This is a genomic window from Streptomyces sp. NTD91 (assembly GCF_059510455.1).
In genome coordinates, this window is record NZ_JCAJZW010000030.1 from 1 (window position 1) to 56,803 (window position 56,803).

The 56,803-nt window shown below is 70.1% G+C and carries 51 protein-coding genes and 1 pseudogene (1 of these 52 cut by a window edge); 20 read left to right on the forward strand and 32 right to left on the reverse strand.

Going from position 1 to position 56,803, the window contains the following annotated elements:
• Positions 1–639 precede the first annotated feature (639 nt).
• The 7 genes from AC5WRT_RS26525 to AC5WRT_RS26555 form a co-directional block, all read right to left on the reverse strand.
• Positions 640–1,716 carry a sensor histidine kinase gene (locus AC5WRT_RS26525; protein ID WP_496093784.1) on the reverse strand — a complete coding sequence of 359 codons (1,077 nt, stop codon included), beginning with the start codon at positions 1,714–1,716 and terminating at the stop codon, positions 640–642.
• Positions 1,713–2,351: a response regulator gene (locus AC5WRT_RS26530; protein WP_496093783.1), complete on the reverse strand. Its 639-nt coding sequence runs from the start codon at positions 2,349–2,351 to the stop codon at positions 1,713–1,715. Before AC5WRT_RS26530 ends, AC5WRT_RS26525 begins: the two co-directional genes overlap by 4 nt.
• Before the next feature lie 602 nt (positions 2,352–2,953).
• Complete coding sequence (locus AC5WRT_RS26535; protein WP_496093782.1) at positions 2,954–3,295, reverse strand: sec-independent translocase; 342 nt, start codon at positions 3,293–3,295, stop codon at positions 2,954–2,956.
• Between the two features lie 190 nt (positions 3,296–3,485).
• Complete coding sequence (gene tatC, locus AC5WRT_RS26540; RefSeq protein ID WP_496093781.1) at positions 3,486–4,379, reverse strand: twin-arginine translocase subunit TatC; 894 nt, start codon at positions 4,377–4,379, stop codon at positions 3,486–3,488.
• A 118-nt stretch (positions 4,380–4,497) separates the two neighbouring features.
• Positions 4,498–4,749, reverse strand: a complete 252-nt coding sequence (gene tatA, locus AC5WRT_RS26545; RefSeq protein ID WP_496093780.1) for a Sec-independent protein translocase subunit TatA — start codon at positions 4,747–4,749, stop codon at positions 4,498–4,500.
• A gap of 97 nt (positions 4,750–4,846) precedes the next feature.
• Complete coding sequence (locus tag AC5WRT_RS26550) at positions 4,847–6,031, reverse strand: alpha/beta fold hydrolase (RefSeq protein ID WP_496093779.1); 1,185 nt, start codon at positions 6,029–6,031, stop codon at positions 4,847–4,849.
• 544 nt (positions 6,032–6,575) lie between these two features.
• Complete coding sequence (locus tag AC5WRT_RS26555; protein ID WP_496093778.1) at positions 6,576–7,427, reverse strand: SDR family NAD(P)-dependent oxidoreductase; 852 nt, start codon at positions 7,425–7,427, stop codon at positions 6,576–6,578.
• A gap of 35 nt (positions 7,428–7,462) precedes the next feature.
• Between AC5WRT_RS26555 and AC5WRT_RS26560 the strand changes: the two genes are divergently transcribed.
• Together AC5WRT_RS26560 and AC5WRT_RS26565 are read left to right on the forward strand one after the other, a co-directional pair.
• Positions 7,463–7,666: a hypothetical protein gene (locus tag AC5WRT_RS26560; protein WP_496093792.1), complete on the forward strand. Its 204-nt coding sequence runs from the start codon at positions 7,463–7,465 to the stop codon at positions 7,664–7,666.
• Between the two features lie 489 nt (positions 7,667–8,155).
• Positions 8,156–9,511, forward strand: coding sequence for an MFS transporter (locus tag AC5WRT_RS26565; protein ID WP_496093791.1), 1,356 nt, complete (start codon positions 8,156–8,158; stop codon positions 9,509–9,511).
• A gap of 379 nt (positions 9,512–9,890) precedes the next feature.
• On the opposite strand, the gene AC5WRT_RS26570 is transcribed toward AC5WRT_RS26565, so the two are convergent.
• Together AC5WRT_RS26570 and AC5WRT_RS26575 are read right to left on the reverse strand one after the other, a co-directional pair.
• Positions 9,891–10,166 (reverse strand): SH3 domain-containing protein, encoded by a 276-nt coding sequence (locus tag AC5WRT_RS26570; protein ID WP_496093777.1) that lies wholly within the window; start codon positions 10,164–10,166, stop codon positions 9,891–9,893.
• A gap of 980 nt (positions 10,167–11,146) precedes the next feature.
• Positions 11,147–11,725, reverse strand: a complete 579-nt coding sequence (locus AC5WRT_RS26575; protein ID WP_496093776.1) for a TetR/AcrR family transcriptional regulator — start codon at positions 11,723–11,725, stop codon at positions 11,147–11,149.
• Between the two features lie 88 nt (positions 11,726–11,813).
• Between AC5WRT_RS26575 and AC5WRT_RS26580 the strand changes: the two genes are divergently transcribed.
• The 4 genes from AC5WRT_RS26580 (at position 11,814) to AC5WRT_RS26595 (ending at position 16,218) form a co-directional block, all read left to right on the forward strand.
• Positions 11,814–12,695, forward strand: coding sequence for an SDR family oxidoreductase (locus AC5WRT_RS26580; protein WP_496093775.1), 882 nt, complete (start codon positions 11,814–11,816; stop codon positions 12,693–12,695).
• Between the two features lie 187 nt (positions 12,696–12,882).
• On the forward strand, positions 12,883–13,734 hold the full coding sequence (locus tag AC5WRT_RS26585; RefSeq protein ID WP_496100662.1) for a sensor histidine kinase: 852 nt from the start codon (positions 12,883–12,885) through the stop codon (positions 13,732–13,734).
• 156 nt (positions 13,735–13,890) lie between these two features.
• The gene (locus AC5WRT_RS26590) at positions 13,891–14,328 is read left to right on the forward strand and encodes an STAS domain-containing protein (protein ID WP_496093772.1); all 438 of its coding nucleotides are present in this window, start codon (positions 13,891–13,893) and stop codon (positions 14,326–14,328) included.
• A 45-nt stretch (positions 14,329–14,373) separates the two neighbouring features.
• Complete coding sequence (locus AC5WRT_RS26595; protein WP_496093771.1) at positions 14,374–16,218, forward strand: glycoside hydrolase family 15 protein; 1,845 nt, start codon at positions 14,374–14,376, stop codon at positions 16,216–16,218.
• Here AC5WRT_RS26595 and AC5WRT_RS26600 read toward each other — a convergent pair.
• Both AC5WRT_RS26600 and AC5WRT_RS26605 read right to left on the reverse strand, forming a co-directional pair.
• A complete protein-coding gene (locus AC5WRT_RS26600) occupies positions 16,212–17,276 on the reverse strand; it encodes an alpha/beta hydrolase (protein ID WP_496100663.1) in 1,065 nt (354 codons plus the stop codon). The genes AC5WRT_RS26595 and AC5WRT_RS26600 overlap by 7 nt on opposite strands.
• A 31-nt stretch (positions 17,277–17,307) precedes the next feature.
• Entirely contained in the window at positions 17,308–17,721 is a 414-nt protein-coding gene (locus tag AC5WRT_RS26605) for an MFS transporter (protein WP_496093769.1), read from the reverse strand.
• A gap of 142 nt (positions 17,722–17,863) precedes the next feature.
• Here AC5WRT_RS26605 and AC5WRT_RS26610 point away from each other — a divergent pair, with 142 nt between their 5' ends.
• A complete protein-coding gene (locus AC5WRT_RS26610; protein ID WP_496093768.1) occupies positions 17,864–18,187 on the forward strand; it encodes a hypothetical protein in 324 nt (107 codons plus the stop codon).
• A gap of 327 nt (positions 18,188–18,514) precedes the next feature.
• Here the strand turns inward: AC5WRT_RS26610 and narI are convergent, their stop codons facing one another.
• From narI to AC5WRT_RS26635, 5 genes are all read right to left on the reverse strand, one after another.
• Entirely contained in the window at positions 18,515–19,258 is a 744-nt protein-coding gene (gene narI / locus AC5WRT_RS26615; protein ID WP_496100664.1) for a respiratory nitrate reductase subunit gamma, read from the reverse strand.
• Positions 19,255–19,974: a nitrate reductase molybdenum cofactor assembly chaperone gene (gene narJ, locus AC5WRT_RS26620; protein ID WP_496093766.1), complete on the reverse strand. Its 720-nt coding sequence runs from the start codon at positions 19,972–19,974 to the stop codon at positions 19,255–19,257. The genes narI and narJ overlap by 4 nt, the downstream gene beginning before the upstream one ends.
• On the reverse strand, positions 19,971–21,605 hold the full coding sequence (gene narH, locus AC5WRT_RS26625) for a nitrate reductase subunit beta (RefSeq protein ID WP_496093765.1): 1,635 nt from the start codon (positions 21,603–21,605) through the stop codon (positions 19,971–19,973). The genes narJ and narH overlap by 4 nt, the downstream gene beginning before the upstream one ends.
• Positions 21,605–25,261, reverse strand: coding sequence for a nitrate reductase subunit alpha (locus tag AC5WRT_RS26630; protein WP_496100670.1), 3,657 nt, complete (start codon positions 25,259–25,261; stop codon positions 21,605–21,607). The genes narH and AC5WRT_RS26630 overlap by 1 nt, the downstream gene beginning before the upstream one ends.
• Positions 25,262–25,871: 610 nt before the next feature.
• Complete coding sequence (locus AC5WRT_RS26635) at positions 25,872–26,939, reverse strand: tellurite resistance/C4-dicarboxylate transporter family protein (RefSeq protein ID WP_496100665.1); 1,068 nt, start codon at positions 26,937–26,939, stop codon at positions 25,872–25,874.
• A 461-nt stretch (positions 26,940–27,400) separates the two neighbouring features.
• On the opposite strand from AC5WRT_RS26635, the gene AC5WRT_RS26640 reads away from it, so the two are divergent.
• Positions 27,401–27,661, forward strand: a complete 261-nt coding sequence (locus tag AC5WRT_RS26640) for a universal stress protein (protein WP_496100666.1) — start codon at positions 27,401–27,403, stop codon at positions 27,659–27,661.
• Positions 27,662–27,834: 173 nt separating this feature from the next.
• Here AC5WRT_RS26640 and AC5WRT_RS26645 read toward each other — a convergent pair whose 3' ends face one another.
• Positions 27,835–28,044: a hypothetical protein gene (locus AC5WRT_RS26645; protein WP_496093762.1), complete on the reverse strand. Its 210-nt coding sequence runs from the start codon at positions 28,042–28,044 to the stop codon at positions 27,835–27,837.
• A 223-nt stretch (positions 28,045–28,267) separates the two neighbouring features.
• Between AC5WRT_RS26645 and AC5WRT_RS26650 the strand changes: the two genes are divergently transcribed.
• The gene (locus tag AC5WRT_RS26650; protein ID WP_496100667.1) at positions 28,268–29,626 is read left to right on the forward strand and encodes a PP2C family protein-serine/threonine phosphatase; all 1,359 of its coding nucleotides are present in this window, start codon (positions 28,268–28,270) and stop codon (positions 29,624–29,626) included.
• Between the two features lie 71 nt (positions 29,627–29,697).
• Here AC5WRT_RS26650 and AC5WRT_RS26655 read toward each other — a convergent pair whose 3' ends face one another.
• From AC5WRT_RS26655 to AC5WRT_RS26665, 3 genes are all read right to left on the reverse strand, one after another.
• Positions 29,698–30,117, reverse strand: a complete 420-nt coding sequence (locus AC5WRT_RS26655) for an STAS domain-containing protein (RefSeq protein WP_496093760.1) — start codon at positions 30,115–30,117, stop codon at positions 29,698–29,700.
• 434 nt (positions 30,118–30,551) lie between these two features.
• A complete protein-coding gene (locus AC5WRT_RS26660; protein ID WP_496093759.1) occupies positions 30,552–30,755 on the reverse strand; it encodes a hypothetical protein in 204 nt (67 codons plus the stop codon).
• Entirely contained in the window at positions 30,749–31,225 is a 477-nt protein-coding gene (locus AC5WRT_RS26665) for a rhodanese-like domain-containing protein (protein WP_496093758.1), read from the reverse strand. Before AC5WRT_RS26665 ends, AC5WRT_RS26660 begins: the two co-directional genes overlap by 7 nt.
• 623 nt (positions 31,226–31,848) lie before the next feature.
• Here AC5WRT_RS26665 and AC5WRT_RS26670 point away from each other — a divergent pair.
• Positions 31,849–32,340, forward strand: coding sequence for an Lrp/AsnC family transcriptional regulator (locus tag AC5WRT_RS26670; RefSeq protein WP_496093757.1), 492 nt, complete (start codon positions 31,849–31,851; stop codon positions 32,338–32,340).
• 400 nt (positions 32,341–32,740) lie between these two features.
• On the opposite strand, the gene AC5WRT_RS26675 is transcribed toward AC5WRT_RS26670, so the two are convergent.
• From AC5WRT_RS26675 to AC5WRT_RS26690, 4 genes are all read right to left on the reverse strand, one after another.
• Positions 32,741–34,600, reverse strand: a complete 1,860-nt coding sequence (locus AC5WRT_RS26675) for a GMC family oxidoreductase (protein WP_496093756.1) — start codon at positions 34,598–34,600, stop codon at positions 32,741–32,743.
• Positions 34,597–35,958, reverse strand: coding sequence for a tocopherol cyclase family protein (locus AC5WRT_RS26680; protein ID WP_496093755.1), 1,362 nt, complete (start codon positions 35,956–35,958; stop codon positions 34,597–34,599). Before AC5WRT_RS26680 ends, AC5WRT_RS26675 begins: the two co-directional genes overlap by 4 nt.
• Positions 35,959–35,987: 29 nt before the next feature.
• On the reverse strand, positions 35,988–36,704 hold the full coding sequence (locus AC5WRT_RS26685) for a FadR/GntR family transcriptional regulator (RefSeq protein ID WP_496093754.1): 717 nt from the start codon (positions 36,702–36,704) through the stop codon (positions 35,988–35,990).
• 245 nt (positions 36,705–36,949) lie between these two features.
• Positions 36,950–38,173 carry a saccharopine dehydrogenase family protein gene (locus AC5WRT_RS26690; protein WP_496093753.1) on the reverse strand — a complete coding sequence of 408 codons (1,224 nt, stop codon included), beginning with the start codon at positions 38,171–38,173 and terminating at the stop codon, positions 36,950–36,952.
• 132 nt (positions 38,174–38,305) lie between these two features.
• Here AC5WRT_RS26690 and AC5WRT_RS26695 point away from each other — a divergent pair, with 132 nt between their 5' ends.
• Complete coding sequence (locus tag AC5WRT_RS26695) at positions 38,306–39,088, forward strand: TetR/AcrR family transcriptional regulator (RefSeq protein ID WP_496093752.1); 783 nt, start codon at positions 38,306–38,308, stop codon at positions 39,086–39,088.
• Positions 39,089–39,289: 201 nt separating this feature from the next.
• Here AC5WRT_RS26695 and AC5WRT_RS26700 read toward each other — a convergent pair whose 3' ends face one another.
• A complete protein-coding gene (locus tag AC5WRT_RS26700; protein WP_496093751.1) occupies positions 39,290–39,895 on the reverse strand; it encodes a TetR/AcrR family transcriptional regulator in 606 nt (201 codons plus the stop codon).
• A gap of 132 nt (positions 39,896–40,027) precedes the next feature.
• Between AC5WRT_RS26700 and AC5WRT_RS26705 the strand changes: the two genes are divergently transcribed.
• The 6 genes from AC5WRT_RS26705 to AC5WRT_RS26730 all read left to right on the forward strand — a co-directional run bounded on the left by AC5WRT_RS26705 (position 40,028) and on the right by AC5WRT_RS26730 (position 46,153).
• Positions 40,028–40,486, forward strand: coding sequence for a cupin domain-containing protein (locus AC5WRT_RS26705; RefSeq protein ID WP_496093750.1), 459 nt, complete (start codon positions 40,028–40,030; stop codon positions 40,484–40,486).
• Between the two features lie 46 nt (positions 40,487–40,532).
• A complete protein-coding gene (locus AC5WRT_RS26710; protein ID WP_496093749.1) occupies positions 40,533–41,342 on the forward strand; it encodes an alpha/beta fold hydrolase in 810 nt (269 codons plus the stop codon).
• 473 nt (positions 41,343–41,815) lie between these two features.
• Positions 41,816–42,304 (forward strand): hypothetical protein, encoded by a 489-nt coding sequence (locus AC5WRT_RS26715; protein WP_496093747.1) that lies wholly within the window; start codon positions 41,816–41,818, stop codon positions 42,302–42,304.
• 318 nt (positions 42,305–42,622) lie between these two features.
• A complete protein-coding gene (locus tag AC5WRT_RS26720; protein WP_496093746.1) occupies positions 42,623–44,074 on the forward strand; it encodes a hypothetical protein in 1,452 nt (483 codons plus the stop codon).
• A gap of 62 nt (positions 44,075–44,136) precedes the next feature.
• Entirely contained in the window at positions 44,137–45,204 is a 1,068-nt protein-coding gene (locus tag AC5WRT_RS26725; protein WP_496093745.1) for a YVTN family beta-propeller repeat protein, read from the forward strand.
• 304 nt (positions 45,205–45,508) lie between these two features.
• On the forward strand, positions 45,509–46,153 hold the full coding sequence (locus tag AC5WRT_RS26730) for a CBS domain-containing protein (protein WP_496093744.1): 645 nt from the start codon (positions 45,509–45,511) through the stop codon (positions 46,151–46,153).
• A 93-nt stretch (positions 46,154–46,246) separates the two neighbouring features.
• Here the strand turns inward: AC5WRT_RS26730 and AC5WRT_RS26735 are convergent.
• A pseudogene (locus AC5WRT_RS26735) lies at positions 46,247–46,620 on the reverse strand (DNA topoisomerase IB); the annotation flags it as partial.
• 200 nt (positions 46,621–46,820) lie between these two features.
• Entirely contained in the window at positions 46,821–48,899 is a 2,079-nt protein-coding gene (locus tag AC5WRT_RS26740; protein WP_496093743.1) for a SpoIIE family protein phosphatase, read from the reverse strand.
• Positions 48,900–49,153: 254 nt separating this feature from the next.
• Between AC5WRT_RS26740 and AC5WRT_RS26745 the strand changes: the two genes are divergently transcribed.
• Positions 49,154–49,489: a KUP/HAK/KT family potassium transporter gene (locus AC5WRT_RS26745; RefSeq protein WP_496093789.1), complete on the forward strand. Its 336-nt coding sequence runs from the start codon at positions 49,154–49,156 to the stop codon at positions 49,487–49,489.
• Between the two features lie 195 nt (positions 49,490–49,684).
• Here AC5WRT_RS26745 and ku read toward each other — a convergent pair whose 3' ends face one another.
• On the reverse strand, positions 49,685–50,608 hold the full coding sequence (gene ku / locus AC5WRT_RS26750) for a non-homologous end joining protein Ku (protein ID WP_496093742.1): 924 nt from the start codon (positions 50,606–50,608) through the stop codon (positions 49,685–49,687).
• 104 nt (positions 50,609–50,712) lie between these two features.
• On the opposite strand from ku, the gene AC5WRT_RS26755 reads away from it, so the two are divergent.
• Positions 50,713–50,925 carry a hypothetical protein gene (locus AC5WRT_RS26755; protein WP_496093788.1) on the forward strand — a complete coding sequence of 71 codons (213 nt, stop codon included), beginning with the start codon at positions 50,713–50,715 and terminating at the stop codon, positions 50,923–50,925.
• 574 nt (positions 50,926–51,499) lie between these two features.
• Here AC5WRT_RS26755 and AC5WRT_RS26760 read toward each other — a convergent pair.
• The 4 genes from AC5WRT_RS26760 to AC5WRT_RS26775 form a co-directional block, all read right to left on the reverse strand.
• Positions 51,500–52,132, reverse strand: a complete 633-nt coding sequence (locus tag AC5WRT_RS26760; protein ID WP_496093741.1) for a carbonic anhydrase — start codon at positions 52,130–52,132, stop codon at positions 51,500–51,502.
• 603 nt (positions 52,133–52,735) lie between these two features.
• On the reverse strand, positions 52,736–54,544 hold the full coding sequence (locus AC5WRT_RS26765; RefSeq protein ID WP_496093740.1) for an ABC transporter ATP-binding protein: 1,809 nt from the start codon (positions 54,542–54,544) through the stop codon (positions 52,736–52,738).
• A gap of 120 nt (positions 54,545–54,664) precedes the next feature.
• Positions 54,665–54,787, reverse strand: a complete 123-nt coding sequence (locus tag AC5WRT_RS26770) for a hypothetical protein (RefSeq protein WP_496093739.1) — start codon at positions 54,785–54,787, stop codon at positions 54,665–54,667.
• 535 nt (positions 54,788–55,322) lie between these two features.
• Positions 55,323–56,183, reverse strand: coding sequence for a polysaccharide deacetylase family protein (locus AC5WRT_RS26775; protein WP_496093738.1), 861 nt, complete (start codon positions 56,181–56,183; stop codon positions 55,323–55,325).
• Positions 56,184–56,602: 419 nt separating this feature from the next.
• Between AC5WRT_RS26775 and AC5WRT_RS26780 the strand changes: the two genes are divergently transcribed.
• Positions 56,603–56,803, forward strand: partial view of a beta-galactosidase gene (locus tag AC5WRT_RS26780; protein WP_496093737.1) — the start only. It continues 3,972 nt past the right edge of the window; 201 of the gene's 4,173 nt are visible here — the first part of the coding sequence; it begins with the start codon at positions 56,603–56,605; its stop codon lies off the right edge, out of view.

Below are 56,803 nucleotides of genomic sequence, written 5' to 3' on the forward strand. Positions count from 1 at the left end.
CGCCGAGTGGTGTAGCCGATCAAGCTGACGGAATCCCCAGGTCGCGGCCCGAATCGCCCCCGCCGGAGGCCCTGTTGAGGCTCGCCGGGCCTGACCAGTGGTGATCGCACGACGGCTTGCAAAGGCACGTACCGGCCGACTCCGAAGCGGAGGCGGCGGACCGTGATCGGCTACACCACGACGGGGACACGGCCCCGGGGGCCGGATGCACGCATTGAAGCCGGGAGCGCCGATACCGGCCCGGCCCGAGGAGGTGCACGTCTGCGCCTGCCACGGGCGCCTGTGGCGATCGCCCACAGCCATCGTTCGCGGAGCCGGGCCGCGGTGTCTGCGTCCGGGGCCTCCACGATCGACGTCAGCAGCGGCTCGGTGTCGGAGCACTACCGGCTGCTGCCCGTGCCGCCCCCGCTCCTGCCCGAGCGCCGCATGCTCACCCGCGACCGCGAGCACCCGGTCGGAAGCAACGGCGGACGGAAGAGCGGCTCCTCGCCCGCGCGCGGGCCTGCCACCCCGCAGGTGCTCCACCTGTCCGCGACGCCGGACCGCGACATGTTCCGACCTCTTACGCCACTGTCCGACCGCAACGACAGCCTGCCACCTCGGGCCCCAGTACCTGCGCGCCTTCCCGGGCCGCCACGGCTACTCCGACCACACCGCGCCGGAGATCCTGGCCGGGCCTGGCCGGACCCCGTTCCCACGGCGGGGGATTCTGAGGGTGACGCAGGTGCCCTCGCCGGGGACCGAGCGGACGCGAAGCTGCCCCTCCACCAGCTGGGCGCGCTCGCGCATGGCCGGCAGCCCGGTGCCCGTGGAGACCATCGTGCGGAGCTCGGGGTGGTCGACCGACGTGGAAGGCAGCCGCGCAAACCCTCGGCCGTCGTCGCTGACCCTCACACTGATCGCATCGTCGTCACCGTCGAGTTCCACGAGGATCAGGGAGGCCTGCGCATGCTTGACCGCGTTGCTCACGGCTTCTTGCACGATGCGGTAGATGTGCGCCTGCGCCTCCGACGACAGTTTGTCGTCGCACCCGTCCCATCCGGCTGCGACGCGCAGTTCGGCGTCCAGCCCGAAGGTCGCCTTGGTGCGCTGGCACAGCGTCTCAAGAGCGGGCGCGAGTCCGAGCTGGTCGAGGGCGAAGGGGCGCAGCTCCACGATCAGGTGCCGCAGTGACGTGATCTGGTTCGTGATGAGGCTCCGCGCCTGATTGATGGCCTCCTGCATTGCGGCAGGTTCGCCGGTGCCGGCCGCGGTGGACAGGATGACCTGAACAGCGCCCAGTTCTTGCAGGGTCTCATCGTGCAGCTCACGGGCCCAGCGGCGACGTTCTCGTTCTTCGCCGTCACTGCGGGCCTGGGCTCTGCCCAGCTCGAGCCCGCGGCGCCGCTGGAACGCACTGCGGCCCAGTATGGCGGCGCAGGCGATCAGCAGGACGGGCACGATGTCCAGGCCGTTGAACAGTGGCTCTTTCGTCATACGGACCAGTTGCGACACGGCGAGTATGAGCGAGAGCCCGCTCAGGCCCGCCAGCCACGCCCGTCGGACGGCGGTGCTCAGGGCGGCCGCGACGAGGAAGACGACCGCAGAGCCGAGGGAGAGCCTCATCTCCCAGCGGGGCTGCTGCTGGACGACCTCGATCGCGAAGGCGACGACCAGCAGCGCGGCACCGGTGGCCTCCATGACGGGGCCGGCCTGGAGTCGTCGTGCGCCTTTCATCCGAGCAGCCCGCGCTCTCGCGCCGCGGCGATCAGTTCCGCCCGGGTCTCGGTCCCGAGCTTGTCCCGGATCCTGGCGCGATGGGTCTCCACCGTGCGTACGGACACGTGGAGACGTCGCGCGATCTCCAGGTTGGTGTGTCCTGCGGCGAGCAGCGAGAGAATCTCGAGCTCGCGCGCCGTCAACACGGCATCCGCACCAGTACCGGGGCTGCCGAGGTCTGCGGTGGCCAGCCGGGCACCCATGGCTGGCTGGAGATACGTGCCTCCCTTCACGACCTGGTGGGCCGCGCCGACCAGTTCCTCCGCCGCCGCTTCCTTGAGCAGATACCCGGCCGCCCCGATCCGCAGTGCCGCGCGGGCGAACGCAGGATCCTCCTGCATCGTGAGGATCAGGATCCGGGTGCCGGGTGACGCCGTGATCAGGTCGGGAATCGACGGCAGGCTGGACTGGCCGGCCATGGTCAGGTCCAGGACGAGCACCGCCGGCTGGTGCTTCTGCACGGCCTGGAGGGTATCCGGGACCGTCGAGGTCTCGGCGACGATCTCGAAGGATGCGTCCTGGGACAACAGCACGCGCATGCCGGTACGGACCACGGGGTGGTCGTCCGCGATCACCACGCTCAGGCGTGACACGAGGTCCCCCCTTCGGCGGGGTCGGCGTTCATGGAAGCAACGGTACGACGTGAAGCCCGCCAGTCCGGCACTCGGGGAGCCCGAGGGGATCTCGACCCCGGGCTCCCACAGATCCGCACCGGCGCGGACGGGCGGCCGGTCTTTGCGTAGTCGAGCGGGTGGTCGGGTTCCACGTCGACGCCGGCGACCTGACATCCTCATCGCTCTCCGACCCGAAGGGGCGTGACATCTAGGGTGTGTTTCGAAAGTGGCGTCGTCCGCCCGGAGGGCGGGGTCCGCGGCGTCTGGTGCGGTGTATCGCAAGGCGGAGGGTCGTCCTCGTACCGGGCGTACGTGGACGATCCCCGACAACGCGGCGAGGTGCCGTGCCAGGCGTCGCGGACCAGACGGGACTTTCGATACACGCCCTAGTGCCGCGGCAGGCAACGTTTTCCCGTCAAGGAGCGGCGTCCGGTGCGTGCTCTCGGCGTGCCGGGTGCATGCCCTCGTACTGGATCTTGGGTTTGTGCCCGGTGCGGCGAGTGGGGGCACCTCCCACGCCCTTGAGGCAGTGGGGGAGCGTGCCGGGCGTCGCGAAGGGGCGAACGTTGCCTGTTGCGGCACTAGCGATGATCCTTTGCCCGGGCCCAGCGACTCGGCGTCGGCGCCTCCAGTGTGACGTCGTCCCGAAGCTGCTTGACTTCTGTCACGCCGAGTTCATCGCTGTGCCTGTCCAGTTGTGCGCGGACGAAGGCCTTGGGGTTCAGGTCCTGAAACTCGATGTCCTGGAACTCGGGGCCCAGCTCCTTGCGGATTTCATGCTTGGCACTGTCGGTCATCTCCCGCAACTTGCGGATGAATGCCCCGGCCTCGCTCATCATCTTCGGCAGCTTGTCTGGACCGAAAATCATCAATCCGAGAACTATGAGTGAAACAATCTCGAGCGGACCGATGTCGAATATCACTCTACTACTCCTCGAGAAATCGCCCGTCCAGGATATGTGGAAGCTCGCGCAGAGCAGGCAGCCGTGCCTTGAAAGATGGGGATCCCGTGTCTCTGAGACGTGTCGGCAGCCGAGCGAACCGGTGTGGCCGGCGCAGTGCTGCCACAGGAGGTTTCGCTTTCATCCCACTGGTCGCGGGCGGCCTGGCGGGTCATGCGATGTCGTCCGGGTGGGCAGCGGTGGGTTGCGCGGATACGAGACGGGAGACGTCAACCGGTTCGGGAAGGTCCAGGACGGAGGGGGTGAGGTCGGGTGCGGATGCCTGGTGGTCGTCGAGTTGGCCGTCGGGGCTCTCGGCGAGGCGCCGTTTCTCCGCGTGGTCGTGGAGAGTGGCGACGGTGAGGGCGAGGAAGTAGAGCAGGCACATGGGGGCAGCCAGGACGGTCATGGTGAGCGGGTCGCCGGTGGGTGTGGCGACCGCAGCGAAGACGAAGATCAGGAAGACTGTCTGACGCCACCAGCTGCGCAGTCTGTCGGCACTGACGATGCCGAGGTAGTTCAGCAGCACCAGCAGCAGGGGCATTTCGAAGGAGAGACCGAAGACCAGCACCATGCGGAGGAAGAAGCCGAGGAACTCGTCTCCCGGCAGCGACAGGGAGAAGGATGAGGGGTTGAAGCTCGTCAGGACCTGCAGTGCCTTGGGGAAGATCTCGTAGGCGAGGTAGCTGCCGCCGAAGAAGAGGGGTACGGCGGCGAACGCGAAGCCGAGGGCGTACTTCTTCTCCCTCTTGTAGAGCCCCGGGGCGATGAAGGCCCAGAGTTGGTAGCTCCACCCGGGGCTGGCCAGGATGACGCCGGCGGTGAGCGCGACCTTGAAGCTGAGTGACAGCGGGGAGAGGATTCCCGTGTTGACCAGCAGGCCGTTGGGGCACTGGCTGGTCGGCTGACCCACTCCGTGGAGATGGGTGATGGCGCAGGCCGGCCCGGTGAGCTGGTGGAGCAGCCAGCCGTGGAGCAGCCAGCCGACGACGGTGGCGATCGCCAAGGCGAGCATCGAGGCCACGAGACGGTGGCGCAGTTCACGAAGGTGCTCGGTGAGCGGCATGACCCCCTTGCTGACCTTCTTGTGCCGCGCTGACGGGCGTGGTCCAGCCTGCTGAGTTTCGTTCACCATGGTGCTTCAGCCTCTGTGCGGTCGGCTCTGGGGTGGGCGAGTGGTGCGCTCAGGATCGGATGATCGACGTCGGCTCGGCGACGCGGTGGTCGGCGTCGGCCTCGGTGGGGCCGGCCGCGACGCTCGGCGGGACGCCGACGGCCGACACGGCCCCGTCCGTCTTCATCGCGCTGACTTCGGACTTGAAGATCCGCAGGGACTTGCCCAGCCCTCGCGCGGCGTCGGGGAGCCGCTTGGCTCCGAAGAGCAGCAGCACCACGGCCGCGATGATGATGATTTCCAGAGTGCGGTTCTCAAGCATTGATTCTCTCCGGTCCGGTTTGTTCGGGTGCGGTTCGGGCGCCGCCCGGCGGAGCGTCTGACCCGGTCCGCCGGGCGTATGCGCGAGCTGATGCCGATCAGAAGTGGTCGACGTCGATGACAGCCTGGGCGAAGTGGCGGGGTGCTTCCTGCGGCACGTTGTGGCCGACCTGGAAGGTTCGGTGGGCGTATTTGCCGGTGAACTTGCTGCGGTAGGCCGCGCCGTCGCCGGGAGGCGTGAAGGGGTCGTACTTGCCGTCGATGGTGATGGTGGGCACGGTGATGGCGGGCCTTGCGGCCAGCTGCTTTTCGATGCCGTCGTACTGGGGCTCGCCAGGGGCCAGACTCAGCCGCCAGCGGTAGTCGTGGAGCACGATGTCGACGTAGTCGGGATTCTCGAACGCGGTCGCGGTGCGCTCGAACGTGGCGTCGTCGAAGTCCCACGTCGGGGAGACGTTCGTCCAGATGAGCCTTGCGAAGTCGTTCCGGTTCTCCTCGAGCCCGAGCCGGCCCCTGTCGGTGGCGAAGTAGTACTGGTACCACCATGCCCACTCGGCCTTCGGCGGCAACGGCAGCTTGTTGGCCGGCAGGTTGGTGATCAGATAGCCGGAGACGGAGACCAGGGCCTTGCAGCGCTCCGGCCAGAGCGCCGCGATGACGTCGGCCGTCCGCGATCCCCAGTCGAAGCCGCCGACAACCGCCTTCTCGATCTTGAGGGCATCCATCAGGGCGATGATGTCGAGGGCGACCGCGGCCTGCTGGGCGTTGCGGAAGGTGGTGCTGGACAGGAAGCGCGTCGTGCCGTGGCCCCGCAGGTAGGGGACGATGACTCGATAGCCTTCGGCCGCCAGCAGGGGCGCCACCTCGACAAAGCTGTGGATGTCGTAGGGCCAGCCGTGCAGGAGGATCACGGCAGGTCCGTCGGCGGGGCCGGCCTCGGCGTAGCCGATGTTGAGCACGCCGGCGTCGATCTGCTTCAGCGGGCCGAAGGACGTGATCCTCTTCCCGGTCTTCCGCTGCGAATTCGGCAGACCCGCTGCCGCGGTCCTTGCGCTGTGGTCGTTCGTGACCGCCGCGGCGGATACCGTCGAGATCGTCGGCAGTGAAGCCGCTACCGCGCCTGTGGTGAGGAGCTTGGAAAACGTTCGCCTGTTGATGGCAATCACCTTTCCGTGGAAATTCAGTGCACGCGATGCGCGCTTGACAACCGGGGAGCGAAAGCTCCGGCGCATCGGCGGCGGGCCGTGTTCGGCCGACGCGATTACCGGGGCTCCGCCATCCATTCTGGGCCCCGGGCGATTACGGAGGAATCGGTGTTGTTCCGCAGGCCGCCTGCGGGTTCCCCGCAGTCCTCGCGACGGATGTCCGGGCCCGGCGGCAGTGAACCCTCTACGGCGGCCGGCCGCCCTGCCTTTTGGGTAGGCGAGTGCTCCAATTCCCACATGGTCGATTACCGCGGCGAACCGGACGACGGTAAACCGATGGCGCGGCGCACCCAACTCACCGAATTGCTGCCCAACCCTGGCGGATTTCGCTACCGCGTCGCAGAGTCCGCACCCCGCAAGGACGCGGCCTCGCAGACACGATCATCACCATCCGCAGCCTCGTCCGCCGCGCCTTGAGCATCCACCGCTGGGACACACGCCCACAACGCCAACCATGACCTGGCGCCTACCTGTGCGGCTCCTCAGTCAAGGTCAAAGACCGGCGGGGGCTCGCCGTCCGTTACGACAAGGCCCCGGACGGCCGCCTTGCCGGACTCCCCCTGCGTGGCGCTCGTCCGCCTCCGCCTCCGATACGCCGAATGATCCGGACCTGGAAGAGCCTCTATTCGCTGGGCCATCGTGCGCCGTCGCTGTCGACCTGGTCGTGGTCGGTGGAGATGCTCAGGTGCTGCCACCTCACGTCCTCGTCCAGGCGTCGGGCCCAGGCGGCGCGTCCGTAGGTGTAGGCGTCGGCGCCCAGCAGCAGGCGCAGCGGGGGCTCGTCGAGGCCGGCGACGGTGAGTACGACCTGGGCGACCTTGGCGGGGTCGCCGTTCGCCTCCTGGGAGAAGTTGCGCATCGCTTCTGCTGCCGCTCCCACGGTGGCCTGGTAGGGCTCGCTGACCGGTGGGATGTGCATGGAGGGTCCTGCCCAGTCGGTACGCATCCCGCCGGGTTCCAGGACGGTGACCTTGATGCCCAGGGGTGCGACTTCGGTGGCCAGGACCTCCGAGAAGCCGCCGACAGCCCACTTCGCGGACTGGTAGGCGGTCATGCCGGGGCTGCCGATGCGGCCGCCGAGGGAGGAGACCTGGATGATGTGGCCTCCACCTTGGCGGCGCAGGAGGGGCAGGGCGGCCCGGCTGAGGTACACGGTGCCGTAGAAGTTGGTGTCGATCTGGCGGCGGAAGGCCTCCAGAGTGGAGTCCTCCAAAGAGGCACGGTCGCCCTGGCCCGCGTTGTTCACCACGACGTCCAGACGCCCGAAGGCGTCAGAGGTCTCCGCGACAACGCGCTCGGCGGCGTCCGGGTCGGTCACGTCCAGGCGGTCGGTACGGATCTGGTCGCCGTGTTCGGCGACCAGATCATCCAGCGTGCGGGGGTCGCGGGCGGTGGCCATCACCCGGTGTCCGGCGGCCAGAGCCGCGGTGACGATCTCGCGGCCGAGGCCGCGGGAGGAACCGGTGGGCCGCATACGACGTCAAGTACCACAACACCGGCCGGAAGCGCATCAACCGTCCCATCGCCGGAGAGCTCGAACTCGACTACGAGATGATCGAGCTGTCGTTCGACCGAGGGTTGACAATCTTGACCTACTTCGCCGGGCCGGAGTCGCCGACCGCCGAGCGTCTGACACTGCTGGCAAGCTTGGCCGCGACATCCGGCCGGGAGAGCATCGAGCGAGCGAATCTGGCCACGCACGAGGACCGATGAGCAACGCGTCCGGTCTGCTCCTTCAGCCGGGCTGCTCGGCGAGCGACGACAAGTCGCTCGGCTACCACTCCCAGGGTGAAACGATCACGCTGTGCCTGGTGCGATCACGGTGTCGGGGCCGTCCTGGATCGCGCCCTTCACCGGGCTGACCTCGCGCTGATTCAGCACGTTGGACGCCTGGGTGCGATGCGAGCAAGCCGCAGATCGACAGCCCGGCCAGCCCCGAGTCTGCCGCCCCTCAATCGCCACGTTCTCTCTGCTGGCGTTTACGTGAATGTCAACGCGGCCCAGTAAGGAGAAGTTCCTGTACGCGATGTGATTCTTTCCCCGCCGTCCGTGCCTTCTCGACATGGTGATCGCGACTCCATACTCCCAGGTCGGCAGCAGGAATGAGCTGCGATGGCCTGTTACCGAGCCGGCCGGAGACTGTCCTTCACCAGGGCTTGCTCTTCCCCTGCTCGGTCCAGCTGAGGATGGCGGTCCGTGGATATGGAAAAAGCGAGGGGAAGCGGCGCCGGTCGCGCATCAGGCGGGCTGTCCGATGGGCGCCCTCCCCGGCGGGAGGCTTGGCTCGTCTCCCGCGGGATACTCCTGGAACCCGGCCCCAGGCGCACGCTGGCGAACGCGACCTTCATCAACCAGCTCGGCAGCGGCATGTTCATGCTCAGCTCCGCGCTCTTCTTCACTCGCGTCATCGAACTGCCAGTGGCGCAGGTCGGACTCGGCATGGGCACCGGCGCCCTGGTCGGTCTGCTCTCCGGCATTCCGGTCGGACGTCTGGCCGACCGGCACGGCCCTCGCGAGATCTATCTGCTGACTCTTTCCGTACAAGCCTTCGCGATGGCCGCGTTGGCGTTGGTCCACTCGTTCTGGCTGTTCGTGGTCGTGGTCTGCCTCACCGAATTAGCCAGTTCGGCCAGCACGGCAGCTCGCGCCCCGCTGATGCGCGGCCTCGCCGGCGAGAAGCCCACGAGGTTCCGAGCCTACATGCGTGCGGCCGTCAACCTTGCCGGGAGCATCGGGGCCCTGCTGGCCGGCCTCGTCATCCAACTGGACACACGCACGGCCTACATCTGCCTGGTGTTGGGCAACGCGTTGAGCTTCCTGGCCAGCGCGGTCGTCGTCAGACGTCTCCCCCACCTGCCGCCGATTCCAGTGCCCCCGGGAACCAGCCGACGCGCCGCGCTCAAGGACCTGCCCTATCTGGCATTCGCCGTGCTTGAGGCCACCATGTCACTGCAGGGCGACGTGCTGGTCTTCGCATTGCCGCTGTGGATCGTCGGGCATACCCATGCACCACGCTGGTTCGTCGGTACGGCCGCGCTGCTCAACACGTGCATGGTGGTGGCCTTGCAGGTCAGGGCGAGCCGTGGGATCGACACAAATGCAGCCGCCGCCCGTGCCTGGCGCCGCTCGGGGTGGGCGTTCCTGACCGGAATGACCCTCATCGGGCTGACGGCCGGCATGCCGGGGTGGACGGCCACGCTGGTCATCCTGCTCGGCACCGGCGTGCACACGATCGGCGAACTCTGGCAAACCGCCGCCTCGTTCGAGCTGCGCTACAGCCTCGCACCCGCGCACGTGCAGGGACAATACGCAGGAGTCACCAAGCTCGCCGATGGCCTGGCCGGCGCCGCGGCACCTTCCGTCCTGGGTCTTCTCTGCATCGAATGGGGTGAGCCTGGCTGGTGTCTGATGGGCGGGATCTTCGTCGTGGCCGGACTGGTGATCCCGCCCGTCGTCCGCTGGTCCGAGATCAGACAGGAGCGGGATCGAAACAAGAACGGTGACCAGGTCGAAGCCGATGGCGCCGGACCAGGTGGCTCGGATGCGCGGTGGCGGTGATCTGCTGAACACGGCGGAGCGGGACTGCATCGCGCTCTCGCCCTGGCACCCCATCACCCTGACCGACGGCCTGAGTCCCTGATCCATTGAGCCGGTGATCCATCGAGCCGAGGGAGTCTCATGCGGATCGCACTGGCGCATGGTGCGACGTCGCAGCGGATCGCGCTCGCACGGCATGTGCGCCGTTCACCGGCCTTTCTGCCCGTACCGGAAGCCACGCCGCTGACCCACCTGAACGGGAAGGCCACCGAGCCCGCTGACGCTCGCCAACCTGCGGGTGGTCGCCGAGGGCGCGTCCCGGTGGCCACCCGTGCCCCGCCGTCTCACCAGCCGCACGAGCGGTCGGCGCCATGCGGGAGACTGCCGACGTGCGGTACGTCTACAGTCGCTGGGCGAAACCGCACCCCGTGGCCACGTACGCGAGTTTTCCCTTGGTGTCGGCCACGCGCGTCCACTCGTTGTCGTGCAGTCCGCCGCTTCCGTCTGCGTAGTTGCACATGTAGGAGCCGCCCGTGACCGGCGAGCCGCAGTTGCTCCTCTGGTACCAGCACCAGGCGCCCTTGCTGCAATTCGAGAGATGGCCGACGATCTTTCCGCTGGTGCTCGCGGAACTGCGGATGTTGAGCGCGCAGTCGTTGCCGTGGTTCGGAGTCATGTACCAGTGCATGGTGGCCGGTCGCGCAGGTCCTGCGTCGTTCGCCGCAGCCGTGCTGACCAGCCCGAGGGTCGAGAGCGCGGCAGCGGAAGCCACGCAGGCGATCCACTGAACAAGGCTTCTGCGAACCATTGTTCCCCCATGTGTCTGGAATGTGGTTCTCGGGTGCGAAAGCTAGGCTTTCCGCTCACTGACGCGCCGTCAATGCGTTGATTCGGACGAGCGAAGGCCGTCCGGTTTTCGCCCGCCCACAAGAGGTACGCGTACTGGCCCGGTGGTTTTGTTGGCCTCTCGCCGGTTACTGACTCGAGGTCTGGCTTTGTTCACGGCTTCCGGCAGCGGGTGTGCACGGTCGTCCGTTGACAGCCAATCAGTCCGACGCGATGCGCCGACCTTCGCGGATCAACTTCGCTGTCAGCACGGTCGGACGGCGCACGGAGAGCGCAGTGTGAAACGAGGGAAGCGGCGCACACCCGACAGCGGAGGTGACGCAGCGGCATGAACGACGAGGCCTCACCGCCCCGTCGAGCGCTTGCCGGACAGCGGGTGATCCGTCACTGGTCGCGCATGTCCCCGCGGATCCGCCACGTAACCCGCGACCAGGCTCCAGTCGCGCGTCGTCATGCCCCCGCTCGGCACCACCTTGCCGCAGCCACCCGACGCCCTCCTCGACGTCATCACAGGACGCGCCCATCGCATACACGGCCTGGAGGTGCCCGGCGTCACATTCACCGGCCTCAGCGGCACTCCGGAACCGCCGTTGAGCCTCCTCGGGATCGCAGTGTTCGAAGAACGGCCCAGACCCGACATCGCCCCAGTCACCGGACTCGGCGGCCTGTTCCAGAACAGGATCCGGCCTCTGCCTCTCCCAAGAACCGCGATCGAACGCCACGAGCGCGCAGCCGTTCACACACGTGTCGTCGCCGGATGAGCGCACGGCGCCGAGGGGGCCCGGCCGGTGCACAGCTGGGCGGCATCGATCAGCCCAGCGACGCAGTGGCCGCGCGCAGGTCGTCCAGGGCTGCCAGTGCATGTGGCGCCAGCCCTGCTGGGTCCTCGCGATCGCTTTCGCACCACTGGGCGTAGCCCCGCTTGAACGCGAGGACCCCCAGCTCGCCCGCGAGATGCGCAGTCGGTTCGGGGACACCGCGTGCGATGAGCGCGGCTGTCATGGCGGCCGCGAGACCGACGCTCTTGAGGGCGTCGCGCTCCTGAAGTTCGGTGCTGGCCGCCACGGCTGCTTCGAGGCGGGGGCCGATTTCGCGATTCGTCGGCCCCATGGCGCTCGATGCGCGCTCGAGACCGGCCGCCACCGCCTCGAGCGGGCTGGCACCCGCCGGCGCCTCGGCGATGCCCTCGGCGAGCAGCCTGCTGAGCGTCTCCTGCCCGGCGACCAGCACCTCGCGCTTGTCGGAGAAGTACCGGAAGAAGGTGCTCTTGGTGACGCCGGCGCGCTCGGCGATCTGCGCCACCGTGGTGGCGTCGTACCCCTGCTCGGTGAACAGGTCGACCGCCGCAACGACGAGTCGCTGGGGTGCCCCTGGTTCCCATCTGGCCATGGCAACAGGATAAGTGATGGGACACCTGTCCCGTCACCGTGTATGGTCAGTGATGGGACAAGAGTCCCATCACTTTCAGGGAGAGCTCATGCACGTCTTCATCACCGGCGGTACCGGCACCATCGGCTCCGCCGTCGTCACCGAGCTGCTCGGCAACGGCCACACCGTTCTCGCACTGGCTCGCTCGGACGGCTCCGCGCAGGCCCTTGAGAGCGCTGGTGCCAAGGTGCTGCGAGGAGAACTGACGGACCTCGACGTCCTGCGGTCCGGCGCTGCGCACTGCGACGGCGTGATCAGCCTGGCGTTCGGACGCGACTACAGCAGTCCGGATGCGCTCGCGCAGGCCATCGCCGAGGAGAGCGCCGCTCTCACCGCGCTGGGGCAGGAACTCATCGGAAGCGATCGCCCGATCGTCACGGTCTCGGGTACGCCCTGGGTGCCTGGACGCACCTCCACCGAGGCCGATCCGCTGCCGACCGACGGACCGGTGGGCGGTCGGGGCCGTTCGGTCACAGCGCTGCTGGACCTCGCCTCGCGTGGTCTGCGCAGTATGGCTGTCAGGATGCCGCGCACGGTCCACGACGAGGGCCGGGGCGGATTCGCCGGCCTGTTGGTCGATGCAGCGCGCCGTACCGGGGTGTCCGGTTACCCGGGCGATGGCACCCAACGCTGGCCGGCCGTGCACGCGCTCGACGCGGCGGTCCTGTTCCGCCTGGTCCTCGAGTCGGCACCGGCCGGGACGTCCTGGCACGCCGTCGCCGACGAAGGCGACACGGTGCGCGACATCGCGACGGTCATCGGCCGGCGGCTGGGCCTGCCGGTCAAGGAGGTTCCGCAGGAGGCCTTCGGCCCGTTCGGTCCGATCTTCGCCATGGACCAGCCGGCGTCCAGCGCCCACACCCGCAATGCCCTCGGGTGGCAGCCGACGCACTCCAGCCTCCTTGAGGACCTGGAGAACATTCAGCCCTGACGCACGCCCGTCGCCTTCTGCGTTCACCGGCTCGTGCACGGGTTTCGCGGGTCAGACGCGATCATGCGTTCTGCTTGCCGACGACGGGGGCAGGACGACGAATCGGTGAGACGCGGGCGCCCGAAGATGTCGCGGGCGGCCCGCACGACTGCGCGAGTCCCGCCACGCCGCCGAAGCCCTGCTGGTCGTGTCTTTGGCTGCGGCCGCCACGGCCGTGCTCGTGCTGTCCCGGCCGGTCGGGGGCGCCGCCGTCTCCCTCGGCCTTGCGGTGGCCGGGGCCGGTGTCCCGACGGTGGCCGGGTGGGTGCTGGGGTGCCGGGTGCGGTCACGCCGGGCCCTCATGGCGCGCACGCTCGACGAAGCGGCGGCGGAGCAGGAACAGCAGGTGCGGACACGAGCCGCACTGCTGCAGGAGCGCGCTCGGATCGCCCGCGAACTGCACGACGTCGTGGCCCACGACATCAGCCTGATCGTCGTCCAGGCCGCCGCCGCGGACCGGGTCCGGGAGCGGGACCCCGACAGGATCCACGAACTGCACGCCACCATCGAGGAAACCGGCCGGGCCACCGTCGTCGAGCTGCGCCGACTCCTCGAGGTGCTCCGCACGGAGGAGGAGAGCGAGGCGACGAGGGCCCAGGGACCCGGCGTCGCGGACATCCCGTGCCTTCCGGACGCCGTGCGAGCAGCCGGACTGCACGTCTGGTCGTCATCGGCCGGCATCCCCCGGCCGGTACCGGCCGGAACCGGTCTCACGGCCTACCGGATCGTGCAGGAAGCCCTGACCAACAGCCTGAAGCACGCCGGGCTCACCCACGCGGCGGTCCTCCTGGACCGGCGGGACGACCGGCTGACCGTGACGGTGCGCGACGACGGACCCCCCGACGGTGCGGAGCGGCCCGCACTGCCGCCCGGTGGTGGACACGGCCTGGTCGGGACGCGCGAGCGCGTCGCCACAGTGGGCGGCTCCCTGTACACCGGTCCGCGTCGCGAAGGCGGCTACCTCGTCCGGGCCGTGCTGCCCCTGTGCACTCCGCGGTGACGAGACCCCAGGACCGAGGCGCCGACCTCACATCATTCTCAGGAGCGAGGCGGTCAATCCGCGTCACGGCCGATGCCCGGTGGCCGGGACCGGCGAAAGCTGGGACAGGTGGACGGCCCACACACACAGAACGCTGCAGACAACGAGAGGACACACATGAACGGCACCACGACGCACCCGCTGCCCGACCCGTCCGCGGTGATCCCGCCCTCCTCACACCCGTGCCGCCGGAAGTCGTCGCCGGCCGTGGTCCAAGGCTCGGAACACCTTCGGATCAGCCTGCCCCGCGTCTGCGATGGTGTCCTCGTCCGGCTCGAGGGCGAACCGGACATCGCCGGGGCTCCGGCCCTGACGGCCGTGCTGACCCGGTGTGTCGAGCGGACCGGCGGCATCGCGGTGGACACGGCCCGCCTCCCCTTCATCGACGCGGCTGTGGTCCGCCCGCTGGCGGACGCGCAGGCGGCGTGCCGTCGGCGGGGACGCGACTTCCGCCTGGCCTCGGCCAGTACCGCAGTGTGCCGAGTCGTCACTCTGACCGGACTGGCAGGCCGACTGCTCGGCACCGTGGATGCCCACGCCCCCCGCGCGCACTAGCCTGGAATGACCTCTCGGGGACCGCCGGCGGAAGGATTCGTCGCCATGCGTCGCTATCCCCCCATCGCGGAACATGGGATCATCGGCGACCTGCAGACCGCTGCACTGGTGACGTCCAGCGGCGTCGTGGACTGGTGGTGCTCGCCGCGCTTCGACTCCCCCAGCCTTTTCGCCTCGCTGCTCGACCACGAACGCGGCGGATTCTTCGAACTCACCGCCACAGGGCGCAGCGCCGTTCACTGCCAGCTCTACCTGCCCGACACTGCGGTACTGGTGACCCGCTTTCTCACCCCACGCGGTGCCGGCGAAGTCGTCGACTTCATGCCGGTGGAACGCCCCCAGCTGGCCACCGGTACCCACCGATTGGTGCGGCTCGTGCGCGTCGTACGCGGCGAGGTGCGCTTCACGCTGCGCTGCAGCCCCCGGTTCGACTACGGGCGGGCCTTTCCGCGCACCGCCCTGGACCACGGCACGGCCCACTTCCAGGGGCCGGGAACCGACCTCCACCTCCAGGTCACCGAACCGTTCGAGTTGCGCGGGGACGGTTGCGACGTACGGGCCGAAGCCGTCCTGCGCAGCGGCGAGACGGCTGCCGCGCTGCTCACGGCCTGCGCTGCGCACACCCGCCCGCCGGCCCCGCTCACGCTCGAAGATGCGTGCGCCGAGCTGGCGAAGACCTCGTCCTTCTGGCACACGTGGCTGCGGACCTGCGGCAACCGAGAGCCACGGCAGAGCGTGGTGAACCGCTCGGCAATCACGCTCAAGCTTCTGACCTACGCGCCCACCGGGGGCATGGTGGCCGCCGTAACCACGGGCCTGCCCGAACTGATCGGCGGGGAACGCAACTGGGACTACCGCTACACCTGGCTCCGGGACACCGCACTGTCGGTGGGAGCACTGCTGGACCTGGGGTTCGTCGAGGAGGCCGAAGCCTTCCGCCGCTGGCTGGGCGACCGGGTCACGGAGGCGAAGACTGTCTCCGGCGAACCCTTGCAGGCGATGTACCGGGTGGACGGCGACCCGGACCTGCCCGAGGAGATCCTGGAACACCTGGAGGGCTACCACGGCTCGCGGCCGGTACGGATCGGCAACGGCGCGGCCGACCAGCTCCAACTGGACATCTACGGTGAGGTGCTGGACGCCCTGGCGCGCTCGCACCGCATGGTCGGACTCGGCAGCTACGAAGGGTGGCGCAACCTGGCCGGCCTGCTGGACTGGCTGACGGACGCCTGGGACCGCCCCGACGAGGGCGTGTGGGAGACGCGCGGCGGCCGCCGGGACTTCACCTTCAGCAGGCTCATGTGCTGGGTCGCCTTCGAACGCGGCGTCAAGCTGGCCACACGATACGCCCGCCCCGCCGACCTGGCGCGGTGGACCACGGCCCGTGACACCGTCTTCCACCAGTTGATGCGGCACGGGTGGAACGCCCGGCGCGGGGCGTTCGTGCAGTACTACGGCACCGAGGCACTCGATGCCTCGCTCCTGCTGATGCCCGCGGTGGGCTTCCTCGCGCCCGACGACCCGCAGTGGACCGGCACGCTGGACGCCATCCAGCGGGACCTCGTCTCCGACTGCCTGGTCCACCGCTACGACCCGGAAGCCTCTCCCGACGGACTGCGCGGCAGCGAGGGCACTTTCAACTTCTGCAGCTTCCTGTACGCGGCGGCGCTGGCCCGCAGTGAGAGGCTGGAGCAGGCCCACTACGCGTTCGACAAGATGCTTCTGTACGCCAACCCGGTGGGCCTGTACGCGGAGGAGATCGGACTGACGGGAGCACAACTCGGCAACTTCCCCCAGGCGTTCACACATGTCGCGCTGATCCACGCGGCCAACGTGCTGAGCGAGGAACGGCACGGGGCCGAGCGGTTCGGTCGCGCACAGCCCTACTGACGGCAGTCAGCTGCCGGCGTCGAAGGCCTGCCGCAGCGTCCGGCCGACCTGTCGGCCGCCGCCCGGGTGACGGGGCTGGCGGCGAGCGGGTTCTGCGCGGTGGACGAGAGGATCGCCCCCAGGTAGCGCACCGCCACGACCGGCACCCCTGCGTCGAGGAGCAGAAGCGCGTACGCCTCGCCCGCGTCCCGCAGCACGTCCGCCTCGGCCGTGACCACCAACGCGGGCGGCAGTCCGGCCAGTTCGTCGCTCGTGGCACGCAACGGGGAGGCGGTGGACTCACCTCGGACAGCGGTGTCCGAGGCATAGTGGTCCCGGAACCACACCATCTGGGAGCGGGTGAGGAAGGGGCCCTCGGCGAACTCGCAGTAGGAGGGCGTGTCGAGTCCGGCGTCCAGCGCCGGATACAGGAGCACCTGGTGGACCAGCCGGGGACCGCCGCGCCGATTTGCCAGCAGCGCGGTGACCGCGGCCGGATTGCCTCCCGCGCTGTCGCCCGCGACCGCGAGACGCGCGCCGTCCAGCCCGATGTCCGACCCGTGCTCGGCGATCCAGGCGGTGGCAGCGTAGGCCTCCTCGACGGCCCTCGGACAGCGGGCCTCCGGGGACCGGCTGCACTCCACGAAGACCACGGCCGCGCCGGCCGCGTGGGCCAGGTCGCGGGTGGCGCGGTCGTAGGTGTTCCCCTCGCCCAGAACCCAGCCACCCCCGTGGAAGTACATCACCGCGGGAAGCATGCCGGCAGCCGACTCCGGCCGGACGACCCGCACCAGCACCTCCCCGCCGGGCCCGGACGGAAGCCTCCGCTCGTCGATCTCCACGGGCGGCATCGGCACGTCCCCGGCCAGCTGACCCGCCAGGTCACCGGCCCGGGCCTCCTGTGGGGTCTGGCGCTCCAGGGGCGGCGCGCCCTGGGCCTCCAGGTCGGCCAGGAAACGTTGGGCGAAGGGATCAAGACGAAGGTGTGAGCTGCTCAAGGCGATCTCCTCTGGTTCATGGGGCAGGGGCCCGGACGGAGCGGGGGTGCCGTCGACAGCGACCAGAATGCGTTCGAACATGAGGGGAACTCCTTCGGGTTTCGACGCGCGGTCAGCGCGTGGTCGCGGGCTGGTCGGCGGGAACGGGAACGGACGTCGGCGCGTCCAGGTGCGGTTGCTCGGCGGATCCGCGCTCGCGCTGGACGAGGGCGGCCACGGCGGAGACGGCCAGCAGGACGACGGACAGCCACAGGCTTTTGGCGATGCCGCCGACGGAGTCCGACAGCAGGCCCGAGACCAGCGGGCCGATCGCCTGGCCGACGCTGAAGGCGACGGTCAGCAGGGCGATGCCCGAGGTCCGGGCGTGCTGGGGCAGCATGCGGCGGGCGAGCACGGTGACGGAGGGGGCTGATCGGCCGGCTGCGTGGCGGCGCGGCCCCGGCCCTGGTGTCCGTGGTGGTGCGACTGCTCCGGGGTCCGGACGCGGTTCAGATGCCCGCGCAGCGCCTGGAACTGGATGGGCCACAGGGCGAGCAGGGCGCTCGCGGCGATCTGTGGCTCGGGGTCCTCCGGGCTCATCTCATTGCGCTCAGCCAGGACTTCGGCGGCTACGGCGACCTGCTGATCGGCACCAGCACAGCGGCTTCACCGGCGCCGGAGGATTCTTCATGGCCAAAATCCTCGGCACCGTCCGCACCAAGATGCTTGCCAAGGGCCTGCCCGCCGTGCTGAACGACCTCGACGATGAGGGCACCCTGCGCCCCAAGCGGCACTGGGGAAAGCCGTCAAAGCGAACAGCGCCGGACCGACCGCACTGCCTGAGCATGCGCGACGGCACTACCGCCCTGCCGGCCGTCACCATCGCCGCTCCTCATGCGGGCCCGACGCACGTCGAGTACATGGGCGCGACTCTCGCCCGCGGCGGGAGGGCCGGTCGGATCGTGCAACGTCTGCTCGCCCATTTCACCAATTTCACCCAGTGGGCGTCGTAGAAACGAGGGAAAACCTGTCGCCTGAGTCTCGCCGGTGGGGCACCTGCCGGGGCGCGGTCACCGGGGACCTGCTGCAGCCTGTTCCAAGTGGTCCGGTTGCCGGGGAGGACCTTCCCCGCTCGCGCGGTCACGTGTACTACGTGGCCTTCGAGACCGCCAAGGTCGTCGCCCTGACGGCTCTGGGGATCAGCCTGCTGGCGCAGTAGCCCGGCTGCAGGCCGGGACCCTCATGCCGAACACGGCCTCTCCTGCGGGCCGGGTGGTGAGGTGCACTCGGTCGTGACTTCGGTGACAGTCGGCTGATCGGGGGCTGGTCTGCGAGCGCTGTCAGTAGCGGACGCCGATGCGGCGCCAGCGGCGTCCGCTGGTGCCGGGTTCGGTGGGGTGGGCGGCGGTACGGGAGCGGTAGAGGACGAACGGTCGCCACAGGTACCACAGCGGGATGCTCCAGGCATGGACGAGCCTGGTGAAGGGCCACACGGCAAGGATGGCCCAGGCTGCGGTGGCGTGGATCCGGTAGATGAGCGGGGCGTGGGAGATCGCGTCGACGTCGGGGCTGCCGGCGAACAGGCCGCGGAACCACAGGGCAACACTCCGCCGGTAGTCGTAGCCGGCTCCCAGGAGGTTGACGCCCATCGTGGGGATGATGCCGAGCACGATCACGATCGCCAGAAGGATCAGCGCGAGCCAGTCGACCGGGCTGGTGGTGGCCCGCACCCGGGGCACGGTGGTGCGGCGGAAAGCGAGGATCACCACGCCGGAGATGACGGCGAGGGCGGCGACGGTGCCGCCGATGGAGGAGAACCAGCGGTAGGTGTCCTCCGGGATGCCCAGCCAGTGGGTGAATGATTCGGGGACGAGGATGCCCATCACGTGTCCGGCAATGGCGGCGAAGGTGCCGTAGTGGAACAGCGGCCCGCCCCATTTCAGCAGTCGGCGCTCCTGGAGCTGGGTGGAGCGGCTGGTCCAGCCGAACCGGTCGTAGCGCCAGCGCCAGACGTGGCCGACGACGAAGGTGACGAGGGCGAGGTAGGGCAGGATGACCCACCACCACAGGTCCCAGGAGCTCATCGGCTCTCCTTGGCGCTCAGGAATGCTCTCGTGGTCGGGGAGGGGGCCGACGCCGGTTGCCCGCGCACGGATTGAGGATCCAGTCCGGTCTGTTCCGGTGGCCCGAAGGATTCCAGGCCGACCTGTTCACCGGGCGGTCCCTGGTCGGCCAGCCGGCGCCAGGCATCGCGTTCACGGCGGGTTGGTTCGGGCAGACGGCCGCAGAGCGTGTCGAGGACGCCGGCGTAGGTGCTGGAGTGTTCGTGGAGGGCCTGGCGGAGGAGTTCGAGGCCGGCCTGACACTGCAGGAGAACGCGGTGGCCGGGTTCGGGGGCGAGCACGGCGAATTCCAGGATCAGCGGGAGGAAGTCGGGCAGCTCCGCCTCGGGCGGTTGGTGGCCGGCCCGGCGGTAGGTGTGTTTGAGGGCGAGCAGGGCCATGCCGCGGGCGCGGGTGTCACCGTGCCGGTAGTAGGTCAGGTACAGGCTGCGCCGCCGGGTGTGGTCGAAGGTGTCGACGTACTGCTGGGCGGCCTCGGGGCGGGGCAGGCGCCGCAGGTGGTCGCAGGCTGCGGCGAGCCGGGAGCGGTCGGCCGGGTGAGCGACGGCGGGGAGAGCGGCGGCGACGTCGTCGAGGTCGGCGAGCATGGCCTCGTCGGGGTAGCGCAGCAGGATCGAGGCGATGCGGTGCACCAGTGGCGTGTCGGCTGCGTCGCGTCGGGTGCGGCGGGGGATCATCGGCCGCCCCCGTCGCCGCCGAAGAGGCCGGGGGCCGGGCCGGTGCCGTTCCAGCCGAGGAGGTTGAAGCGCACTGTCCCGTCGCTGTCGCGGAACTGGCTGCCGCCGCCCGATGGGGCGAGGCCCGGCAGGGGTGGCGGGGCCGCCGACCGTTGGTCCTCGTCGTGGGCGGCGAGGTCGGCCACGCCCCCGGGGTAGTCCAGGGAGCAGTGCTGGGCCATCAGCGCGCCACTGCCCTCGGCGTGCACCTTGGGGACGACGTAGCGGTCGTCGTACTTGGCGATGGCCAGCAGCCGGTAGAGGTCCTCGATGTCGGCGGCGCCCGCACCGACAGAGTCGAGCAGTTCCTGGTCGGGCGGGTCACCGAGTTGCCGGGCGCGCATGTGGGCACGCATCGCGGTCAGTTTGCGCAGCACCTCCTCCACGACCGTGGTGTCTCCGGCGGTGAAGAGGTTGGCCAGGTACTCCATGGGGATGCGCAGGGCGTCGATGGCGGCGAACACACGGTCGGGGTCGTCGTCGTGGTAACCGGTGGCGTGCACCGCGTCCGCGACGGGGGACAGCGGCGGGACATACCAGACCATGGGCATGGTGCGGTACTCCGGGTGCAGCGGCAGCGCCACCCGGTGCTTCTTGATCAGCGCGTACACCGGGGAACGCCGGGCGGCCTGGATCCAGTCGTGGGCGATGCCGTCACGTTCGGCCGCCGCCTGCACCCCGGGGTCGTCCGGGTCGAGGAAGACCGACAGTTGCGCCTCGTACAGGTCCTTGTCGTCCTTGACGGAGGCGGCCTTCAGGACGGCGTCTGCGTCGTACAGCATCACGCCGAGATGACGCAGCCGGCCCACGCAGGTCTCGGAGCAGATGGTGGGCTGTCCGGCCTCGATGCGCGGGTAGCAGAAGGTGCACTTCTCGGCCTTGCCGGTGCGGTGGTTGAAGTAGACCTTCTTGTAGGGGCAGCCGGAGACGCAGAACCGCCAGCCGCGGCAACGGTCCTGGTCGACCAGGACGATGCCGTCCTCCTCCCGCTTGTACATCGCCCCCGACGGGCAGGAGGCCACGCAGGAGGGGTTGAGACAGTGCTCGCAGATCCGCGGCAGATAGAACATGAACGTGTGCTCGAACTCCATCCGCACCCGCTCCGACAGGCCCTCCAGGTTGGGGTCCGTGGTGGCGTACCCGGCGGCTCCGGCCAGGTCGTCGTCCCAGTTCGGGCCGTGCACGGGCCGCATGTCACGCCCGGTCAGCTGGGACTTGGGCCGGGCGCCGGTGAAGCTGTCGGACAGCGGCGCGGTGGTCAGGCTCTGGTAGTCGTACGTCCAGGGTTCGTAGAAGTCGTCGAGCGAGGGCATGTCGGGGTTGTAGAAGAGGCTGAGCAGTTTGCGCATCCGGCCGCCCGCCTTCAGCGTCAGTTTGCCCCGGCGGTTCAGGGTCCAGCCGCCCTTCCACTTCTCCTGGTCCTCGTAGCGGCGCGGGTACCCGGCGCCCGGCTTGGTCTCGACGTTGTTGAACCAGACGTACTCCGATCCGGGCCGGTTGGTCCAGGTCTGCTTGCAGGTGACCGAGCAGGTGTGGCAGCCGATGCACTTGTCGAGGTTCATCACCATGGCCACTTGCGCCATCACGCGCATCAGAACTGCACCTCCTGGCTGCGGCGGCGGATGACGGTGATCTCGTCGCGTTGGTTGCCGGTGGGGCCGATGTAGTTGAAGCCGTAGGAGAACTGGGCGTAGCCGCCGATCAGGTGGGTGGGTTTGATCAGGAGCCGGGTCAGGGAGTTGTCGCCGCCGCCGTGCAGGCCGGACGTCTCCGTCTTCGGCACGTTCAGGTGCCGGTCCATGGTGTGGTACATGTACACCGTGCCCTCGGGCATGCGGTGGGTGACCACAGCCCGGCAGGCGACCACGCCGTTGCGGTTGTACGCCTCGATCCAGTCGTTGTCGGACACCCCGATCTTCTCCGCGTCCTTCGGGCTCATCCAGATCACCGGGCCGCCGCGGAAGAGGGTGAGCATGTGCAGGTTCTCCTGGTACTCGGAGTGGATCGACCACTTCGAGTGCGGGGTCAGGTAGCGCACCACGAGCTCCGGGCGGCCGTCCGGAGAGCGGGTCGGGTCGCCGAAGTGGGCCACTATGTTCAACGGCGGCCGGTAGACGGGAAGTTGTTCGCCGAACTCCGCCATCCAGTCGTGGTCGAGGAAGAAGTGCTGGCGGCCGGTGAGGGTGTGCCAGGGCTTGAGGCGTTCGACGTTCACGGTGAACGGGGAGTAGCGCCGCCCACCGGACTCGGTGCCCGACCACTCCGCAGAGGTGATCACCGCGCGGGGCTGGGTGCGGGTGTCCTCGAAGGTGATCCGGTCGCCGGAGCGTTCCTCGGCCAGGTCGGCCAGGTCCACGCCGGTGCGTTTCTCCAGCGCGCGCAGCGATCGAACGGCGAGGCGCCCGTTGGTGGTGCCGGACAGGGCCAGGATCGCCTCGCAGAACTGGTCGTCGCGGGCGATCGAGGGACGCCCGTCGGCGACGCCACCGCGGACGGTGCCGTTGCGGGAGCGCAGGTGGGCGATCTCTTCGTCGGGCTTCCAGGTGAGGCCCTTGGTGGTGGTGCCCAGGCTGTCCAGCAGCGGTCCGACGGCGGCCATCTTCTCGGCCACTTTGGTGTAGTCCCGTTCCACCACGATCAGTTTCGGCATGGTGCGGCCCGGTACCGGCTCGCACTCCCCGGCCTTCCAGTCCCGCACCCTGCCGTGCGGCTGGGCCATCTCGTCCGCCGTGTCGTGGGCGAGTGGGGCCGCGACGACGTCCCGCCGCACCCCGAGATGGGTTGTGGCCAGGCGGGAGAACTCGGCCGCGACGGTGTGGAAGATGTCGAAGTCGGTGCGGGTCTGCCACGGGGGTGCGATGGCGGGGTTGAAGGCGTGCACGAACGGGTGCATGTCGGTGGAGGACAGGTCGTGCTTCTCGTACCAGGTCGCCGCGGGCAGCACGACGTCGGAGAACAGGCAGGTGCTGGTCATGCGGAAGTCGACCGCGACCGACAGGTCGAGTTTGCCGACCGGGGCCTGCTCGCGCCAGGTGACGTCCCTGGGCCGCAGCTGCGGCGGGGTCTGCCCGGCGGTGACGGCGTCGTCGGTGCCGAGCAGGTGTCGCAGCATGTACTCGTGGCCCTTCATCGACGACGCGAACAGGTTCGCCCGCCAGATGAGCAGGACCCGGGGGAAGTTCGCCGGGTCGTCGGGGTCCTCGGCGGCGAACCTGAGCCGCCCGGCCTTCAGTTCGTCGACGACGTGGTGGGCGACCTCCTTGCCCGCCCGTTCGGCGTCGTCGCACACGTCCAGCGGGTTGCGGTCGAACGCCGGGTGCGAGGGCATCCAGCCCAGCCGGGCGGCCAGCGCGTTGCAGTCCGGCAGGGTGCGTCCCGCCAGCCGGCCCTGCCCGAGCGGACTGGTCAGCGTGTCGGCGGGGAACGCCTCGTAGCGCCACTGGTCGGTGGCCAGCCAGAACAGCGGCGTGCCCACCATGTGCCGGGTGGGCCGCTGCCAGTCCAGGCCGAACGCGAGGTGGAACCAGCCGGTCAGCGGGCGCACCTTCTCCTGGCCGACGTAGTGCGCCCAGCCGCCGCCGTTGACACCCTGGCTGCCGGTGAGCATCACCAGGGACAGGAACGCGCGGTAGATCTGGTCGGAGTGGAACCAGTGGTTGGTCCCGGCCCCCATCGCGATCATCGAACGGCCGCCTGTGCGCTCGGCGTTGCGGGCGAATTCCCGGGCCACCCGGGCGGCCGCCTTCGCGGACACCGAGGTGATCGTCTCCTGCCAGGCGGGGGTGTACGGGCTGTCCGCGTCGTCGTATCCGGACGGCCACTGGCCGGGCAGGCCCTCACGGGCCACCCCGTACTGGGCGAGCACCAGGTCGAAGACGGTGGTCACCAGATGGCCCCCGACCCGGGCCGCCGGCACGCCGCGCCGCAGCACTCCCCCGCCCTCGCCGGGGCCGGCGTCGAAACGGGGCAGGTCGACCGCCACCGCCTCGCCGCCGGGGCGGCCGTGCAGGGACAGCAGCGGGTCGACGCCGTCCAGCCGCAGGTTCCATCGCGGCTCCTGGGCGTCCTTCGGGGACGTCCAGCGGAAGCCCAGCGACCCGTTGGGCACAGCGGGTTCACCGGTAAGCGCGTCCAGCAGCACGGTCTTGAACTTGTCCGCCTCAGCACCCGTGCCGGGCAGGTCGGCAGCGGTGAGGAATTTGTCCGGAACGTACCCGCCGCCGTCCCGCTCCCGTAGCCGCACCAGGAACGGCAGGTCGGTATAGGTCTTGGCGTACTCGGTGAAGTACGGCACCTGCCGGTCGCGGTAGAACTCGCTCAGGATGACATGGCCCATGGCCATGGCCAGCGCGCCATCGGTGCCCGGGGCGGCTGCGAGCCAGTCGTCGGCGAACTTTGTGTGGTCGCCGTAGTCCGGGGAGACCACCACGACCTTCTGCCCCCGGTAACGGGCCTCTGTCATGAAGTGCGCGTCCGGCGTACGGGTGATCGGCAGGTTGGTGCCCCACACGATCAGATAGCCGGCGTTCCACCAGTCCCCGGACTCCGGCACGTCCGTCTGGTCACCGAACACCTGCGGCGAGGCCATCGGCAGGTCCGCATACCAGTCGTAGAAGGACGAGATCGTCCCGCCGATCATCGACAGGTACCGCGTCCCGGCCGCGTAGGACACCATCGACATCGCCGGGATCGGAGAGAAGCCCACGATGCGGTCGGGGCCGTACCGCTTGACGGTGTGCACCTGCGCCGCTGCCACCAGTTCGGTCACCTCCTGCCAGGTGCAGCGCACGAAGCCGCCCTTGCCGCGCGCCCGCTTGTAGGTGGCGCACCGCTCGGGGTCCGAGGTCAGCCACTCCCACGCTTCCACCGGGTCGGGGTGCTGCTCCTTCGCCCGCCGCCACAGTTCCAGGAGCGGGCCGCGCACGTACGGGTAGCGGATGCGGGTGGGAGAGTAGGTGTACCAGGAGAACGACGCACCGCGCGGGCAGCCCCGCGGCTCGTACTCCGGCGAGTCGGGGCCGACGGACGGATAGTCGGTGGCCTGGGTCTCCCAGGTGATCAGGCCGTCCTTGACGAACACCCGCCACGAGCAGGACCCGGTGCAGTTCACCCCGTGCGTGGAGCGCACCTCACGGTCGTGGCGCCACCGCTCGTGGTAGAACTCCTCCGCCTCCCGGCCGCCCTCGCGGTACAGCATCCGCCGGTCGGGTGACTGGGTACCGGGGAAGAAGTACTGCGCCGTACGCATCAGTCGCTCCGCCGCGGCATCAGCCCGGTCCGTGCTCACACCGTTCGCCTCCTCGGCCGCAGTTGCCTTCGCCCGCATCGGCGCCCGGTAATTTCTCGCACGGTGCCCAGCCATGAGGCGCAAGGATCACCGTGCCCCACTGGAGGCGCGACCGAGCAGGTACGACACACCGTTCGCCTCCACGGCGTCGGTGCCGGCAGGGCTGTTCGGCCGACCGGCAACACCCCGGTCGGCGACCCGGCGCCCCGGAACCGGGCGGCACAATCGTGCGTCGGCGCGCCGAAAGACCTGCAGGCATCCGGAGACTGGGCGGGCGCCGTGGTGTTCCCGGTCGGGCGCGGGATCCAGGAGCGGATCACGGGTGGCCGGAGCGTGGACCGGGCGCCGAGCGCGTGACCTGCCGGCCTCGGACGACGTGACCGGACAGCCGTGGCCGTGGCCAACTGGCCACCCCCTTGCCGTCGTCGCACACTCACCGGTCCGACGCACGCACCACGGGCGGTCCAGCACAGCGTCCACGCGGGCGAACGAAACCGGCCACGGACAGTCTTGGCCTTGCGCACCCGGCTTGCAACCGGCCAATCACACGAACAGTCTTTTGTACACTGCGTCACTTCTCCTGTCCCCGCCGGTGGGAGTGCCAAAGCAGGGTGAGCGGTGCGGCAAGCATCCCGGCGAAGACCGCCGTCCACACCGCGAGCGCCGCCCACGCCTCGCCGACGCCGGTCGCGGTCATCCATGCCCAGCCTGCCGCGTCGCCCAGTTCCCGGCTCGCCACCCCGTACATGCCGACCGGGAAGACCATGCTCCACAGGCTCGTCCGGTACCGCAGCGGAACGCGGTGCAGCACGTGCCGCCACACGCCGAGGGCGAGCAGGAGCGGGATCAGCCAGGTGCAGAACGACCACGCCACGGCGGACACGCCCACCACGAACGCCCAGGGCAGCAGTGCGTCCGCGGGCGGGAGGCGAAGAAGCCTCGCGCCGGCCAGCACACTGATCGCGGCAGCGCCCATGAACACCCAGTAGGGCGGCACCAGTTCCTCCGGAACGAGGGGTTCCAGCAGAAGCCGGGCCAGTGCCAGCGTGGCCACCAGCAGGTACTGCAGCAGTCCGACGGCCCAGCACACCGAGGCCAGCACGCCCAGGGCCCGGCCGCCGGTGTGCTGCGCGAGGGCGGCGGTGGCGACCGCGACGGACTGCGTGCCCACCACCCAGATGAACCAGGTGCCGTTCACCTGACGCAGCGACAGGGGCCGCCCGGACGAGACCAGCAGCAGCGGCACACCGTAACCGAGCACCAGCCATCCGACCGCGCCGAGCACGGTCAGCGCGGCGGCCGCGCCGTCGTGCCGGTCGAGGGCCAGTCGGCCGGCCAGCACCTCGGAGGCGGCGACGACGGTGAGGAAGGCGAAACCGTGCGGCCCTGCCAGGTCGGAGCGGAAACCCGGCCACCGGTACGCCGCACGCCACAGATAGCCCGCCCACAGCACCGCGTATCCCGCGGCCGCGATCCACAGCAGGACGACCGAGGAGGCCGTCGCGCCGCCCTCGGTCAGCGCGGTGGACACGATGCCCGTGGCCATGACGAAGGCGAACGCCCCGGGATTGAGGTCCTCCGCCGCACTCGCCACCGCACCCCTGCGCTTATGGGGCGGTGCACCGCCTACGACAGCCACGACGTCACCTCCACCTCCACCGCTCGCACGCCGGTTCAGCCTGCGCCGGCCCGCAGCGACCGTGGTGGCCGATGCGGCACGCTCGTCCCTGGCCCCCGAGGAAGAGTGCCGCACGCGACCGTCCGTTACACGTACACGAATCGCGTCGTGGTTTCACGGTGGGGAAGGTACGCGGCGCCTTCCCCGGCACGCCCGGTGCCGGAACCGGGGCGATCGGTACGGTGCCTGGTGTGCCCCTGCGGAGTGCGTGAGCGAAGCCCTGACCGGTGAAGGTGAGCAGGTTCACCGTGCGTCCGCTGCTCCGGCGCATCCTGTCGTGGTGGGCTACGACGGATTCGCGGCCGGCCGCGGCGCGCCGGCGTGGGCGGCCGGATCGGACCGCCCTGCCGGGCGGCGGCTGCTCGTCGCGCACATCACTGACGTGCCCATGGCGTACGGCCCCGGGAACGGCAGTCGTCCCCGTGGCGGAGCGGGAGGGCGATGCGCTCGCCCGGCCGCGGCCGAACCCGCCGACACTCCCCGCGACCACGCCGGCCGGTCTGGACGTCCACGTCACGGCCTGCACCGGCGATGCGGCGCGTGAGCCGGCCCGTCCGGCGGATGAGCATCAGGCCGACGCGCTGGTGCTCGGCGCTCCGGAGCACCGGCCGCACCACCTCGTCGGGTCGCTCCCGGCGTGGACGGCCCGCCCTGCACAGTGCCCCGTCGTCATCGTGCCCTGATCGTTCCGAACGCGCCGTCGACACGGCAGGGGATCGTGAAACGACCGGCACGCCCGCCGGACCCGTCTCGGCGCCGTCGCCGCGCGGAACTCTCGCCGCTGCCACGACGCGATCTCATCGTCATGCAGCTGGCCGGGCAGGCCAGTCGCCCGGTGCAGGACAGGATGCGCAGGTCAGGCCGCGTCGGGCCGCTGCTCCGGCACTTCCGTGTGGGTTCGGGCAGCGTTCTGCGATGCGCGTCCCGAAATCAGACGCAGGTGACGGCGGGCGGGGGCGCGGTCCGCCGGGTCCCGTCCGGTTCCGGCCAGCCAGTCCTCGATGCGGTCCGTTGCGATCAGCAGCAGCACCAGCACGGGGAGCAGCAGAGCGGCGACGAAGAGCACGAGAGGGCTCCTTCCCTCACGACGCGAGCGCCTTCCGGGTGCCCGCAAACCGATGCGCGTCAGCCGCGACGGGTGAAGGTCCGGTGAACGTGTGGCAGGCCGGTTGCCCGGATCGAGCGCCCGGTGCGGCGCGGGTCGCGGGCTGGATTCGGGGTAGTGAACGCCTAGGGTGGCGTCGCTGGACGAGGTGATGACACTCGCCAGTCGCGGGAAGGAAGCAGGTATGGCGCGCGATCCGCGACCGCGGCCGGGCGACGGCTTCGGCCCTGACGACGCCGCGCCCGAGGCGAATCGGCTGCCGGTGCCCGAGGGCGCTCGCGATGTTCCGGGCGCGCAAGCGCCGGAGGCGCCCTCGGACCAGCGCCGCTTGCGGCGCCTGCTGGACGCAGTCGTGGCCATCAGTGCCGACCTGGACACCGAGGCGGTGCTGCATCACATCGTGGAGGCGGCCGCGGACCTGGTCGGCACGCGCTACGGGGCGTTGGGCGTGCTCGGGGAGAGCGGCGCATTCGCCGACCTGATCACCGTGGGCATCGACGACCCGCAGCTGTGCGCCGCCCTGGGCCTGCCGCAGGGCCATGGCGTGCTGCGGACCCTGGTGGCCGACCGGCGGCCGTTGCGGGTGTCGGAGCTGGCCGAGCATCCTCACGCCGTCGGGTTTCCGGGCGGGCACCCGGTCATGACGACGCTGCTGGGTGTCCCGCTCTTGGTGCGCGACACCGTGTACGGGGATCTCTACCTGGCCGACAGGCGGGACGGCACGCCGTTCACCGACGATGACGAGGCGCTCCTGACCGCGCTGGCCAGCGCAGCGAGTGTCAGCATCGAGAACGCCCGCCTGTACGAGCATCTCAAGCACTCCGCCGAGCATTTCCAGCGCAGCATGCTGCCCGCCCTTCCCGACCTGGCGCCGATCGAGGTACAGGCGCGCTACCAGCCGGCCTCACAGCTGCCCAAGCTCGGCGGGGACTGGTACGACGCCCTGCGGCTGCCCGACGGCGCCACGGGTGTCGTCGTCGGTGACGTCACCGGTCACGATGTCGAGGCCGCGCCGTTGATGGGGCAGATCCGCAACATGCTGCGCGCCCTGGCCCACGACCGGGGCGGGCCGCCGAGCCTGGTGGTCTCGAAACTCGACGCCGCTTTGACGATGTTCGGCCCTCCTCCGGTCGCGACGCTGGTGTTCGGCCGTATCGAGGGCGGCGGCGAGGGCGGGTACACATTCCGGTGGACCAACGCCGGGCATCCGCCACCACTGGTGGTCACCGCCGACGGCGCCACCCAGTACCTGGATCCCGCCAGGCACGGGATCCCCGTCGGCATCGAACCTTCCGTCCCGAGGTTCGACCACGCGCATCCGCTGCCGCCGGAGGCCACGCTGCTGCTGTTCACCGACGGCCTGGTCGAGCGACGCGACGAGGACATCGACGACGGCCTGCGTGCGTTGGCCGAGCATGCCTCGCGGCTGGTCCGGGCCCCTGTGAACGTCCTGTGCGACGAGCTGATGGCCGGACGTGGCCAGAGGTTCGACGACGACGTCGCCCTGCTCGCCCTGCGCCTTCCGGGCGCGGCCGGCAGCTGAGCGCCGACCCGGCCCGGCCTCGACACGTCGGTCCCTGACCACGGTGCCCGCGGTCAGGGACGGGTCGTCGTTCAAGCCCGGTCGGTTCCCTCGGGGGGATGCGGCCAGTGCGCCAGGCTGCCGGGCAAGGGGGTGGACTGCGCCGCTTCCGTTGCCGAGGGATACATGTCGTAGCTCTGGCCCATGCCGCTGAGGTCGAAGATCCTCAGCATCCGGCCGGAGACGGAGGCGATACGCAGCGAGCCTTCGCGTTCACGGATGCGTTTCGTGATTGCCACGATCACGCCCAGCCCCATCGAGTCCATGAAGGTGACGAAGCCCAGGTCCAGGACGAAGTGGCGGTGTCCCTCATCGACGAGCCTGATCACCGCTTCCCGGATCATGGGAGCGGTGTGCGCATCCACCTCACCGTCGACCTCGACAACGGTCCAGCCGTTGACCGAGTCATAGCTCACCATCATGCTCTCGTGCCGGATGATGTTCGTTCGCATGGACATCTCTCTTCAAGCCTGCGGACGGTGCGGCTGCGTCGCCCGCGCCCGGTTCTCCGTGGCCCGGCCACAGGTCGGACGCTGTCGGTGTACCACTGTCGCTGCCCTCGATGGCGCAGCGCGGAAATCGTCGTACTGGTGGTCACCCCGACGACGGGCCGGTCACGCACCATCCGGGCGAGGCTGTCGTGCACCGGCCGCCGTCGGCCCAGATCATCCGGCCAGATCGACACCCCCGCCTCACGCAGCCGGGCAAGAGCATCACTCGCGATGTCCTCCAGACGAGCACAGGACCCTGGGCAGTGGCAGTGGCAGTGGATCCGGTTCCGGCCCAGGTCCATCGTCGTGGACCAGGCGGCCCGCCGCACGACAGGGCGCCACCGGTCCGGCCCGGTCTCACACCCACCGGTGCGGGTGGCCACCAACGACGCGGATCAAACCCAGGTCCCCAGGCCCGGCGCGCGCTCGCTGCCGCTGCGCCGGTCTTGGGCGGACTCCAGCCGAGCGGCAAGGTTCCCGGGCACCGGATCGGCCCCCTCGTAGGCCGCGTGCGCCGCGCACAGCCGGGTCACCGCCGACAGGTCGGCAACGGTGGCCGGGCAAACCGTGCCGCCCGGCCCCGCGAGGAGTATCAGCATGCGCAGCTGACGGAGCCCACGGGCCCGGTGAGCGGGTCGAGTTCACGCTGCTCGGTACTGGTCGCGCTCACGACCGGGAAGCCTTCCCGGATCCAGTACTCGATGCCGCCGATCATCTCCTTGACCCGGTAGCCCAGTTGCGCGAGTACCAGCGCCGCACGGGTCGCCCCGTCGCAACCCGGCCCCCAGCAGTAGGTGACCACGGGAACCGCGGGGTCCAGCAGATGTCCGGCCCGAGCCGGGATCTCGGCAGTGGGCAGGTGCAGCGCACCGGGCACATGGCCCTGCTGCCAGCCCGCAATCCCTCGTGAGTCGACAAGGACGAAGCCCGGGTCGCCGGAGTGCAGCGAGGCATGGACGTCGGAGACGTCGGCCTGGAAGGTGAGACGGGCGGCGAAGAATGCAGCGGCCTCGGCCGGCGCCGCGGGCGGGACGCGCATGGCCGCGCTGGGGAAAGTGGTGTCTGTCATGAGTCAAACGCTACGGTTCGCCCCTCCGTACTGGAATGTGCAATCCACGGCTCTTTCAGGATCTGGCCGTGATTACCTCGGTGATCGGACCAGATGACCGGTGAATGCCTTCCGGTGCCGAAAGGACCGTCTACCAGGCGTTCACGCTCATGGGCAGGACCACAGCAGGCTCTGCGGACGACGGCGGACTTCCTGCCACCGACGGTCTCCCTGTTCTTCCGCTTCCACGGCCACGCCGCAGGCCCGGCCCGGCAAGGGCCGGCACCACCCAGCACCGGGAACGTCTCCCGGCCGACCTGTCAGGTCGCGGTGTTCGTGTGGTCACCCGTCCCGGCCCGACTCGACCCAGGGCCGCTGCGAGAGGAAGAGGCCGGACCGCTTCGGGCCTGCTCGAAGCCGCCCGGCAACCTTGGTCCCGGTCGGCCGCCGTCCGTGGCCCGTCCATGACGAACCGACCGGCACCCGCCCGGAGTCATCCGCCCGGCGAGGCATGTGGCGACCGCGCGGCGGCTTCGGCGGGAGCCGCGGACGGCACCTTCAGCAGGGCTTGCGAAGTGCCGCTGGAGCGGATGATCAGCGGCCTTCCGTGGCCAGGACCGGGGATGCCATGGTATTTCTCACCCATGGCCGCCGACTCCCTTGACGAGACTGATATCCGCATCCTGGAAGCCCTGCAACAGGACGGGCGGGCAAGCTACGCCGAGTTGGCGCGGGCCGTGTCCATGTCGGCAAGTGCTGTCACCGAACGGGTGCGGCGGCTGGAGGAGAGCGGTGTGATCCGCGGCTACTCAGCCGTGGTGGACCCGGAACGACTTGGACTCGGCATCCTGGCTTTCGTCCGCCTCCGCTACCCCACGGGCAACTACAGACCGTTCCAGGACCTGGTTGCCAACACCCCCGAGATCATGGAGGCACACCACGTCACCGGTGAGGACTGCTTCGTGCTCAAGGTCCTCGCTCGTTCCATGCGCCACCTGGAGACGACGACGGGCCGAATCGCCGGGCTCGGCTCCGTCACGACCAGCATCGTCTACTCCAGCCCCCTCTCGAACCGAGCGATCACGACGACAGCCTCGACACCGGAGCGGGAAGACCGGGCGCATCGACCTGCATGACGATCTCGCGGCCCATCTCGGCAGGTCGGAGGCTGACGAGCCATGACCGCACGTGCACGAAGCAGGACGTCCCACGGGCTGCGAGTCCGGTGGAGAAGCGGCGGGCCTGGGCGTCCCAATCATAGTCCGTCCGACCGAAGTGCCGCAGGACGCCCAGGAGTTGATGCGTCTACGCAAGCGTGAACAGCCGCGGGCACGCCTCGTACGGCCCGGCAGGGCGGACGCGGGGTCGAGGGGGCGCTCCAGGGCGATCGTCAGCTCCGGGCGCCTGTCCCGGCCGTGCTCGCCCACGGCCGGATCACCTGCAAATGCGGCGCTTGCGCAGCTCTCGCCGGTCAGGGTCGCAGTCGTATCCCTTGTCACCGAGCAGTGAATGCGTTCCACCCGTGCCGCGCTCCGGTCAGCGGGCCTCGGTGACACAACGTTGAGTGACGGCCAGGGCAGCGGCCATGATGCTCAGTTGCGGGTTCACCTCCGGACAGCTCGGCAGTACGGAGCCGTCGGCGATCAGTACTCCGTGCACGCCTCTGAGGCGTCCCTCCGGGTCGGCAGGTGACCGCTCGGGGTCGGCGCCGGCAGCGACCGTGCCCGTGGGATGGAAGGCCGACACATGGAGGTTGCGCACGCTGACCGTGTCGAGCAGCGCCTCCAGCTGGGCAGGGGTTCGGGCGCGCGGTGCGCCGGGGACTCCGGTCAGGACCTCCTGGGCGCCGGCGGCGAACAGCAAGTGGCCCATGGCCCGTTGGGCACGCAGCAGCCGACCGGCGTCACGCTCCGCCAAGTCGTAGCGCAGCAGCGTACGGGTGCGCCCCAGGACGCGGCCGGAGGGCCGGTCGGCGATCATGGCACCCAGGGTCGCCAGCCGGTCCGTCTGCTCGAGTTCGCGTCGCAGTTCGCGACCGACACCGGGGAGGACGAAAGAGCTCATGCCGGGAGGCGCCGAGGTGGCCTCGATGAGGATCCCGTCGGCGTGCAGCTGCTCCACTCCGACACTCTGCAGGACGCCTTTCCAGCTGGTGACCGGGTGGCCGAAGCGGCCCGCGACACTGATGGCGGGGTGCACGCTCAGGTTGTGGCCGAGCCTCGGGTGGCGGCCCAGACCAGAACGTCGCAGCAGGGGCGGCGTGTGCAGAGCCCCGGCGGCGACCACGACCAACGGGCTGAGGATCTCCAGTTCGCTGCCGTCCGCGCGGCGGGCCAGCACCCCGGCAGCCCGTGGGCCCGCCGGTCCGTCGCGGTCGGTCAGTATGCGCCGTACACGGGCGCCGGTCACGATGCGGGCTCCGGCCGAGCAGGCCTCGGGCAGCACGGACAGCTGGACGCTCTGTTTGGCGCCGGAAGGGCAGCCCACGACGCACTGGCATGAGCCCCGGCAGCCCGGGGCGTTGCGCCGCAGGGGCGCGGCGGCCCAGCCGAGCCGCCTGGCGCCGGCGAGTGCGAGCAGCCCGTTGTTGCCCAGGACGTCCAGCGGCTGCGGTGCCACGCGCAGGGTGCGCTCGACCTCGTCGAGGTGGGCGTCGAGGCCCTCGACGACCTCGAATCCGTGGTGCCGCAGCCAGCGGGCGACGACGTGGTCCGGAGTGCGGTAGCAGGTACCCGAGTTGACGACGGTCGTACCGCCGACCGCACGGCCCACCGGCAGCACCAGCGGTGGGTTGCCGACGGCGATCGTCGCTCCGCCGTCCCGGTACAGGTCGATGAAGCGGTCCAACGGTTTGCGTCCCGCGAACGACGCGGTCGTGTGGTGCTCCCCCTCCTCGAGTACGACCACGCTCATGCCGGATGCCGCGAGCGTGCGGGCGGCCATCGCTCCCCCGGCGCCGGATCCGACGACGACCGCGTCGGCGGTGGAACGCGAGGGCCAGTGGCCTGAGGGCGTGCAGTCGAGCGGCGGGTCCTCTGCGGCGGGCACCGGGAGCACGGGCTCATGGTGCAGGAGCCGTTCGGTGCCGGCGGCCAGCAGCAGCGGCACCTTGACCGCGTCCAGCAGCGGCAGCAGTGGCCGGCGGGAGGCCAGCGACGCGATGACGTGCTGCCGCCCTGCCGCATCGAGCGCGGACAGCCGTCTGCCGGTGCGGACAACGGCGTAGGCGTCGACGGCCGCCGCCGCGCCATGTACCGCCGCCCGTGCCGGGGCGGGCATGGCGCCGAGCAGTGCCGTGACGCGCCGGGGTACGGCACCGGACCATGGATCAGTGCCGTCGTCCGCGAGCACCGCAGCGACAAGTCCGCCAAGCTGACGTGGGGTTGGGGAACTCATCGCCGACCCACCTCCGCATGGGCGGTACCCGACAGCCGCCATACGGCCTCCGTCCGCCATCCGCCCCGCCAGCGCTCCAGGTGCACGTCCGCGTCCGCCCGCTCACTGTTGTGGCACACCGCGGGCGTGCCATCCGGATCGGTGTAGTCGAGTGCGAGTGTCTGCTCCGGTCGCTGGCTCACCGTCACCCGTATCCGGCGCAGGCCGGCGCGACCCTGCACCTTCCACCGCGGCAGCCCGATGTCCGCCCGGAACCGGCCGATGCCCGCCCAGCCCACGGCAGACCGCTCCGCTCTGCGGGGCCATGTGCGACCGCCCCGGTGCAGGCGCAGGAACACCAGTGGGGGCAGCCGGTCCAGTCCCCGTCGCATCGACACCGCGGCGACGATCTCCAGCACGTCGCCGCCGCCCAGGTCGGCGTGGAGCCAGGCCCAGTGGCGGCCGTTGCCGTGGCCGTAGATGCGGGCGCTCGCACCGGGCGCGTCCTCAAGCCGTAGCTCGTCCGCGCCGTGACGGACGGTTCCGGTGTAGCGGGCGCGCGCTGCGGGGAGCATGTGCGAGGCCGGCAGCCAGGGGTGCCGCCAGGACCAGCGCGGAAAGGTGTGCAGCGGCGGGCCCTGCGGCCGCTCGGTGAGCGCCCAGCTGAACGGGCCGGCCTCGCCGGTGAGGCGGCCGGGGAGGGCTTGGACGTCCCCGGTGCTGAACCCGCCCGGTTGCCGCTCCCAGAGCGTGGGTCCGAAGCGGGCGTGCTCCACCGGGCCGCTCTTGGGGAAGAGGGCCGCCCAGCCGTGGGCGTAGGCGGGTGAGCCGTCGCTGGGCGCGACGACCTCGTGGTGCAGCCAGACGCCGCTACCCGTCGCGGGATCGGTCACAGTGGTGTACCAGACCTCCGTCCGTCCCGGTGTGCCGTCCCAGCGCGGGGCCGGATTCCGCTCGGTGGTGGGCTCGGTCTGCCGGGGGAACCGGAAGCCGGCGAGGAAGGGCAGCAGGCCGGTGGCGAGGGGGAAGCGCAGGATGCCCTCACCCACGCGTTCCCCGTCCTCGTACAGGGTGTACGGCAGCACGGTCATCGAGCGGAGGGGTCGCTTGAACGACACCGCCTTCCAGCCGTCCAGCAGCAGGCGCCGGCCCTCCAGGTCGAAGCTGACGCGGTAGCGAATCCTGCGGCGCGCCAGCGGTGAGATCTCCATCTCACCCGCGATCTCGCGGTCGTCGGTCCGGCCGGCTATCCGTATCCGTCCTGTCAGTCGGGCCTGCGTCGTGCGCTGGGGCAGCGGCACCCGGTCGGCATGCACCACGAGGTCGAGCCGTACGGGGCGGTCGGCTTCCTCACCGGCCAGGCGTCCGCGGCCCGTCATGGTCTCCCGGAACACTGTTCCACGCGGACTCACCGGGCAGCCTCCCCGCGTCCCGAGGACCGCGCCAGGCCCTCGAGCATGATGCGTTCGGTCGCCGACAGGTAGTCGGCGGCGTTGCTACGCGCCGCTTCCTGCTCGCCGGCCGCCACGGCTTCGACCACGGGCGCCAGGCGGCTCTGGGCGGTGCGGGCGTCCACGAAGGGTCCCACCAGGGCGGCGCGCACCGGCAGGTACGCGTTGAACAGCGTGTTGGTCAGCAGGACGTACACGCGGTTGCCCGTGGCCCGGGCCAGTGCCCGGTGCACCTCGGCGTCCGCCACCTGTGCCTGGTCGCCGCCGTCCGCCTGCCCAACGGCCGCCAGCAGACGGCGAAGTTCGTCGATCTGGTCGGCCGTCGCACGGGCCGCGGCCCGTTCCGCGATCAACGCGCCGATGCTGCGCCGCACTTCGAAGATCTCACCGATCCAGTCGGGGCTGTGGCGCACGAGCATCGGCAGCAGGTCCGCCCCGCCCAGGCGCAGGAAGTCCCGTACCCGCGTACCCACTCCATGCCGGGTCTCCAGCAGGCCGACGTGCACCAGGCGGCCGAAGGCGTGTTTGAGCGTGGTGCGGGTGACTCCGAACCCGTCGGCGAGTTCACGTTCCGGCGGCAGATAGCTCCCGGCAGGATGCCGCCCGGCGAGTATGTCCTCCCGCAGCCTTCTCTCCAGCACGTCGACGATCGTCTCCCGCGGCAGCGCTTCCACACCGGCCTCCAAAGGCACACTGGTTGAGTGGATGAGCCACTCAACCAGTGGCGGCCCGTGAAGTCAACGGCTGTACGCCGTCGTTGGGGCAGTTACGGGAAACGGCCTGACGATCACAGCCCATGAGTGCGAATTCAACTGGCGGACGGGGGCGGCTCACCTGGGCATACACGATCGAAGAACACGAGCCGACCGGACGCGCATGCGAGACCGCCACCACGGCTGCGTCGCCGGGCCGGGACGGCTCAGCACTCCTCGCGCAGACCCCAGGGAGAGCCGTATTCGCTGAGCAAGTCCAGGAAGGGGCGCGGAGGCAGTGCCTCCGGCCCGAGCACGCCTCTGCCGGTCCAGGCGCCTGAAGACAGGAGCTCCAGAGCGACGACGGGGTTGACCGCCGTCTGCCAGACGACGGCCTGCGAGCCGTACTCGCGCATCGACCACTGGTTGTCGACCACGTGGTACAGGTAGACCTCGCGCGCCGAGCCGCCCTTGGTGCCCTTCACCCACGTACCGGCACAGGTCTTGCCCGTCATGCGTGCTCCCAGGGTGGCCGGGTCGGGCAGGCAGGCGGCGACGACGTCCCGCGGGGAGACCTCCACGGGTCCGTCGGTGCCGGGGACGGTCGTCTTGGCCGTCGAGTCCAGGCCGAGATCGTGCAGGGTCCTCAGCTTGGCGATGAACTCGTCACCGAGCCCGTACTTGAAGGTGACACGACGAGCATCCACCCAGCGCGGGATCAGCAGCACCTCCTCGTGTTCGACGTTGACGCACTCCACCGGGCCTATCCCGTCCGGAAAGTCGAAGACCTCGGGCTCGCTGAACGGCGCGGTGGTGAACCAGCCGCGCTCCTTCTCGTACACGACCGGAGGGTTGAGGCACTCCTCGATGGTCGTCCAGATACTGAAGGAGGGGGCGAAGGCGTAACCCTCGACCGTCAGGTTGGCGCCGTCCCGGATGCCGATCTCCTCGATGTCGTCGAAGAGTTCGTCGGCCGCGTACCGGGCGAAGACGTCGGACAGGCCGGGCTCGACGCCCATGCCGACCAGCGCCAGCCGTCCGGCCTCCTCCCAGAGCCGGGCCATGGCGAACTGTTCGTCCCCGAGCTTCACGCCGCATTCCTCGTGCGGCCGCGAGGCGTGCGGCACGGACAGGGACATCGCCATGTCGATGTAGTGCACGCCGGCCTCCAGGGACGCCTGGAAGAGCGGCATCACGAACCTCGGGTCGGTGGCGTTGAGCAGCACGTCGCACCGCTCATCGATGAGCATCCGCCGGACCGCGTCCTGGTTTGACGCGTCCAGTCGGCGCGCGCCGAATCGGCCTCTTTGCTCCGTCAGCGCCGCGACCGCGGCCTCGGCACGGTCGAGGTGGTAGTCGGCCACGACCAGGCGCTCGAGGAAGTCACGACGCGCCGCGATACGGGTTACGGCCGTGCCGACACCGCCCGCGCCCACAAGTAGTACCCGCATGTCACACACCCTCCTTCGGGGAGGCGGACGCCTCCGGCAGGGCTCGATGCAACGGGATGCCCGGACGTAACGTCAACCTTGTTGGCATAAGGTGCGCCCCGAAGGAACGGCCGGCGGCGGAGGAGACGACTCATGGCGAAGCAAGTGGTGCCGGAGGCGGCGCGCCGACGACGCAAGCCCACGCGCGCCGGCACGGTACTGTCCGAGGAGATCATCGTCCGGACCGCTCTGCGTGTCCTGCGGGAGCACGGCAGCACCGGCCTGACGGCACGCCGTCTGGGCGCGGCGCTGGACGCCGATCCCAGCACCCTTTACCGCTACTTCGCCGGCATGGACGATCTGACGCGGGCCATCGGTGACGAGCTGATGGGACGGGCTCTCGACAGCTGGACGGCCACCGGGCAGTGGCGCACGGACCTGCGCGCACTCGGCCGGGCCGTCCACGCCGCCTACCTCGCCCACCCGCAGGCTGCCGTACTCACCGCCAGCCGGGTCACCGGCCGGCCCCGTGAGATCGCGGTGGACGAGATCGTTCTCGGCATCCTGCGCGGTGCGGGGCTGCCGGACCCGGTGGCCGTACGCGTGTACCACGCGTTCATCGACCAGAGTCTCGCCTTCGCCGCGCTCGACGCGGGGTCCCTGGCGCTGGCGGACGAGGCTCGTGCCGGGGACGAGGCGATGTGGCGCTCCACCTACGCCCGGCTGCCTGCCGATTCACACCCCAACATCGCCGCCACGGCCCAGCTCCTCGCCCGGCGCATGCCGCACAGCGCCTATCCGGCCGCCCTGGAGATGCTGCTGGAGCACACCGCCGCGCAACTGTCCGAGGCCATGAGCACCGCCGAGCCGGCGCGCCGCAGCGGCACGAGCGCCCCTCCAGGCGCTGTGCAGCCGCCTGGGGCTGCAAGCCGGTGATCCAGGTGGCGGTCCTGATGCGGCCCTCGGTGCGGGTGGAAGGGCGCGCCACGGACGTACTCGATCCCTCGGCACGCTGTCGAACGCCTCGCTGACGGCATCGACGAGGCCTCGCCCGCGCTGCCGTCAGCGAGGTCGCCGGCCACTGAGTCTTCGCGCCCGGTCCGTACCGGTTGATGAGCGGCCAGCCCCTTGGCGCTGCTACTTGAGCGCGGGGACGGCGGCTCGTGTGAGAGTGGTGGCCGTTCGTACGGCGCTGGCGACGGCGTCCTGCGGGGCGAGCCCGCACAGATCGGTGAGGGTGAAGAGCGCCTCGGCGCCGACGACCACGGCAAGGTCCCGCTTGAGTTGGGCGAAAGCCTCCGGATCCGTCACCCCGAGGGTTCCTTCGAGGGGCGCGAGCGCGTGGGCGATCAGGCCGAATCGGATCCCTGGCCGTGAGGTCGCGGCGTCGGGGTCGGTGACGGTGGCCGAGATCATCGCTCGTACCGCCCCCTGGCGGGCGAGTATGCCGCGCAGCAGGAACTCACAGGCGTAGGCGACGCGTTCGACGGGATCCGCGCAGTCCGCGACCGGCGCGAGCGCCTCGGCGGGAGGCGGCCAGGTCCCGGCCAGGGCCTCGCTGATCAGGGAGGGCAGGTCGGGAAAGTACCGGTAGGCGGTGGCTTCCGAGACCAGGGCCGCGCGGGCGATCGCGGGCATGGTCACCTCGCCTCCGGCCTCGATGAGTTCGCGGGCGGCCGCCACGATCGCGGTACGCGTGCGCTTCTTCTGGTTGGTGCGGCCGCCACTCGGCTGCGTCGTCATCGTCGGGCCCTCCTCCTGTCCGCCGGCCATCATCTTAGCATCGCTCTCTCTTCATGAGAGCCAACTTGCATGACGTTGGGCGACTCTCTACTCTCATGAGAGTCAACTCTCACGAATGGTCAGGTGACAGCAATGAGCGACGTTTCCGTGGTCGGCCCGGACGCCGGCGAGACGATCCGGTTGGGTTCCACACAGATCCGCATCCTCGAGGACGGCAGCACCACCGGGCACCGCCTCGGGATCGGTGAGATCACCATCGCCCCGCACACCCAGGGGCCGCCCCAGCACCGCCACGCCCAGCACGACGAGGGCTTCTACGTCGTCTCCGGCACCGTTCACTTCACCGTCGGCCGGACGACTCATGTCGCCCCGGCAGGCACTCTCGCGATGATCCCGCCCGGCGCCCCGCACACCTTCGCCAACCTCGGCGACGAGCCGGCGGTCATGCTCAACACCTTCACGCCCGACCTGTACGTGCAGTACTTCCGCGACCTGCGGAACATGATCGCCGAAGGCCAGGAACCGACCCCGGAGTCGGTGGCCGAGGTCATGAGCCGTTACGCCACGACTCCCGCCACCGACTTCGCATGACGCGGGCCGACCGCCCGCGGACACCGATCACTCCAGGAGAGCCACGATGACCGTCACCACCCACACGCTCGCCCTCGGTCAAAGCCACCTCGACGTCACCGTCGACCTGCGGGGCGGCCAGGGGCACCCCTTCCTGCTTCTGCACGGTGGTGGTGGCCCGCAGACCGTCACGCCGTTCGCCGCCCTCCTCGCCGAACAACGGGCGGCCAGGGTCTTCACCCCCTTCCACCCCGGCTTCGGCGGCACCACCCGCCCCCACCGGCTGACCGACGTGGCCACCCTGGCCCAGATCTACGTGCGCCTGCTCGAAGAACTCGACCTGGAGGACGTCGCCGTCGTCGGCAACTCCATCGGCGGTTGGATCACCGCCGAGATGGCTGCACTCGGCAGCGAGCGGATCACCAGCTTCACACTTGTCAACGCCGTCGGTATCGACGTGCCGGGCCATCCCGTCGCCGACACCTTCTCCCTCACGCCCGCCGAACTGTCCCGTCTCTCCTTCCACGACCCCTCGAAGTTCCGCTTCGACCCCACCGCGCTCACCGATGCGCAGAGGTCGGTCACGGCCGCCAACCGAGCGGCCCTGGAGGTCTACTCCGGACCGGACGCCATGACCGACCCCACCCTGCGAGAGCGCCTGACCAAGGTCACTCAGCCGGTCCTCGTCGCATGGGGCGAGAGCGACCAGGTCGTCGACACCGACTACGGGCGGGCGTTCGCGGCGGCCATCCCAAACGCCCGGTTCGAGCTCCTGCCCGCCACCGGTCACATGCCCCAGGTCGAAACTCCTCAGCAACTCCTCCGCGTGATCTGGAACTTCGCCGATGCCCATGCCACCGGCCGACCGCAGCTCTGATGGGCACCCGCAGCGGGGCGGGGGCCCATCCGGGCAGGAGGAAATCACCAGATCGTGCGATGCGCGGCGCGCCCAGCCGCTCAAGACTGGTGGTGCCGGCAGTCACTGCTCTCCGGGCATCACGGGACGACTGTTCTGCGGACCGAGAACGAGCTCCGCGAACGCGGCTGCTCCCTTGGCCGACAACGCCCGGGCGGGCGCGGTGGTGGAGCCGAGGGCCGCCGGTGGGACCACGGCGGACACTCCTCACATGTCCGGGACTGTCGCACGTACGACCTTCTGTCCGTGGCTCCGGGAGCAGCTGAAGACGTTCGCGTCGGCACGCCCGTAGCGGGGCGACACCGGCATCGCCCGGGACCCGGGATGTGCGACGGCGCGTCGCGGGAATGTCCGAAACGACGTCTGCGGCTGTGATCATGTGGAATCCGGGAAACCTTCCGGTGTCGGAGGAAGTGGGCGAGGACGGATCGCAAGTGACCGAGGAACACGCCGGCCGTCGCGGCCTCCCGCCGGACCGCCGCAGAAGGCACACCGCTGAACTGCTCGCCGCATGCGCCGCCTTTCTCATACCGTGGACGGTGATGCTGGGGCTGACGCTGCCGTCGTCCCGCCACGTGCACGAGTGGCGCCTGACCTGGGTCGGATTCGATGTGCTGCTCATCATGGCGCTGGCGTCCACGGCGTTGCTGGCCTGGCGCCGCAGCCGTTCAGTCATCCTGTACGCCCACGCCACCGCGGTCCTGCTGATCTGCGACACCTGGTTCGACATCTCGCTCGACGCCGGCACGGAGGACGTCTGGACGGCGGGAGGCCTTGCCCTCGTCACCGAACTGCCGCTCGCCGTCTTCCTCATCCATCGGGCGCACTCCCTGATCGCCCTGCTGCCCCGGCCACCCGCGCACGCCACCGCCGACACGTCCGTTCGACTGGTCGCGGGTTCCAGTAGCCGTCCCGCACGATGAGTTCGGCCGCCTGCTCGATGCCCGGTTCCGGCAGACCGAGGTCCCGCAGCGCCCTGGGGGCACCGAGCCTTCCGCCGAATCGCCCGGCGACTACGGCATCTCGGTCGGGCAGGGCGGGCGTGGCGGGACGCGACCCCGGCCCCTGGGCCCCTCGTTCAGCCCACCGGGGTACGACGGCGGAGTGACTTCCCGGCGCTGCGTGCGTCCCTCGTCTCCGCGGCAGGGGACGGTGCAGTGCGGCGAGGCTGCTGTCGCTACGGCTCGGACGGCCGCCCGTACCGGCACTGCTCACCTCTGTCTACTGTCCGGAGAACCCCCATGAGGCTTCCGGTGCGCGGGCGAACGCTCAGCACGGTGTTGGTCCTGCCCTTGCTCGCAGCGATGATCGCGGGCTGGCAATCTTGGCATGGTCACGCAAGCAGTTTCCCCGCCGCGCTCGGCCCCCCGGCCATCTCCCCCTCGCCCATGAGGTCGGCCCCCACGACCGATGTCTCCCTCGAATGGCAGGGCGACCTGCGTGTTCAGGCCCTGGCGCTGCGGAAGGCGGTGAACCCCGACGGGGACCGGGTGAAGGTGGGGGACATGCTGTCGAACGCTCCCAGCCATGCCACCCCGAACTGCGCCGCGCCCAAGACGGGTGTCCTGAAAGGCCTGCTGAAGGAACCCGGGATCAACTGGTACTGCCTGGAGCAGACCGACGCCGATGCGACGGACTGGACGCCGCAGGGCGTCAGCGGCACGGAGGACGCCTATCGGGACAAAGGCACCGTGGACGGGCACCACGCGATGGTCTTCTCCTGGCACGCAGGCCCCGTGGGAGTCAAGCCCCTGCCCAAGGGCGCCCGGCTGACCTTCCTGGACACCGACACCAACAAATACGTGAACGTCCTGCTCGTCAAGCCGACCAAAGACGGGAAGAGCTATACGAACGTCACCACCCATGCCGGGGGCATCGTCTGGTTCAGCCACTACATCTTCGTCGTCAGCGTCAACGGAGGTGTGGACGTCTTCGACACCGCGAACCTGCTCCAACTCGTCGACAATCCCAAGGGCAACACGACCGACCACGAAATCGGCGCCATCGAAGACCCGAAGACGCACCAGGTCACCTACTACGGTGAGACATATCCCTACCTGTTGCCCCAGATCGGCACGTGGCACAACCAGGACCCCGGTACCACGTACGACTACATGAGCCTGCCCGCGAACCCGGATTACGCGCTGACGGGCGAATGGTGCGACTACAAGACCTCGTGCGACTACCGCGGGCGGGTGATGCGCTGGCGGATGGCACAACTGCTCGGCTTCGAGAGCCCTGACTTCGAGACGGTCATCCAACCGACGGAGGCGTGGTACCAGCCCTACCCCGACACTCAGGGCGGCTTCTCCAACAAGTGTTACTACTTCGACAACGGCGGCGGAGTCATCGACGGCGACGCCCACCAGATCATCGCCTGGCCTCCCACGGCGTCACCGTCACCGACGAAACCGGTCCTGCGTGTAGGCGCAAAAGGGTTGCAGGATCTGTACTGGCGCCCATCGGACAACCAGCTGTGGACCGTGACGGAGTACACAGGCACGTCACGGCGGGTCCTGTACGGACTGAACCGGCCGAGCTGCCCCAAGAACGTGCCGACAGCGCACGCGCAGGCGCCGGGCGCGAGCAGCGCGGCACTCCCCCACGACCGTTCCCATTCGTCCGTCGGAGGTATTCAGTGGTCGGGAACGACACCAAGCAAACCGGGCCGCGCAGCGGTCCCGAGCCCGTGAAGAATCGCTTCACACCGCGGTCGCGACAGCCAGGCGCGCGGCTGCAGGCGTGTCTGTCGGGCGTGGCGGTGCTGGCCCTGCTGGCGCTCGCCCCGGCCACGCCTGCCTGGGCCGGCTCCCACCGGGACTGGCACGCCTATGTCGCCAATGCCGCCGGCAACACCGTGGTGGTGATCGACACCGCCACCAACACCGTCGTCGGGTACCCCATTCCCGTCGGCTCCGGGCCGGTCTCGGTGGCCGTCACCCCCAACGGCAGGCGCGCCTACGTCACCAACTCCGGGGACAACACGGTGTCGGTGATCGACACCGCCACCGACACCGTCGTGGGCTCCCCCATCCCCGTCGGTGGAGGGCCGGTCGCGGTGGCGATCACTCCGGACGGCAAGTACGCCTATGTCACCGACTACAGCAGTGACGACGTCTCGGTCATCGACACGGCCACCAACACCGTCGTCGGTTCCCCGATCCACGTCGGCGACGGGCCGATCGCACTGGCCGTCACCCCGGACGGCAGCCACGTCTACGTCGCCGACTACGGTGACGACACGGTGTCGGTGATCGACACCGCGACCCGTGCGGTCGTCGGCTCCCATCTCCCGGCAGGCAGCACGCCGTTCGCGGTGGCCGTCACCCCGGACGGCAGCCACGTCTACGTCGCCGACTACGGTATCGACGCGGTGTCGGTGATCGACTCGTCCACCAACACGGTCGTGGGCCCTCCCATCGCCGTGGGCACGGGGCCGCTCTCCGTGGCCGCCACTCCGGACGGCGGGCGTGTCTACGTCGCCGACTCCGTCGACAACACGGTCTCCGTCATCGACACCGCCACCGAATCCGTCGTGGGCCCTCCCATCCCCGTCGGAAACCAGCCGTACTCCGTGGCCGTCACCCCGGACGGCAGGCGCGTCTACGTCACCAACACCAACGACAACACGGTCTCGGCCATCGACACCGCCACCGAATCCGTCGTCGGCCCGGCCATTCCCGCCGGCAACCAGCCGGTGGCCGTGGCGATCGGCCGGGTGGCCACCAGGCCCTGCTCCCATCCCGGGCACCATGACCCGGGGCGAGGCGACCACGATCGCGGCGTGGCGGCCGTGAGGGAGAAGGCAGGCGGGTGCAGGTGAGCAGGCGCTGAGCCCCGCTCTTCGGACACGGGTGTCGAAGGGCGGGCACGCCGGAACCACGCGGGCAGATCCTGTCGTCGGGCCTCACCCCGGGCCCTCGCTCTCGCACGAGGCGTGCGAGCAGGCTCTGCCACGGTGTGGTCCCCCAGGGCGCACTGTGCGGCAGCCAAGCCCCGTGGACCGCTCGCCCTCCCTGCCGGACCGAACGTCACTGGTCGCCGGAGCGGCGTGGTGCTGTCATGGGTAGGGGGAGACGGCGTGGACGACCGGCCGGGCCGGTCGCGCAACGGAGGAGGTCGATGTCATGCTGCACCGCCGCACGGTCGGTGATGTGATGACCGAGGAGGTCATCACCCTCCACCCCGACACGCCGTTCAACGAGATCGCCGCCCTGCTCGACGCGAACGACATCGCCGCGGCCCCGGTCGTCGACGACGACGGCGTCCCTGTGGGCGTCGTGTCCTCGTCCGACGTGCTGCGGCACGAAATCGGCATGCCCGATGCGCAGGGACGGGACGGGAACGACGAGCGTGCCTGGGGCAGGGCCCGGGCCCGGACGGCGGGCGCCCTCATGAGCAGCCCCGTCTTCACTGCCCGCACCGACTGGACCATCCCCCGGGCCGCGCGGGAACTGCGAAGGCGACACGTCAAGCAACTGCCGGTCGTGGGCGACGACGGGCTGCTCACCGGCATCGTCAGCCGCAGTGACCTGCTCGACGCTTTCCTCCGCTCCGACGTCGAGATCCGCAGCGACGTGGAGCAGGTCGTTCTGGGGCGCATCCTGGGCCTGGAGGAGGGCACCATCATGGTCGAGGTCCGGGACGGGGCCGTCACCCTGCGAGGTCGCGTCCCGGAACCGCGTCTCGTTCCCGTGGTGGTGGGCCTCTGCCAGGGCGTCGACGGGGTCGTCGCCGTGAACGCCCACCTCGCCGCCGCGCACACGGATTGACTCGTCAGGCCATCTCAGCGGCGTGCTCGCCGACCGTCGCTGCGCCCGCCGGCGCCCGCTGCGGTGTCCGCACGCGGGTCCCTCTCTTGCCGCTCACTGTGCCTCGGGCGGGCGGACGGTGCGAAGCATGCGCAGTACGGCCCGTTCGGCGGGTCCTTGTGTGGCGGGGTGCCGTAGGGGCCCTCGTCGCCGAGCTGAGGCAGCGCGGCGGCGACCGTCACGCCGTCCCCGTACAGCTCGATCACTCGCGGGTCGATGCAAGAGGCGCGGCAGACCGCGGGGGTGTTGCCGAGATACCCGGCCACCTCACGCGCCGCCCGGGCGATGGCCCGGCGCCGGGCCGTCTCGCTGCACGCGACGGATTCCGGGACGGCGAGTGCCACCGCGGCCATGACGGTGGCGTGCCAGGTGCGGAAGTCCTTGGCGGTGATGTCCAGGCCGGCCAGTTCCTTGAGGTATGCGTTGATTCGAGGTATGCGTTGACGTCGTCGCCGCTCAGGTCCTGCCAGGTGTGCTGTTGCCGGTGGGCCGGCCGGCCGGGTGGCGGGGCTCGGCACGCGCTGACAGGCACATCGCTGCGGTGCTGGTGGAGGAGGTCGACGGCGTGGCCGGTCGTGCTCTTCGCCGGTGGGCCTTCGGCCGAAGCCGCCGCGCCGGCGGTGTCGGACTACGGCGTCAGTGGTTGTGCGCGGGCGATGAGCAGGGCGACGTCGTCGTGACCGGCCGAGTGCCGCAGCCGCTGCAGGAGCCGGTCGCAGGTCTCTTCCACGGTGCGACACGGCTCCGTCAGCAGGTGCACGAGTGCTGCCAGGCGTTCGTCGATGGCGTCGTCGCGGGTCTCGACCAGGCCGTCGGTGTAGAGAACGAGTTGGTCGTCGGGCTCCAGATCGAGTGTGGTGGTGTCGAAGGGGACACCGCCGACTCCCAGCGGAAGTCCGGTGGGCAGCTCCAGCAGTCCGGGCGGTCGGCCGGCCCGGATCAGGACCGGGGGCAGGTGGCCGGCGCAGGCCACCTGCAGCCGGGAGCGGTGGGGGTCGTAGACCGCGTAGAGGCAGGTGGCGATGTAGGGGTCGAGACCATGGGTGATCTTGTCGAGGTGGGTGAGGACGCAGGCGGGCGCGAGGTCGAGGTCGGCAAGGGTGGAGGTGGCGGTGCGCAGACGGCCCATGGTGGCGGCGGCGTCGATGCCGCTGCCCATGACATCGCCGACGGTGAGGGCGGTTCGGTCGCCGTCGAGCGGGATGACGTCGTACCAGTCGCCGCCGACCTGGCTGAAGGCATGCGCGGGGCGGTAGCGTGCTGCGACCTCCAGGCCGGGATGGCGGGGTGGCAGCTGCGGTAGCAGGCTGCGCTGGAGGGTCTCGGCGGCGCTGCGGATGTGCTGGTGCAGGATGGCGTTGTCGATGCTCAGAGCGGCCGTCGAGGCCAGCTCGCAGGCGAGGGCGAGGTCGTCCTCGTCGAAGGGCTGTGGGTTGCGGGCACGGGCCAGGCCCATGACGCCGATGACGTTGCCTCGGGCGATGAGCGGGATGGCCATGTCGGTGTGCACACCGGCCCGGGCGAGCAGGCCGGCCTTCTCGGAGTCGGCGGCGATGCGGGCGTGTTCGCCGCTCTGCAGGTGGGTGATCAGCAGGGGCGTGCGGGTGCGGATGCAGTGGGCGGCCGGGTGGTCGGCGTGGTAGGTGGTGAGGCGGCCGGGCGGAATGATCGCCTGGACGGCGCCGGTGGGATAGGCGGTCTTGACCGCCAGGGCGCGGAAGAGGGCCGGGCCCTCGCCCAGCTCCGTTCGGCCCGTCTTCAGGACCGCGTCCAGGAGATCCACCGCGACCATGTCGGCGAGGTCGGGTACGACGACGTCGGCGAGTTCCTGCGCGGTCCGCTCCACCTCAAGGGTGGTGCCGATGCGGGCCGACCCGTTGGCCATCAGGCGCAGACGGTGCTGGGCCCGGTCGGCTCTTCTCGCTGCCTGGTAGCGGTCGGTGACGTCGATCACCACGTTGGCGAGACCCAGCGCGTGCCCGTGGTGGTCCTCCAGCCGGTAGAACGACGCCGTCCACGCGTGCTCGTGGCCGGGGTCGGCGCTGGTACGCCCCGTCACCTGCTGAGCCACCACCGGGACGCCGGTGGCCAGGACCTTGCGCATCGCGGCTTCGGCATCCCCGAACCGCGCACTGGGCAGGACGTCGCGAAATCGCCGACCGACGTGATCGGCCTCGGGGACGCCGTGCATCGCCGCGAGGGCCGGGTTGACGACCACGTACCGCAGGTCGGTGTCCAGGACGGCCAGCCCGATCGGGGCTTGGCTGACCAGCCGGGCGGACAGGGCCACGTCGCGCTCCACCTGCCGCAAGGTGGACCGGTCGGTGGCGAGCCCGAGGGCATAGTGGTCGCCGACGCTGTCCGTCAACCGCATGTTGCGGAACTCGACCATTCGGGTGATGCCGTCCTTGTGCCGGACCGGGAAGGCCCCGGCCCAGCCCCTGCCGGTTTCCATCACCTCGGTGAAGAGCCCGATTGCCGCCTCGCGGTGTTCGGAGTGCAGCAGCAGCGGCGCCGCGTACTGGCCGACCGCTTCCTCGCGGGTATAGCCGAACAGCTCCTCGGCCTGCGGGCTCCACATGTCGACGCGGCCGTCGGCCTCCAGGAGCACCGCCGCGACGGCCAGCAGATCCATCAGGCCACTCGGGGCCGACGCGGCACTCTCCGCACCATCGGCGCGCTGCCGGCGCTGCTCGGCTCGGCTCATCCGCCTACTCCCTTCGCAGAGCACCCGTCTCAGCAGAGCACGTGCGGTGGATGCCCACTGCGGTCCCGCGTGCGGCGCCCGTCGTCCGGCGAATGCCGCGCAGCAGGACCACCACCTGAGGGAGGCTCCACGACCACCGAGCGACCAGGCGATATCCATCATGCTCACTCGGGGGACCCCGGTCATCACCTCCCGCCCACCCCGTCTCGGCGACTCGGCTCCGACAGCCGGCACACGCCGTTGCCCGACGGACCATCGCCTGGTTCACGGCCGTCGGCGCGTGCGGTGTCGCCGGGAGCGCCGACCGCCCGGCGATCGTCGGGGCACCGTCGACGACGTATGCCCCGGGCTTCCTGTTCGTCCGCTCCGGTACCGCCTGCTGCGCCCTGGCCGCGCTCGTGCTGGAGGTCACCGGCGCCGAGGCGCTGTATGCCGGCACGGGGCACTTCGGCCGCCGGGCGATCACCGCCCTGGATGTTCCTCGTCCTCCCCCCGGGCTGCGCAGCGGTCCGGAGCGCCGGGCGGCCACGCCGCCACGGCAGCGCTTCACGCCGACATCACGCACTCGTGAGCCGGGATGGCGGCGGTGAGGATGCCGACGGGTCTCAACTGCCAGTAATCTTGGGTGTTTTCTTGCCCCCGGCTGCCGGCCCCGGCCTCACGCGGCCCGAGCCGCTCCCTGGCGAGGGCCCACTGCTGTCCCGAGCAGCCGGGTCGGGTGACACGCCTCGATACGACACCCGGAAGCCTTCGCCCTCGCAGAACCGCTTCGCAGGGAGCACGGGTCAGGCGCTGCGCGGGCGGCGGCCCGTGGTCTTCTTGCCGGCCGTCTTCTTGACCGCCGCCTTCTTGGCCGGCTGCTTCTTCGCGGCCGCCTTCTTCTTCGGCTTCGGCAGTTCGTGCACCTGCGCCGGGCCCGCGCTCCCCGTGCGGGAGGCCTTGGCCTTCTGCACCGACGCGTTCAGCGCGGCCATCAGATCCAGGACCTGGGCCGGTTGCTCCGGCTCGGGCGCCTCGGGAAGCGGCTGCTCCCCGCGCTTGGCCTCGATGATCTGGGCGATCGCCTCGGTGTACCGGTCGGTGAACTCCTCGCCTTCGAGTGCGTCGACCGTCATGGTGTCCATGAGAGCGAGCGCGCCCTCGATCTCCTCCTCGGACGCCTCGGTCGGTGGCGGGAGCAGTTCGGTGGGGTCGCGGATCTCGTCGGGCCACAGCAGTTCCTGCAGGACCAGGGCGTCGCCACGGACCCGGAGCATTCCCAGCCTCTCGCGGCCGCTCCACGCGTACTTCGCGATGGCCACGCGGCTGGAGCGGCGCAGCGCTTCGACGAGGAGCCTGTACGGCTTCGCGGCGACCTGTCCGCCGGCGGCGAGGTAGTACCCGGCACCCATGCGGATCGGGTCGATGTCCTCCACCGGTACGAAGGCGTCGATCTCGATCGCCTTCGCCGTCGGCAGTGGGAGGTTGCTCAGTTCCTCGTCCGTGATCGGAATGACCCGGTCGCGGGTCAGCTCGTAGCCCTTGCCGATCTCGGACTGGTCGACCTCGCGATCCTCCAGCTCACACACCTTGCGGTAGCGCACGCGCCCCATGTCCTCGAGGTGGTACTGGTGGAAGTGGATGCTGTGGTCTTCGGTCGCGCTCTGTACGTTGATCGGAACGGTGACCAATCCGAAAGAGATAGCGCCTGACCATATGGTTCGGGGCATCGGCAGACCTCCGTGGTTGCCCCGAGCACCATCAGAGTACGAACACCTCCGGCGTCCCGCATGCGGGCTCCCGGTGCTCGTCGCACTCTGAAAGGGTGAGCGAGATGCCGCAGGTCGTCGTCTATCCGCCGGCCGAGGACGGCGGCAGGCGGGTCCGCGTCGGCAGCAGGTTCGTGGGCATGGCGTACACACTGCTGGACGTCGTCGAGTTCCTGCGCGGCACCGGCTTCGAAGACGTCGAGCCCGAGGACGTGACGAGCGCCGACTGGGTGGAGTGGCGGGGCGTCGGGCCGGGCGTCTGGGCGGCGCCCGGTTAGCTCGGGGCCTGTCTGACAATGCGTGTCGTTGCCCGAAGGGCGGCCGCGCGGCATCGGGTGCGTGCTCTCGGCGTGCGTGCCGACCCCAGGCCGACATTGGCCCCGAGCGTCCACCCACCGCCGTGCCGGCCTCGCTGTGGTCGGCACTCGTGTGCACCTGCGTCAGCGGTTGGCCGTGCGAGGTCCCGCTCGGCTGCGGTTGGCCGCCGACAGCAGCAGGCCCACTCTCAGAGCCTTGGCAGGCGTGGCATCCGTCGGAATCCGCGTCCAGGCCGGAGTCCCCCCTTCGTCGCGTCGGGGCGCCACTGCCGTACGGCGAACCGGGCGAGGATCACGCCGAGGCCGGTCCTGGCCCAGGAAACCCGGGCGGGCGTCTCCTCCCGGCCCTCGATGGCCTCAGTGAGCAGAGCAAGCACGGATGCCGCCACGAGGATTCCGGCCGCCCACCCGGTCAGGAAGGCTCCGTCGGCTGCTCGGGGCCGGACATGAACAGCAGGAAGACCGCCGGCACGAGGGGTGTCGTAGGGGCGGCTGCCGCAACGCTGAGGCCGGCACGCCGTCCCATGCGTGCCGGTCAGCAGGGTGACTCTGAGGCGGGCAGACCGTGGGCGGCGACGAGATGAGCGGTTCGGACGTCCAGGCGGTAGAACATGCCCGCCACCGCCGCCCGCCCGGCAGCGACCCGGTCAGCCAGCTCCTGCGACTGCTCCAGCAGCAGGCCGGCGGTGCGCCGGACGTGCTCGCAGGTGATGTCACGGTCCTTGCTCAGGCCCAGGTCATGGGCGGCCAGCACGCTGGGGACCACACGATCGACCACATTCTTGAAGTACCCCTCGGCGGTGCCTTCGCCCTGGACCGCGGCCTGGGCGGCCTCGATCGCACCGCACGCGTCATGGCCGAGGACCACCACCAGTGCGCAGCCCAGCACCCCCACCCCGTACTCGATGGTGCCGAGCACCTCCGGGCCCACCACATGGCCCGAGGTGCGCACCACCAGCAGGTCCCCCAGGCCACGATCGAAGATGATCTCGGCGGCCAGCCGGGAATCGGAACACCCGAACAGCACCGCGAAAGGACACGGGACCGCGACGGTCTCGGCCCACCGGACCACGTCCTGATTCCGATGCAGCGAGGCGCCCGAGGCGAACCGGCGATTGCCGGCCAGCAGCGTCTCAAAGGCTTCCCGCGGCGTTGCCACCTGCGCCATATCCGCAGGCTACGCCGAAGACGCGGCGTTCGCCGCTGGTGCTGGTGCGGTTGTCGCTCTGTCGCCCGACCGGACGAGATACCCGAAGACCGTGCCGTGCCCTCCGTGGATGGCCCGCACATCGGGGTCCGGCGCGACTGGCCCGTCACCGCGGTTCGCGGCCGCGCCTGCCACGGACGCTGGTTGGGGCGGGCCGATGGCCGTGATGTTCTCGGCGACAGCACGCCGGCAGGCGAACGTGTTGCGGCCCGCCGCGCGTCAGGTCGTCATGCCGCTCTGCCGCCGCCTGACGCAGTCGCTCCTTCAGCTCTGCCTGTCGGCGCATCGCCGACGGCCCGGCCGTGCGTCGTGGCTACGGCCGGGGCACTCCCTCCAGGCCCTGGTGGATCAGGCTCAGGGCGCCCCGACGAGACTGTCAGCATGTTTGGCGGCGAGGCCCATTCGGCCGTCGCTCTGCGCAGACTCACCGTAGCCAGGCACGGGGCGCCGAGAAGACGGCGGAACCAGGTCAGGGGAACAAGCGAGCGGGCGGCCGGGCGCAGTGGAGCAGCAGGTCCTTCGAGCCGGCGCGCGGCTCCCCGACGGCCGGACCAGCGACGGCCGTCACGCCACGTCGTGCTCCGCCGCCGTCGGCCATGTCGTGCCCGGGGCCGTCACGGTGGCCGTGCCCCCGGTGAGGTGGAGGACGAGGTCCGCCCGGGCCGTCAGGCGTACGTCGTGAGTGATCAGGAAGGTCGTGCGGCCGGCGGTGAGGCGGCGCAGCGGTGCCATGATGCGGGCCGTGGAGTCGTCGTCGAGTCCGGCCGTGGGCTCGTCGAGGATGAGCACGGGGGCGGTGCGGAGCATGGCCCGCGCGAGGGCGACCCTGCGACGCTGGCCGCCGGAGAGGTTGTTGCCTCGTTTGCCTACGGGGCTGTCGTATCCGTCGGGCAGCGCGCTGACGAAAACGTGCGCGTCGGCGGCGACCGCGGCAGCAAGCACCTCCGCCTCGCCGGCGTCGGGACGGCCGTAGGTGATGTTCTCGCGGAGAGTACCGTCGAAGAGCATGCTGTCCTGCGGCAGCAGGGTGATGTGCCGGCGCACCTCCTCCACGGGGAGTTCGGCGATGTTCCGGCCGTCGAGCAGGATGCGGCCCCGGGACGGCTCGTGGAAGCGCAGCAGCAGCTTGCCGAGGGTGGACTTGCCGGCGCCGCTGGGGCCGGTGACCGCGACCAGCAGGCCGGGGGCGACGTCCAGGTGCAGCCGGTTCAGCACCGGACGACCGCTGCCGGGGTAGGAGAAACCCACATCCTCGAAGGTGACGGCACCGCGCACCGGCTCGGCGAGCGGCGGGATGTCCGGGCGTGGGGCGGTGTTGTGCACCGGGCCGGTGCGCAGCACCTCGATGAGGCGTTCGCAGGCGGCGGTTGCGGAGAATGCGCTGACAAGGAGCTCGCCGAGTTCCTGGAGCCTCGGGTGGAGGTAGCCGAGGAAAGCGGCGAAGGAGAGCAGGCCACCGACGCTCAGATGGTGTTCGGAGATCTGCCAGGCCCCGGCGCCGATCACGGCCAGCACGCTGAGGGTCTCGACCAGTTCGCCCATCGGCCCGTACACCGACGAGAGCCGGATCTGCCGCAGTCCGGCACGCATCCACCTGCGTCCCTCGCGGTGCACCTTGCTGCCCTCGGCCTGCTGACGGCCGTAGGCCTGCACGAGGAGCGTGTTGGCCATGCTCTCCTCCAGCAGAGACGCGAGCCGGCCGTTGCTGTCGCGTTCGGCGCGGGTGGCGGAGCGCATCAGGGTGCCGAACCACCGGGCACCGAACCAGATCAACGGGGCGGCGGCCAGGGTGATCAAGGCCAGTTGCCAACTGGTCCACAGGGCCGCGGTGGCGAACACCACCGCCCCGACGGCGGAGGTGACCAGTTCCACGGGCGCGGAGGCCACCAGCGACTCGACTGTTTCGATGTCGCCGGTCAGGCGTGAGACCAGGTCGCCGGTGCCGAAGCGGTCCAGGGCGTCCGGGGACACCTGATGGAGGTGCTGGAAGACCCGGTCGCGCAGGCCGAGCAGGAAATGCTCGCTGGTCCAGCCGGCCAGGTAGCCGCCCGCCGCGGAGGCGATCGCGCCGGCCACGGCGAGCCCGAGCCAGAGGGCAGCGGGCTCCCAGAAGGCCGCCAGGTCTCCGCGGGTGAGCACGTCATCGGTGAGAACGCCGACGATGCCGATCGCGCCCGCGTCACACCCGGCGGAGACCACCAGCAGCACGGCGGACACCAGCACTGCCACGCGGTTGACGCTGACCAGCGGCCAGAACGTACGGAACGCGGCAAAGGGTGAGATACGGGCATGCCGCATCCGGGACGAGGCACCGGCCGCGGCTCCCGCCCCGGTTTCGGCCACGGACGTGGTGGTGGCTGCTGCGGTGTACATGGCCGACGCTTCCCTGGGCACTGCCCGGTCCGACGCCGCGCCGGGATCCGTGGCGCACCTGTACTGTGCCAACGAACCCCGGCACGGTCTGCCTGTCTGGTGGTCTTCCGCGACGTCGGGCTACTTGCCGGCGGCCTTCTTGTGCTTGCGGTGGTGGTGCTTCTTGTGGTGCTTGGCCTTGGCGGCGGCGCCGCACTCCTTCTTCTTGGCCTTCTTGGCCAGCATGATCTTGGCGAAGGACATGACCGTGTTCCTTCCTGGTGGGACGTCAGCCGACGCTGTTCGCCGCTGACTTCGTCCTGTGGTGCACCCGTGAATACGCGGGCGGCCGACGCCTCATTCAGACAGGAAGGTGAGCGTTGACCTACATTCCCTTACCGAACTCAGATTTCGCGGCGCGCAGGGTGACGGTTCCGTAGCCGACGTGGACCGGCGACCCCGCCCCGGGAGCTGGTGCCGCGGGCGGTGACGCCGTGCGGCACAAGGGAGATCGATCTCGTTCCGCGGCAGGTCGGGCAGCACAACCGGCCGACGGCGGCTCCTGTGTCGGCGACGGCTGAACGGTGGACCGGCAGGACGCCTGCTGCGTCACGCGGAAGAGATGGGCGGCGGCGACCTGCCGCTGCTACCGATCAGCGCCAGTGGGACGCCCGAAGTCGAAGCGGCCACCCGCGAACCCGGCTTCCCCACCCGCCCACGAGGCACAGGCTGCCGCGCACCGTCACCACCTTCGTCCCCGTGTTCCTCGCCCTGGTCGTGCCCGGAGGAACGCGGGTGTTCAGTGTGTGGTCGGCGGCTGGATGTAGTCCTCAAGGCGAGCCACGGCGAAACCCTGCTCCTGGATACGCCTGAGCAGATTCGCGAACATGTCCGTCATGGTGGCGCCCTTGAGCTCCGCAGGCCCGCGGAAGTGCGCGAGGATGATGTCGCCGGGCCGCAGCCTCTTGCTCGGCACCTGGTACTGCAGATTGCGTATCTGCATGGACTCGCGCCACCAGACGATCGCTCGGGGCCCGCACTCCCCCACCGCGATCTTGGTGTTGTTGTTGTACGCCCCGTAGGGCGGCCGGAAGAGGAGCGGCGCCGTGCCGTACTGCTGGGTGAGGATCTTCTGGTCGCCGCACACCTCTTGCTTCTGACGGGCCAGCGAAATGGTGTTCATCGCGGGATGGTGCAGGGTGTGGTTCTGGATGTGGTCGCCCATCGCCTGCAGTGCCTTGAAGTACCCGTAATCCGGCTTGACGGCGTCGTTCATCAGGAACATCGTGATCGGGACCTTCAGGTCCCGCATCATCTCGATGAACTTGGGGTCCTTTTCCAGCCCGTCGTCGACGGTGATGAAGACGACCTTCTGGGATGTCGGTACGTGCGTGAAGACCGGAACCGGGCCGGTCGCGGACAGCTTGATGGGTTTGTCCGCCGGCGGCTCGGGAGCCGCCGGCAGCGGCGTCAGGCCCCACTTGTGCCAGGCGGCAGGAACAGCCGGGACGTGTGAGGCGGCCCCGGGCGTTGCGCCGGCGGAGGCTGACGCCGGGCCGGCTGCCCCGCCACCGCTCGTGCCGCAGCCGGCGACGGACAGGGCCAGGATCACGCCGGCCAGCGGAGCGTAGAACCTGCTGCCTGCGTTACGTCGCCTCACCGCACCGGTCTCCCCGTCCAAAACTGATCTTGCATCTCGCAGGGAAGGTAGCCGTGGCATGAAAGGCGAAGTTCAGCGGCGGGTAAGAACGCGGCCAGGACTGGGTACGTTTCCCGTCCACGGCTCTTGATCCCGGACGTCGTGGTCACGCGGAGGCGCCGCCCCACGCTCCGCAGGGAACTGGCACCCCGTCACCTACGTCACGATCCGCGCCGTGTTCCCCTGCCCGGCTCCGTCGCGTCCGAAGGCGTGCACCCTGACGGACAGCCGGCGGGCGCCCAGGACTCACGGTTTGGGAGCGGCCCCTGACGCTTCGATTGTTTCGTCCCGCCCCATTGTGTTGAGCCTTGTGCCCCCTTACTGTTCGACTTTGCCTGAGTCTGTTTGGTGCTGATTGTTCAGTCCCTATGGAGGCCGCTGTGCGGAGTAATCGGATCGGCCCAGAGGTGGAAAGACCCGGTCGCCCTCGCCGGCGGAGGGCGCTCCTCGCGACAGCCGCGACGATCGCCCTGGTCGCAGGGGTGACCGCGCCCGCTGCGGCCAAGGACGCCGGGGCGCGGGCATCCGCCGCCGCGCCGGCCGCCAGTCCGCGGACGCACACGGTCACTCTCGACGGCTAC

Excerpts from the sequence above, each read along its gene's own strand:
- AC5WRT_RS26525 (WP_496093784.1), bottom strand. The coding sequence starts at position 1,716 with ATGAAAGGCGCACGACGACTCCAGGCCGGCCCCGTCATGGAGGCCACC.
- tatC (WP_496093781.1), bottom strand. The coding sequence starts at position 4,379 with ATGCCGCTCACCGAGCACCTTCGTGAACTGCGCCACCGTCTCGTGGCC.
- tatA (WP_496093780.1), bottom strand. The coding sequence starts at position 4,749 with ATGCTTGAGAACCGCACTCTGGAAATCATCATCATCGCGGCCGTGGTG.
- AC5WRT_RS26550 (WP_496093779.1), bottom strand. The coding sequence starts at position 6,031 with ATGGATGGCGGAGCCCCGGTAATCGCGTCGGCCGAACACGGCCCGCCG.
- AC5WRT_RS26555 (WP_496093778.1), bottom strand. The coding sequence starts at position 7,427 with ATGCGGCCCACCGGTTCCTCCCGCGGCCTCGGCCGCGAGATCGTCACC.
- AC5WRT_RS26565 (WP_496093791.1), top strand. The coding sequence starts at position 8,156 with ATGGAAAAAGCGAGGGGAAGCGGCGCCGGTCGCGCATCAGGCGGGCTG.
- AC5WRT_RS26570 (WP_496093777.1), bottom strand. The coding sequence starts at position 10,166 with ATGACTCCGAACCACGGCAACGACTGCGCGCTCAACATCCGCAGTTCC.
- AC5WRT_RS26575 (WP_496093776.1), bottom strand. The coding sequence starts at position 11,725 with ATGGCCAGATGGGAACCAGGGGCACCCCAGCGACTCGTCGTTGCGGCG.
- AC5WRT_RS26580 (WP_496093775.1), top strand. The coding sequence starts at position 11,814 with ATGCACGTCTTCATCACCGGCGGTACCGGCACCATCGGCTCCGCCGTC.
- AC5WRT_RS26590 (WP_496093772.1), top strand. The coding sequence starts at position 13,891 with ATGAACGGCACCACGACGCACCCGCTGCCCGACCCGTCCGCGGTGATC.
- AC5WRT_RS26595 (WP_496093771.1), top strand. The coding sequence starts at position 14,374 with ATGCGTCGCTATCCCCCCATCGCGGAACATGGGATCATCGGCGACCTG.
- AC5WRT_RS26600 (WP_496100663.1), bottom strand. The coding sequence starts at position 17,276 with ATGTTCGAACGCATTCTGGTCGCTGTCGACGGCACCCCCGCTCCGTCC.
- AC5WRT_RS26610 (WP_496093768.1), top strand. The coding sequence starts at position 17,864 with ATGGCCAAAATCCTCGGCACCGTCCGCACCAAGATGCTTGCCAAGGGC.
- narI (WP_496100664.1), bottom strand. The coding sequence starts at position 19,258 with ATGAGCTCCTGGGACCTGTGGTGGTGGGTCATCCTGCCCTACCTCGCC.
- narJ (WP_496093766.1), bottom strand. The coding sequence starts at position 19,974 with ATGATCCCCCGCCGCACCCGACGCGACGCAGCCGACACGCCACTGGTG.
- narH (WP_496093765.1), bottom strand. The coding sequence starts at position 21,605 with ATGCGCGTGATGGCGCAAGTGGCCATGGTGATGAACCTCGACAAGTGC.
- AC5WRT_RS26630 (WP_496100670.1), bottom strand. The coding sequence starts at position 25,261 with ATGCGTACGGCGCAGTACTTCTTCCCCGGTACCCAGTCACCCGACCGG.
- AC5WRT_RS26650 (WP_496100667.1), top strand. The coding sequence starts at position 28,268 with ATGGCGCGCGATCCGCGACCGCGGCCGGGCGACGGCTTCGGCCCTGAC.
- AC5WRT_RS26655 (WP_496093760.1), bottom strand. The coding sequence starts at position 30,117 with ATGCGAACGAACATCATCCGGCACGAGAGCATGATGGTGAGCTATGAC.
- AC5WRT_RS26660 (WP_496093759.1), bottom strand. The coding sequence starts at position 30,755 with ATGCTGATACTCCTCGCGGGGCCGGGCGGCACGGTTTGCCCGGCCACC.
- AC5WRT_RS26665 (WP_496093758.1), bottom strand. The coding sequence starts at position 31,225 with ATGACAGACACCACTTTCCCCAGCGCGGCCATGCGCGTCCCGCCCGCG.
- AC5WRT_RS26670 (WP_496093757.1), top strand. The coding sequence starts at position 31,849 with ATGGCCGCCGACTCCCTTGACGAGACTGATATCCGCATCCTGGAAGCC.
- AC5WRT_RS26675 (WP_496093756.1), bottom strand. The coding sequence starts at position 34,600 with ATGAGTTCCCCAACCCCACGTCAGCTTGGCGGACTTGTCGCTGCGGTG.
- AC5WRT_RS26680 (WP_496093755.1), bottom strand. The coding sequence starts at position 35,958 with ATGACGGGCCGCGGACGCCTGGCCGGTGAGGAAGCCGACCGCCCCGTA.
- AC5WRT_RS26690 (WP_496093753.1), bottom strand. The coding sequence starts at position 38,173 with ATGCGGGTACTACTTGTGGGCGCGGGCGGTGTCGGCACGGCCGTAACC.
- AC5WRT_RS26695 (WP_496093752.1), top strand. The coding sequence starts at position 38,306 with ATGGCGAAGCAAGTGGTGCCGGAGGCGGCGCGCCGACGACGCAAGCCC.
- AC5WRT_RS26700 (WP_496093751.1), bottom strand. The coding sequence starts at position 39,895 with ATGACGACGCAGCCGAGTGGCGGCCGCACCAACCAGAAGAAGCGCACG.
- AC5WRT_RS26705 (WP_496093750.1), top strand. The coding sequence starts at position 40,028 with ATGAGCGACGTTTCCGTGGTCGGCCCGGACGCCGGCGAGACGATCCGG.
- AC5WRT_RS26710 (WP_496093749.1), top strand. The coding sequence starts at position 40,533 with ATGACCGTCACCACCCACACGCTCGCCCTCGGTCAAAGCCACCTCGAC.
- AC5WRT_RS26720 (WP_496093746.1), top strand. The coding sequence starts at position 42,623 with ATGAGGCTTCCGGTGCGCGGGCGAACGCTCAGCACGGTGTTGGTCCTG.
- AC5WRT_RS26730 (WP_496093744.1), top strand. The coding sequence starts at position 45,509 with ATGCTGCACCGCCGCACGGTCGGTGATGTGATGACCGAGGAGGTCATC.
- AC5WRT_RS26740 (WP_496093743.1), bottom strand. The coding sequence starts at position 48,899 with ATGAGCCGAGCCGAGCAGCGCCGGCAGCGCGCCGATGGTGCGGAGAGT.
- ku (WP_496093742.1), bottom strand. The coding sequence starts at position 50,608 with ATGCCCCGAACCATATGGTCAGGCGCTATCTCTTTCGGATTGGTCACC.
- AC5WRT_RS26755 (WP_496093788.1), top strand. The coding sequence starts at position 50,713 with ATGCCGCAGGTCGTCGTCTATCCGCCGGCCGAGGACGGCGGCAGGCGG.
- AC5WRT_RS26760 (WP_496093741.1), bottom strand. The coding sequence starts at position 52,132 with ATGGCGCAGGTGGCAACGCCGCGGGAAGCCTTTGAGACGCTGCTGGCC.
- AC5WRT_RS26765 (WP_496093740.1), bottom strand. The coding sequence starts at position 54,544 with ATGTACACCGCAGCAGCCACCACCACGTCCGTGGCCGAAACCGGGGCG.
- AC5WRT_RS26770 (WP_496093739.1), bottom strand. The coding sequence starts at position 54,787 with ATGTCCTTCGCCAAGATCATGCTGGCCAAGAAGGCCAAGAAGAAGGAG.